Annotated in this window: 61 protein-coding genes, 1 other RNA gene and 1 pseudogene (2 of these 63 running past the window's edge); 44 read left to right on the forward strand and 19 right to left on the reverse strand. The window is 70.9% G+C overall.

What is annotated here, in order from left to right; genetic code table 11:
* The 5 genes from ACYU7L_RS11340 to ACYU7L_RS11360 all read left to right on the forward strand — a co-directional run.
* Positions 1–32, forward strand: partial view of a hypothetical protein gene (locus tag ACYU7L_RS11340; protein WP_460796391.1) — the end only. The gene continues 178 nt to the left of window position 1, outside the view; 32 of the gene's 210 nt are visible here — the last part of the coding sequence; its start codon lies off the left edge, out of view; its stop codon occupies positions 30–32.
* A 2-nt stretch (positions 33–34) separates the two neighbouring features.
* Entirely contained in the window at positions 35–424 is a 390-nt protein-coding gene (locus tag ACYU7L_RS11345) for a TadE/TadG family type IV pilus assembly protein (protein ID WP_460796393.1), read from the forward strand.
* Positions 421–858, forward strand: coding sequence for a hypothetical protein (locus ACYU7L_RS11350; protein ID WP_460796395.1), 438 nt, complete (start codon positions 421–423; stop codon positions 856–858). Before ACYU7L_RS11345 ends, ACYU7L_RS11350 begins: the two co-directional genes overlap by 4 nt.
* Complete coding sequence (locus ACYU7L_RS11355; protein ID WP_460796397.1) at positions 858–1304, forward strand: pilus assembly protein TadG-related protein; 447 nt, start codon at positions 858–860, stop codon at positions 1302–1304. Before ACYU7L_RS11350 ends, ACYU7L_RS11355 begins: the two co-directional genes overlap by 1 nt.
* Before the next feature lie 84 nt (positions 1305–1388).
* The gene (locus ACYU7L_RS11360; RefSeq protein ID WP_460796399.1) at positions 1389–1862 is read left to right on the forward strand and encodes a CAP domain-containing protein; all 474 of its coding nucleotides are present in this window, start codon (positions 1389–1391) and stop codon (positions 1860–1862) included.
* Between the two features lie 16 nt (positions 1863–1878).
* Here the strand turns inward: ACYU7L_RS11360 and ACYU7L_RS11365 are convergent, their stop codons facing one another.
* Complete coding sequence (locus ACYU7L_RS11365) at positions 1879–2802, reverse strand: alpha/beta hydrolase (RefSeq protein ID WP_460796401.1); 924 nt, start codon at positions 2800–2802, stop codon at positions 1879–1881.
* A gap of 25 nt (positions 2803–2827) precedes the next feature.
* On the opposite strand from ACYU7L_RS11365, the gene ACYU7L_RS11370 reads away from it, so the two are divergent.
* Both ACYU7L_RS11370 and ACYU7L_RS11375 read left to right on the forward strand, forming a co-directional pair.
* A complete protein-coding gene (locus ACYU7L_RS11370; protein ID WP_460796403.1) occupies positions 2828–3412 on the forward strand; it encodes a TetR/AcrR family transcriptional regulator in 585 nt (194 codons plus the stop codon).
* Between the two features lie 110 nt (positions 3413–3522).
* Positions 3523–4710, forward strand: coding sequence for an oxygenase MpaB family protein (locus ACYU7L_RS11375; RefSeq protein ID WP_460796406.1), 1188 nt, complete (start codon positions 3523–3525; stop codon positions 4708–4710).
* On the opposite strand, the gene ACYU7L_RS11380 is transcribed toward ACYU7L_RS11375, so the two are convergent.
* Entirely contained in the window at positions 4700–5866 is a 1167-nt protein-coding gene (locus tag ACYU7L_RS11380; RefSeq protein WP_460796408.1) for a TetR/AcrR family transcriptional regulator, read from the reverse strand. The two genes, ACYU7L_RS11375 and ACYU7L_RS11380, sit on opposite strands and share 11 nt — an antisense overlap.
* Positions 5863–6480, reverse strand: coding sequence for a TetR/AcrR family transcriptional regulator (locus ACYU7L_RS11385; RefSeq protein WP_460796410.1), 618 nt, complete (start codon positions 6478–6480; stop codon positions 5863–5865). The genes ACYU7L_RS11380 and ACYU7L_RS11385 overlap by 4 nt, the downstream gene beginning before the upstream one ends.
* A 55-nt stretch (positions 6481–6535) precedes the next feature.
* Here ACYU7L_RS11385 and ACYU7L_RS11390 point away from each other — a divergent pair, with 55 nt between their 5' ends.
* From ACYU7L_RS11390 to prfB, 3 genes are all read left to right on the forward strand, one after another.
* Entirely contained in the window at positions 6536–7417 is an 882-nt protein-coding gene (locus ACYU7L_RS11390) for an oxygenase MpaB family protein (RefSeq protein WP_460796412.1), read from the forward strand.
* Between the two features lie 242 nt (positions 7418–7659).
* Complete coding sequence (locus tag ACYU7L_RS11395) at positions 7660–9237, forward strand: hypothetical protein (protein ID WP_460796414.1); 1578 nt, start codon at positions 7660–7662, stop codon at positions 9235–9237.
* Between the two features lie 11 nt (positions 9238–9248).
* Positions 9249–10367 (forward strand): peptide chain release factor 2, encoded by a 1119-nt coding sequence (prfB, locus tag ACYU7L_RS11400; RefSeq protein ID WP_460796416.1) that lies wholly within the window; start codon positions 9249–9251, stop codon positions 10365–10367.
* Here the strand turns inward: prfB and ACYU7L_RS11405 are convergent.
* Entirely contained in the window at positions 10364–10987 is a 624-nt protein-coding gene (locus tag ACYU7L_RS11405; RefSeq protein WP_460796419.1) for a hypothetical protein, read from the reverse strand. The genes prfB and ACYU7L_RS11405 overlap by 4 nt on opposite strands.
* Positions 10988–11062: 75 nt before the next feature.
* Between ACYU7L_RS11405 and ftsE the strand changes: the two genes are divergently transcribed.
* The 6 genes from ftsE to ssrA all read left to right on the forward strand — a co-directional run bounded on the left by ftsE (position 11063) and on the right by ssrA (position 15891).
* Entirely contained in the window at positions 11063–11752 is a 690-nt protein-coding gene (gene ftsE / locus ACYU7L_RS11410; protein ID WP_460796422.1) for a cell division ATP-binding protein FtsE, read from the forward strand.
* A gap of 33 nt (positions 11753–11785) precedes the next feature.
* Entirely contained in the window at positions 11786–12697 is a 912-nt protein-coding gene (ftsX, locus tag ACYU7L_RS11415) for a permease-like cell division protein FtsX (RefSeq protein ID WP_460796424.1), read from the forward strand.
* 57 nt (positions 12698–12754) lie between these two features.
* Positions 12755–14062 carry a peptidoglycan DD-metalloendopeptidase family protein gene (locus tag ACYU7L_RS11420; RefSeq protein WP_460796426.1) on the forward strand — a complete coding sequence of 436 codons (1308 nt, stop codon included), beginning with the start codon at positions 12755–12757 and terminating at the stop codon, positions 14060–14062.
* Positions 14063–14098: 36 nt separating this feature from the next.
* A complete protein-coding gene (gene smpB, locus ACYU7L_RS11425; RefSeq protein WP_460796428.1) occupies positions 14099–14575 on the forward strand; it encodes an SsrA-binding protein SmpB in 477 nt (158 codons plus the stop codon).
* 3 nt (positions 14576–14578) lie between these two features.
* Positions 14579–15466 (forward strand): amidohydrolase family protein, encoded by an 888-nt coding sequence (locus tag ACYU7L_RS11430; RefSeq protein WP_460796430.1) that lies wholly within the window; start codon positions 14579–14581, stop codon positions 15464–15466.
* A gap of 57 nt (positions 15467–15523) precedes the next feature.
* Positions 15524–15891, forward strand: a transfer-messenger RNA (tmRNA) gene (ssrA, locus tag ACYU7L_RS11435).
* A 75-nt stretch (positions 15892–15966) separates the two neighbouring features.
* Here the strand turns inward: ssrA and ACYU7L_RS11440 are convergent.
* Entirely contained in the window at positions 15967–17388 is a 1422-nt protein-coding gene (locus tag ACYU7L_RS11440) for a nitronate monooxygenase (protein WP_460796432.1), read from the reverse strand.
* A 209-nt stretch (positions 17389–17597) separates the two neighbouring features.
* Here ACYU7L_RS11440 and ACYU7L_RS11445 point away from each other — a divergent pair, with 209 nt between their 5' ends.
* The 3 genes from ACYU7L_RS11445 (at position 17598) to katG (ending at position 20903) form a co-directional block, all read left to right on the forward strand.
* Positions 17598–17990: a hypothetical protein gene (locus ACYU7L_RS11445; RefSeq protein WP_460796434.1), complete on the forward strand. Its 393-nt coding sequence runs from the start codon at positions 17598–17600 to the stop codon at positions 17988–17990.
* A gap of 179 nt (positions 17991–18169) precedes the next feature.
* Positions 18170–18574, forward strand: a complete 405-nt coding sequence (locus ACYU7L_RS11450) for a Fur family transcriptional regulator (protein ID WP_460796436.1) — start codon at positions 18170–18172, stop codon at positions 18572–18574.
* Between the two features lie 34 nt (positions 18575–18608).
* The gene (gene katG, locus ACYU7L_RS11455) at positions 18609–20903 is read left to right on the forward strand and encodes a catalase/peroxidase HPI (RefSeq protein WP_460796438.1); all 2295 of its coding nucleotides are present in this window, start codon (positions 18609–18611) and stop codon (positions 20901–20903) included.
* An 85-nt stretch (positions 20904–20988) separates the two neighbouring features.
* Here the strand turns inward: katG and ACYU7L_RS11460 are convergent, their stop codons facing one another.
* Positions 20989–21648 carry a TetR/AcrR family transcriptional regulator gene (locus ACYU7L_RS11460; protein WP_460796441.1) on the reverse strand — a complete coding sequence of 220 codons (660 nt, stop codon included), beginning with the start codon at positions 21646–21648 and terminating at the stop codon, positions 20989–20991.
* An 82-nt stretch (positions 21649–21730) separates the two neighbouring features.
* Between ACYU7L_RS11460 and ACYU7L_RS11465 the strand changes: the two genes are divergently transcribed.
* From ACYU7L_RS11465 to ACYU7L_RS11475, 3 genes are read left to right on the forward strand one after another with little or no spacing between them, the layout of a single operon-like run.
* Positions 21731–22558: a phosphotransferase family protein gene (locus tag ACYU7L_RS11465; RefSeq protein WP_460796444.1), complete on the forward strand. Its 828-nt coding sequence runs from the start codon at positions 21731–21733 to the stop codon at positions 22556–22558.
* The gene (locus ACYU7L_RS11470; protein WP_460796449.1) at positions 22521–22877 is read left to right on the forward strand and encodes a hypothetical protein; all 357 of its coding nucleotides are present in this window, start codon (positions 22521–22523) and stop codon (positions 22875–22877) included. Before ACYU7L_RS11465 ends, ACYU7L_RS11470 begins: the two co-directional genes overlap by 38 nt.
* Positions 22877–23977, forward strand: coding sequence for a hypothetical protein (locus ACYU7L_RS11475; protein ID WP_460796453.1), 1101 nt, complete (start codon positions 22877–22879; stop codon positions 23975–23977). The genes ACYU7L_RS11470 and ACYU7L_RS11475 overlap by 1 nt, the downstream gene beginning before the upstream one ends.
* A gap of 35 nt (positions 23978–24012) precedes the next feature.
* Here the strand turns inward: ACYU7L_RS11475 and ACYU7L_RS11480 are convergent, their stop codons facing one another.
* On the reverse strand, positions 24013–24630 hold the full coding sequence (locus ACYU7L_RS11480) for a CueP family metal-binding protein (RefSeq protein ID WP_460796458.1): 618 nt from the start codon (positions 24628–24630) through the stop codon (positions 24013–24015).
* Between the two features lie 110 nt (positions 24631–24740).
* Here ACYU7L_RS11480 and ACYU7L_RS11485 point away from each other — a divergent pair, with 110 nt between their 5' ends.
* From ACYU7L_RS11485 to ACYU7L_RS11510, 6 genes and pseudogenes are all read left to right on the forward strand, one after another.
* Positions 24741–25580, forward strand: a complete 840-nt coding sequence (locus tag ACYU7L_RS11485) for an acyl-CoA thioesterase domain-containing protein (RefSeq protein ID WP_460796461.1) — start codon at positions 24741–24743, stop codon at positions 25578–25580.
* Positions 25581–25672: 92 nt separating this feature from the next.
* Positions 25673–27283, forward strand: a complete 1611-nt coding sequence (locus ACYU7L_RS11490) for an acyl-CoA synthetase (RefSeq protein WP_460796463.1) — start codon at positions 25673–25675, stop codon at positions 27281–27283.
* 135 nt (positions 27284–27418) lie between these two features.
* Complete coding sequence (locus ACYU7L_RS11495; protein WP_460796465.1) at positions 27419–28783, forward strand: M15 family metallopeptidase; 1365 nt, start codon at positions 27419–27421, stop codon at positions 28781–28783.
* A 13-nt stretch (positions 28784–28796) separates the two neighbouring features.
* Positions 28797–29219: pseudogene (locus ACYU7L_RS11500) on the forward strand (HIT family protein); the annotation flags it as partial.
* Between the two features lie 38 nt (positions 29220–29257).
* Positions 29258–30016 (forward strand): SDR family NAD(P)-dependent oxidoreductase, encoded by a 759-nt coding sequence (locus tag ACYU7L_RS11505; RefSeq protein ID WP_460796467.1) that lies wholly within the window; start codon positions 29258–29260, stop codon positions 30014–30016.
* A gap of 108 nt (positions 30017–30124) precedes the next feature.
* A complete protein-coding gene (locus ACYU7L_RS11510) occupies positions 30125–31126 on the forward strand; it encodes a DUF3048 domain-containing protein (protein WP_460796469.1) in 1002 nt (333 codons plus the stop codon).
* Between the two features lie 31 nt (positions 31127–31157).
* Here the strand turns inward: ACYU7L_RS11510 and ACYU7L_RS11515 are convergent, their stop codons facing one another.
* Positions 31158–31850 (reverse strand): TetR/AcrR family transcriptional regulator, encoded by a 693-nt coding sequence (locus tag ACYU7L_RS11515; protein ID WP_460796471.1) that lies wholly within the window; start codon positions 31848–31850, stop codon positions 31158–31160.
* Between the two features lie 125 nt (positions 31851–31975).
* Between ACYU7L_RS11515 and ACYU7L_RS11520 the strand changes: the two genes are divergently transcribed.
* The 5 genes from ACYU7L_RS11520 to ACYU7L_RS11540 all read left to right on the forward strand — a co-directional run bounded on the left by ACYU7L_RS11520 (position 31976) and on the right by ACYU7L_RS11540 (position 35887).
* The gene (locus ACYU7L_RS11520; RefSeq protein WP_460796473.1) at positions 31976–32509 is read left to right on the forward strand and encodes a hypothetical protein; all 534 of its coding nucleotides are present in this window, start codon (positions 31976–31978) and stop codon (positions 32507–32509) included.
* 39 nt (positions 32510–32548) lie between these two features.
* Positions 32549–33106, forward strand: a complete 558-nt coding sequence (locus ACYU7L_RS11525; RefSeq protein ID WP_460796475.1) for a YqgE/AlgH family protein — start codon at positions 32549–32551, stop codon at positions 33104–33106.
* 15 nt (positions 33107–33121) lie between these two features.
* A complete protein-coding gene (locus tag ACYU7L_RS11530) occupies positions 33122–33391 on the forward strand; it encodes a DUF3039 domain-containing protein (protein ID WP_460796477.1) in 270 nt (89 codons plus the stop codon).
* Positions 33388–35178, forward strand: coding sequence for a DEAD/DEAH box helicase (locus tag ACYU7L_RS11535; RefSeq protein WP_460796479.1), 1791 nt, complete (start codon positions 33388–33390; stop codon positions 35176–35178). The genes ACYU7L_RS11530 and ACYU7L_RS11535 overlap by 4 nt, the downstream gene beginning before the upstream one ends.
* Before the next feature lie 73 nt (positions 35179–35251).
* Complete coding sequence (locus ACYU7L_RS11540) at positions 35252–35887, forward strand: IclR family transcriptional regulator (protein ID WP_460796481.1); 636 nt, start codon at positions 35252–35254, stop codon at positions 35885–35887.
* Here the strand turns inward: ACYU7L_RS11540 and ACYU7L_RS11545 are convergent.
* Positions 35884–36381: an Lrp/AsnC family transcriptional regulator gene (locus tag ACYU7L_RS11545; protein WP_460796483.1), complete on the reverse strand. Its 498-nt coding sequence runs from the start codon at positions 36379–36381 to the stop codon at positions 35884–35886. The two genes, ACYU7L_RS11540 and ACYU7L_RS11545, sit on opposite strands and share 4 nt — an antisense overlap.
* Before the next feature lie 131 nt (positions 36382–36512).
* Between ACYU7L_RS11545 and hppD the strand changes: the two genes are divergently transcribed.
* Together hppD and ACYU7L_RS11555 are read left to right on the forward strand one after the other, a co-directional pair.
* The gene (gene hppD, locus ACYU7L_RS11550) at positions 36513–37727 is read left to right on the forward strand and encodes a 4-hydroxyphenylpyruvate dioxygenase (protein WP_460796485.1); all 1215 of its coding nucleotides are present in this window, start codon (positions 36513–36515) and stop codon (positions 37725–37727) included.
* Between the two features lie 104 nt (positions 37728–37831).
* Positions 37832–38800, forward strand: coding sequence for a hypothetical protein (locus ACYU7L_RS11555; RefSeq protein WP_460796488.1), 969 nt, complete (start codon positions 37832–37834; stop codon positions 38798–38800).
* A 161-nt stretch (positions 38801–38961) separates the two neighbouring features.
* Here the strand turns inward: ACYU7L_RS11555 and ACYU7L_RS11560 are convergent, their stop codons facing one another.
* Both ACYU7L_RS11560 and ACYU7L_RS11565 read right to left on the reverse strand, forming a co-directional pair.
* Positions 38962–39243 carry a DUF4873 domain-containing protein gene (locus ACYU7L_RS11560; RefSeq protein ID WP_460796490.1) on the reverse strand — a complete coding sequence of 94 codons (282 nt, stop codon included), beginning with the start codon at positions 39241–39243 and terminating at the stop codon, positions 38962–38964.
* On the reverse strand, positions 39240–39953 hold the full coding sequence (locus ACYU7L_RS11565) for a TetR/AcrR family transcriptional regulator (RefSeq protein ID WP_460796494.1): 714 nt from the start codon (positions 39951–39953) through the stop codon (positions 39240–39242). Before ACYU7L_RS11565 ends, ACYU7L_RS11560 begins: the two co-directional genes overlap by 4 nt.
* Positions 39954–40023: 70 nt before the next feature.
* Here ACYU7L_RS11565 and ACYU7L_RS11570 point away from each other — a divergent pair, with 70 nt between their 5' ends.
* Entirely contained in the window at positions 40024–40905 is an 882-nt protein-coding gene (locus tag ACYU7L_RS11570; RefSeq protein WP_460796497.1) for an AurF N-oxygenase family protein, read from the forward strand.
* A 15-nt stretch (positions 40906–40920) separates the two neighbouring features.
* On the opposite strand, the gene ACYU7L_RS11575 is transcribed toward ACYU7L_RS11570, so the two are convergent.
* The 3 genes from ACYU7L_RS11575 to ACYU7L_RS11585 are packed head-to-tail and all read right to left on the reverse strand — an operon-like array spanning position 40921 to position 43285.
* Entirely contained in the window at positions 40921–41691 is a 771-nt protein-coding gene (locus ACYU7L_RS11575; RefSeq protein WP_460796499.1) for an amino acid ABC transporter ATP-binding protein, read from the reverse strand.
* On the reverse strand, positions 41691–42479 hold the full coding sequence (locus tag ACYU7L_RS11580) for an amino acid ABC transporter permease (RefSeq protein ID WP_460796501.1): 789 nt from the start codon (positions 42477–42479) through the stop codon (positions 41691–41693). Before ACYU7L_RS11580 ends, ACYU7L_RS11575 begins: the two co-directional genes overlap by 1 nt.
* A 5-nt stretch (positions 42480–42484) precedes the next feature.
* On the reverse strand, positions 42485–43285 hold the full coding sequence (locus ACYU7L_RS11585; RefSeq protein WP_460796503.1) for a basic amino acid ABC transporter substrate-binding protein: 801 nt from the start codon (positions 43283–43285) through the stop codon (positions 42485–42487).
* Between the two features lie 71 nt (positions 43286–43356).
* On the opposite strand from ACYU7L_RS11585, the gene ACYU7L_RS11590 reads away from it, so the two are divergent.
* Positions 43357–43899 (forward strand): DUF1697 domain-containing protein, encoded by a 543-nt coding sequence (locus tag ACYU7L_RS11590; protein ID WP_460796505.1) that lies wholly within the window; start codon positions 43357–43359, stop codon positions 43897–43899.
* On the opposite strand, the gene ACYU7L_RS11595 is transcribed toward ACYU7L_RS11590, so the two are convergent.
* Positions 43865–45097, reverse strand: coding sequence for an MFS transporter (locus tag ACYU7L_RS11595; protein ID WP_460796507.1), 1233 nt, complete (start codon positions 45095–45097; stop codon positions 43865–43867). The genes ACYU7L_RS11590 and ACYU7L_RS11595 overlap by 35 nt on opposite strands.
* Positions 45098–45340: 243 nt before the next feature.
* Between ACYU7L_RS11595 and ACYU7L_RS11600 the strand changes: the two genes are divergently transcribed.
* On the forward strand, positions 45341–47212 hold the full coding sequence (locus tag ACYU7L_RS11600) for a bifunctional metallophosphatase/5'-nucleotidase (RefSeq protein ID WP_460796509.1): 1872 nt from the start codon (positions 45341–45343) through the stop codon (positions 47210–47212).
* A gap of 31 nt (positions 47213–47243) precedes the next feature.
* Here the strand turns inward: ACYU7L_RS11600 and ACYU7L_RS11605 are convergent, their stop codons facing one another.
* The 3 genes from ACYU7L_RS11605 to ACYU7L_RS11615 are packed head-to-tail and all read right to left on the reverse strand — an operon-like array spanning position 47244 to position 49887.
* Positions 47244–48014 carry an enoyl-CoA hydratase-related protein gene (locus ACYU7L_RS11605; protein ID WP_460796512.1) on the reverse strand — a complete coding sequence of 257 codons (771 nt, stop codon included), beginning with the start codon at positions 48012–48014 and terminating at the stop codon, positions 47244–47246.
* Positions 48007–48582, reverse strand: a complete 576-nt coding sequence (locus ACYU7L_RS11610; protein WP_460796516.1) for an isochorismatase family protein — start codon at positions 48580–48582, stop codon at positions 48007–48009. Before ACYU7L_RS11610 ends, ACYU7L_RS11605 begins: the two co-directional genes overlap by 8 nt.
* A gap of 21 nt (positions 48583–48603) precedes the next feature.
* Positions 48604–49887, reverse strand: coding sequence for a nicotinate phosphoribosyltransferase (locus ACYU7L_RS11615; RefSeq protein WP_460796519.1), 1284 nt, complete (start codon positions 49885–49887; stop codon positions 48604–48606).
* A gap of 128 nt (positions 49888–50015) precedes the next feature.
* Between ACYU7L_RS11615 and clpS the strand changes: the two genes are divergently transcribed.
* Both clpS and ACYU7L_RS11625 read left to right on the forward strand, forming a co-directional pair.
* Entirely contained in the window at positions 50016–50261 is a 246-nt protein-coding gene (clpS, locus tag ACYU7L_RS11620) for an ATP-dependent Clp protease adapter ClpS (RefSeq protein ID WP_460796652.1), read from the forward strand.
* The gene (locus ACYU7L_RS11625; protein ID WP_460796522.1) at positions 50258–50842 is read left to right on the forward strand and encodes a DUF2017 domain-containing protein; all 585 of its coding nucleotides are present in this window, start codon (positions 50258–50260) and stop codon (positions 50840–50842) included. The genes clpS and ACYU7L_RS11625 overlap by 4 nt, the downstream gene beginning before the upstream one ends.
* Before the next feature lie 46 nt (positions 50843–50888).
* Here ACYU7L_RS11625 and gdhA read toward each other — a convergent pair whose 3' ends face one another.
* Positions 50889–52235 (reverse strand): NADP-specific glutamate dehydrogenase, encoded by a 1347-nt coding sequence (gene gdhA, locus ACYU7L_RS11630; RefSeq protein ID WP_460796525.1) that lies wholly within the window; start codon positions 52233–52235, stop codon positions 50889–50891.
* Positions 52236–52357: 122 nt separating this feature from the next.
* Here gdhA and ACYU7L_RS11635 point away from each other — a divergent pair, with 122 nt between their 5' ends.
* The 4 genes in view from ACYU7L_RS11635 to ACYU7L_RS11650 are tightly spaced (at most 20 nt apart) and all read left to right on the forward strand, a layout consistent with a single transcriptional unit that may run on beyond the window.
* The gene (locus ACYU7L_RS11635; RefSeq protein ID WP_460796528.1) at positions 52358–52801 is read left to right on the forward strand and encodes a M67 family metallopeptidase; all 444 of its coding nucleotides are present in this window, start codon (positions 52358–52360) and stop codon (positions 52799–52801) included.
* On the forward strand, positions 52801–53079 hold the full coding sequence (locus ACYU7L_RS11640; RefSeq protein WP_460796531.1) for a MoaD/ThiS family protein: 279 nt from the start codon (positions 52801–52803) through the stop codon (positions 53077–53079). The genes ACYU7L_RS11635 and ACYU7L_RS11640 overlap by 1 nt, the downstream gene beginning before the upstream one ends.
* 17 nt (positions 53080–53096) lie before the next feature.
* Positions 53097–53663 carry an NYN domain-containing protein gene (locus ACYU7L_RS11645; protein ID WP_460796533.1) on the forward strand — a complete coding sequence of 189 codons (567 nt, stop codon included), beginning with the start codon at positions 53097–53099 and terminating at the stop codon, positions 53661–53663.
* 20 nt (positions 53664–53683) lie between these two features.
* A protein-coding gene (locus ACYU7L_RS11650) for a PLP-dependent cysteine synthase family protein (RefSeq protein WP_460796536.1) crosses the window boundary here: on the forward strand, positions 53684–54410 show its 5' portion. 221 nt of this gene lie beyond the right edge of the window; the window shows 727 of its 948 coding nt (coding positions 1–727); the start codon lies at positions 53684–53686; the stop codon falls past the right edge of the window.

A 54410-nucleotide genomic window follows, 5' to 3' on the forward strand; every position in this document is an offset into this window, starting at 1 on the left:
TGCGCAACGCGCTCGCCGGCGTCACCGGCTGACCATGCCCAGAGTGCGCGACCGTGACCAGCGGGGGTCGGCTGTCGTCGACTTCGTGCTGGTGATGGTCGTGCTGATCCCCCTCGTGCTCGGGATCCTGCAGGTGGGGCTCGTACTGCACGTGCGCAACACCCTGACCTCCGCGGCCTCCGAGGGGGCCCGCCACGCCGGCACCCTCGATGCGGGACCCGCCGAGGGCGTGGCAAGGACTCGGGCCGAGATCGCCGGCGCCCTCTCGGATCGCTATGCGAGCGACGTCAGCGCGCGGAGCGCGGCGGTGGACGGCGCGCCCGGCGTGGTGGTGACGGTCCGTGCGACGGTACCTCCGCTCGGGCTGTGGGGCCCCGGCGTGCCGCTCGAGGTCACCGGCCACGCGGTCGAGGAGGACCGATGAGGCGACACCGGAACGAGGAAGGGAGCGCTCTGGTCGAGCTGACCTGGCTGGGACTTCTGCTGCTGGTGCCCCTGGTCTACGTCGTCCTCTCGGTGTTCGAGGTCCAGCGCGGCGCCTTTGCGGTGACCGCCGCGTCCCGGGCCGCCGCTCGCGCCTACGCCTTGGCCGAGACCGACGCCGAAGGCAAGCAGGACGCCCTGGCCGTCGCCCGCCGTGCCTTCGCCGACCAGGGCATCGAGAACGCTCCCCTCGAGCTCCACGTGAGCTGCCAGGCAGGTCTCACCAGCTGTCACAGCGGCACGGCGGTGATCACGGTGACGATCGAGTCGGGCGTCGAGCTACCGCTCGCGCCCGACATGCTGGGAGGCGGCGCGCCGACCTTCCGGCTCGACGCCACCCACTCGGTGCCCATCGGCCAGTTCCAGGAGCGCTGATGCGCCGCAGTCATCCCCGAGACGAGCGCGGCCAGACCTCGCTGCTGATCATCGGCTTCGCGACCATCCTGCTGCTGGCTGTCGCGGTCGTCGTCGACGCCTCCGCGGCCTACCTCCAGCGCCAGGGGCTGGCGACCCTGGCCGATGGGGCCGCGCTGCACGGGGCAGACGGGGGAGCGCGCGGGATGGAGACCTACACGACCGGGCTCGCCGACGACCGCCTCGCCCAGGCGGCCTCGGGTGCGAGGGCGGCAGTGGCGGACTACTTCCGAGCCAGCGACGCCTACCGGCGCTACCCGGGGCTGACCTACGAGGTGCGCGCCGACGGCGAGCGGATCGTCGTACGGGTTCGTGCGCCGCTCGACCTTCCGCTCAGCGTGCCTGGCTCCCCGGGCAGCACGATGATCGGGGCCCAGGGCTCCGCGGTGGTCACCATCGAGCGCTGAGCCCCCTGGCAGCGGCAGGAGTTGGACCGGGTGCCTCGGCTTGCCACCATGGAGGGCTGCAGGTGACCCCACTGAGGAGGAACGATGTTCCCGATCAAGCAGCTCGGCACGACCCTCGCCCTGACCGCGGCGACACTGCTGGTCCCGACGGCGCCGACCGCGCAGGCGGCGCAGTCGCGCGCGATCGCCCCGGACCGCTACGAGGGCCAGGCCGTCTCGGCCTCCAACGCCCAGCGCCAGCGTCAGGGACGCAAGCGCCTCGCCACCAACCGGTGCCTCGCCCGTCAGGCTGATCGGCACGCGCTGCGGATGGCGCGCCAGCGCCGGATCTTCCACCAGGACCTCTATCGCGTGATGCGCGTGTGCCGGCTGCGCAGCTCGGGGGAGAACGTCGCCGCCGGCTTCCCCAACGGTGTCGCGGTGGTGAACCGTGGCTGGATGCGCTCCGCCGGCCACCGGGAGAACCTGCTGAGCCCGCGCCACCGGCTGGTCGGGATCGGCGCGGTGAAGCGGAACGGGCGCTGGTACGTCGCGCAGGTCCTTGGCGCGAGGGCCTGATGCCACCCCAGCGCCGTCAGCGCCGCACGGCTCCGCTGAGTCGGTCGAGGAAGGCCAACTCGACAGTGACGACGTCGTCGTGGTCGAGGCCCCCGGCGTACACGTCGTAGTGCCCGCCGCGGCTGCGGTACAGCTCCCCGCGCGGAGCCCGGGCGGCCACCCGCAGTGCCGGACCCGTCGGCGCCATGGTGTCGTCCTGCGCCACCACCATCAGCAGGGGACAGCGCGCCCGACCGGCCCGGCGCACCGGACGGCTGAACGTGACGTCCAGCAGGCTGCGGGCGGTGATCCGGTTGGGCCACGGCGTGCCGTCGGTGGGCTGCAGCCGGGCCAGTCCCAGGAGCGCGTCCTCGGTCGCGATCACCCCGAACTCGTCCTCGCCGACGATCAGCGGCAGGTAGCGCGGCTGCTGCCCCCGGGCAGCGCCCAGACGATCCAGGACGGCCTGGCGCATCAGCCGCAGGCCCCGTGCCGGCGGCACGTTGGTCAGGCCGGCCAACCCGTCGACCAGCGGACACTGGGTGATCGCCCCGGCGAGGTAGGGCTCGCTCGCGGCGAGCTCGACGACGTGCATGCCCGCGAACGACGTGCCCCAGACGAACACGCGGTCGGCGTCCACGTCGTCGCGTGAGCGCGCGTGCTGCAGCACCGACCGGTAGTCCGCCAGTTGGGCGCCGATCGAGAGCAGCTCGCGGGGCTCGCCGCCCGACTCGCCCCAGTGGCGATAGTCGAAGACCAGGCAGAGGTAGCCGGCCGCGGCGAACGCCTCCGCGAACGGCGCGAGCCCGGCCGCCTTGATCCCGCCGATCCCGTGCGCCATCACGATCGCGGGATGCCCGCCGCTCGGGGGAGGAGCGGCGGGCGCGTAGACCCAGGTGTGGATCGCGGTGCCGTCGGCCCCGTCGATAGTGTGCGAGCTACGGGGCGGCAGGTCGGGCATGGCGTTAAGTTACGGTGAGGAACGTATGTCGGTCAACGGACGTGGGCGCCCTCGCGATGCCCGACTAGGTCGTGCGCTGCTCGACGCCGCCTGCGAGCTGCTGGCGGAGGAGGGCTACGCCGGGACGACGATCGAGGCGGTGGCTCGGCGCGCGGGCACGACCAAGCCGGCGCTCTACCGCCGCCACCGCAACCGGGTGGAGCTGGTCGTCGACGCGCTGGTGGACCGCTTCGGCGACGACCCGACGCACGACACCGGCAGCCTGCGCGGCGACCTCGAGGACCTCCAGGAGCACCAGCTGGTCCTGTTCGGCGACCCGGTCGTGCGTGGCGCGTTCGTCGGTCTCCTCGACGAGCTGCGGGGCGACGCCTCGGGAGCCGTCTTCGTGGAGCGCTTCCTCGCTCCCCGGCGTGCTGCCACGACGCGCATCCTCGAAAGGGCCGCCGAGCGCGGGGAGATCGACCCCTGTCAGGATCCCGACTGGATCTGCGACCTGATCACCGGGCCGCTGATGATGCGGGCCTTCCTGCCCGGCCTGCCCCCTCTGGGGCCGCGTGTCGCGAGGCAGACCGTCGAGGCCGCTCTTTCCGCCCTGGGCGCCACAAGTTAATAGCACGCCAACCCCTTGCCAGGGGACTCCCTGCTCCGTATGTTAACGAGGAATCACATAACTCGGCGCTCGGAAGCAGGCATGAAATGACCCAGGTAAGCAGACGTAACGTGTTGTCCCTCGGGGCGGCGCTGGGGCTGACCGGGGCTCTTGCCTCGTCCACCTCGGCCTGGTCGTGGTCCCCGGCGGGATCGATCGCCGGAGCGGGCGCCGGCATCGACCCCCAGTGGGTGTGGGACGACGAGCTCGACCGGATCGTGGCCAACCTCATCGAGGACGGCCAGGTTCCGGCGGCCAACCAGGCGTTCGGCACCTGGGTGAACAACAACGACGCCGTCCCGGCGGGGCTGCCGCCGGAGCTGCGCACGTTCCTCCAGCAGTCCACCAAGCTTCCGGCCTGGGCCGACGTGGCGAAGCTGCGCCGTGCGGCGGACTACAACCGGCGCAAGGACACCTTCTTCTTCGTGCTGTACGGCGTGGGCGGCGGCATCATGAGCACGGTCATCCCGCGTGAGGCGAAGTCGGTCTACTGGTCGAAGGGCGGGGCCGACATGCAGGACCGGGCGGCCAAGACCTTCACCTTCGGCTACGACCAGGCCGAGCTCGGGGGCTACGAGCCGAGTGGTCAGTTCCTCGTCACGGCCAACAAGACCCGCACGGTGCACTCCGCCGTCCGCCATCTCCTCCCGCAGATGCCCAACTGGCGTGCGGTGGCCGACGAGCGCATCCCGATCAGCAACCACGACATCCTCGTCACCTTCCACTCCACCGGCACCTTCGCGCACAAGAAGCTCAAGGAGTGGGGCGTCGCCGGGTCCGCCGCCGACCAGGAGGCCTTCCTGCACTCGTGGCAGGTGGCGCTGCACCTGCTCGGTGTCAAGGACGAGTACATCCCGGCGACCTGGGCCGACGCCCACGCGCAGTCCGAGCAGATCCTGACGCCGATCCTCAACCCGACCTACGAGGGCCGTGAGCTCGCCGAGGTGCTGCTCGGCCTCACCGCCCAGGTGGACCTCGGGGTCACCCGCGGCTTCCTCAACGAGTTCGTGCGCTACCTCCTCGGTGACGAGGTGGGCGACTGGCTCCACCTGAGGCGCGACTACGCGGCCAAGCTCCTCGTCCGCACGGCGTGGCCCGCGTACGTCGGCTTCCGCGAGGGGACCATCAGGATCATGCCGGCCAGCTACTACATGTTCGACCAGTTCGTGCGGGCGCTGGCGATGGCGTTCCTCAACAAGGGGGCGGACGGCAAGACCACGCCGATCGAGATCCCCGACATGAACCGGCCTACCGGCTGAGCGCTCCCAGGAGGAGGGCCGTGACCGCGTCCCTGTTCTCGTCGGTGTCCTGCCAGTGCAGGTAGCGGCCGGCCTCGACGGCCGCGCCGAAGCCGGCGTGGACCAGGGCCCGGGACTGGCGACTGTCCAGTCCCGGGCGCGCCGCGTTCAGGTGCTGCTCCCACCGCTCCACGTGCTCGTGCTGGACGGCGGTGACCGGTCGACGCAGCTCGGCGGGAAGCCCCACGATCTCGGCCTCGGCGACGCTGATCAGGGCGAGGTTCTCGAATCGGTAGGCGACGTAGGCGGCGGCGAGCGCCTCCAGACCCTCCTCCGGGGCGCGCACCCCGCGAAGGGCCTCGCCGACGGCCTGCTCCAACATCGCGGCCGTCTGCAGGCACGCGGCCGCCAGGATGTCGGCCTTGGCCGGGTAGTGCCGATAGATCGCCGAGGCGCCCAGGCCCACCTCGCCGGCGATCTGGCCCAGGCTCACCTGGTGATAGCCGTTCTGGGCGAACAGCGGGATGGCGGCCCTCAGGATCTCGGCGCGACGGCTGGCGGGCTCGGGCTGGGCCGGCAGGTGGACCCCCGCGGCGCGGGCGGTCGCTGCGGCCGGGTCGACCGAGGCCACCCCCAGCGCCGCCTCGGTGAGGACCTCGAGGGCACGAGGCCGGGCGATCGGCGTGTGGTGCAGGGTGATCGAGCCGATCGCGCCGAGCGCCGACGCCGCGCGCAGCCGGGGCTGGGGGCCTCCCAGGTCGCGCTCGAGTGCGACGGCCACCGCGTCGATCACGCCGGCGAACTTGGCGCGCAGCTCCGCACGCTCCTGGGCCTCGAGGAACCGGGCCTCCCAGCGGTAGACCCCGCCCGAGGCGCGGTGGTCGAACGTCACCTTCGCCAGGGCGCGGAGCAGCTCCGGCAGGGCGACATCCTCGGGGAGTCCCGCCCGGACGTCGAGGAGGCGATCGGCCATCAGGATGGTGCACTCGGCGAACAGCGCGTACTTGTTGGGGAAGTGGCGATACAACGCCGTCGCCGTGATGCCGACCTTCGCTGCCACCTCCTCCATGGAGGCGCCGTGATAGCCACGCTCGCTGAAGACCGGGCCGGCGGCGTCGACGATCAGCTGGCGGCGGTTGCGCGGTCGCCGACGCACCGGCGTCTCCTCGACCGTCATTCGACGACCAGCCTCCGCTCCCGTCGTACGACGGCAGTCACCGCGCGCCCCACCGCCTCGGCGAAGTCGTCGCCGGCGAGGGTGCCGGGGGAGACCTGCTCGTCGAGGAAGAGTGCCTGCGATGCCCCCAGTGCGAAGAGGATCCGCCAGGCCGCCTCGGCGTCGGCCGCCGTCGTGCCGAAGCGTCGCTGGAGCCAGCCGACCACGGTGGTCGCCAGGAGGTGACTGCTGCGCACGTTGCGCACCGTGAAGTCGCCGGACCCCTGCCCCTCGACGAGGAACGCGCGCATCGCGGCCCGGTGCTCGGAGAAGATCCCCAGCGCCTCACGCGCGAGCAGCGCGATCGCGCGCTCGTCGTCGGGCTCGGCGTCAGCGCGGGCGAAGGCCGCCGCCGTGCTCTCCTCGATCGCTTCGAGCGCCCGCTCCTGGACGGCGAGCAGCAGCCCGGTGCGGTCGCGGAAGCGGTGGTAGAGCGAGCCGTTGGACGTCCCGGCCGCGCGAGCGACCGCTGCGACGGTGACCGCTTGCAGCCCGCCATCGGCGAGCAGGCCCAGCGTGGCGTCGAGCATCCGGTCCGCTGAGGACGAGCTTCGAGACTGCAGGGGGGCACGCACGGCGACAGGCTACGACCTCTGGACGAAGTGGAGCGCGCGCTCTAGTCTGACGCGCATGAAGCGCGATCACTGGAAGGTCCTCAACGACTCCCTCGACCCGGAGCACGACTACGTCGAGATCTATCGCAACGTCACCATGCACGAGTTCCCCTGGGACATGAACCAGGCGCTGAGCTTCGCGCTCTTCCGCACCTACGCGGTCCCCGGGGTGGGCAGGCTGCTGTTCGAGACCGGGCAGTTCACCGGATCTGTCCAGAAGCGGTACGACGACACCGCGCTGCTGCTCGAGCCGCCCGTGCGGCACGGCTTCGAGGACCCGCGGGCCCGCGCCGCGATCCGCCGGATCAACCAGATGCACCGCAGCTATGACATCCCCGACCACGAGATGCTCTATGTCCTCACGACGTTCGTCGTGGTGCCGAAGCGGTGGCTGGACGACTACGGCAAGCGCCCGCTCACCGACAACGAGCTGCGGGCCTCGGTCAACTACTACCGCCGGCTCGGCAGGCACATGAACATCCCGGGCATCCCGGAGGACTATGCGGGCTTCGCCGACTTTATGGACACCTACGAGGCCGAGCACTTCGCCTTCCATGAGGGCGGCCGTGCCGTGGCCGACGCGACGATGTCGCTGATGCAGACCTTCTATCCGTCGTTCGCCGCTCGTCCGGTCGAGGTCTTCAGTCGGTCGCTGATGGACCGCCCGCTGCTCACGGCCTTCCAGTACGACGAGCCGCCGGCGCCGGTCGTGCGGGCCTCGCGGGCGGCGCTCCGGGCGCGTGGCAAGGCGCTGCGCCTGTTCCCTGCTCGCAGGAAGGGCAAGGTCATCGAGGACCTCTCCTGGATCCGCAGCTATCCCGACGGCTACGACATCGAGCAGCTCGGCACCTTCCCGACCGGCTGCCCCGTGCCCCACGCGGCGTCGTCACCCAGCTGACCCGGCGCCAGATCTCGCTGACCCGGCTCCAGATCTCGGTGACCCGGCTCAAGTTGTCCCCAGGGGTACGGCGTGCCCAGGCGCTGGCGGGCGGGTGTCGGTGGCGCGTGGGAGGCTGGTGACAGCCACCTGCGGGCCACAGGTAAGGATCGATTCACAGGTCGCTGACCTGGGAAAACAGTATCCACAGATTCTGTTTTCGCTCTTGTGTTCGCAGATGCGGGTCGGGAAGAATCGGGGCCATGACCACCAGCCCCGACCTCGGCGAGGTCCTCGCAGAGCTCCTCGGCGAGCCCCGTGAGGAGGACGCCTGGGTCGATGACCTCGACCCGGCCGCGACCCTGGGTGGGCTGGAGTCGATGACCGCCCGGCGCCGCGCCCTGCAGGTCGAGGACCTGCTGCTGGTCGCGCACTGGGCCGACCTGCACGCCAGCGATCCACGCACCGAGCCCGGTGCCAACGGCCGCCGCGTCTGGGCCGGCGGATCAGGGTCCAGGAAATCAGGGTCCAGGAGCGCAGGTGTGGGTGGGGACCGGCTGGTCCGGGTCGGGGGCGAGGGCACCCCGCGGGTGCGTGAGCTCGCCCTGTGTGAGCTCGCGGTAGCCCGCCAGTGCCACCCGCTGGCGGCGCGCAAGGTCACCGCCGACGTCCTCGACCTGCGCCACCGCCTGCCGTTGACGTGGGCCCGGTTCACCACCGGGGCCGTGGAGCAGTGGCTGGTGTGCAAGGTCGCGGCCCTGACCCGCGAGCTCCCGCACGCGGTCGTGGGTTTGGTCGATGCCGCGGTCGCGGCCTGTGTGGCCACCGAGTCGCCCTCGCGGGTGCTGGCGATCTGTGCGGCCAAGATCATCGAGGCCGACCCCGCCGCGCACGCGAAGCGGGTCGCGGCCGAACAGGCCCGGCGCTTCGTGTCCCTGACCCGCACCGACGCCACCGGCCTGCGCCACGTGATCGCCCGGGTCACCGCCGGCGACGCCGCCTGGGTCGATGCCACCGTGGACCGCGTCGCCGACATCCTTGCCACCCAACACCCCGACACCGGCCGCGACCTGCTCCGCTCCCAAGCGTTCGGCTGGCTGGGACGCCCCGCCGAGCTCCTCCAACTCCTCCTCGAAGCCGCACAGCCCGAAGACGAGACCCAGCCCCAGGCACCCGAGGCCCCCTCTCGTGCGTTGGCGTTCCCCGCCGACCTCCTCGACACCCTGCGCGCCATCGACCCGGCCCGGTTGCGTCCGGGCGCGGTGCTCTACGTCCACCTCCACGAGGCCGCCCTGGCCGGGCTGGTCCCCGGCGTCGCCCGCGTCGAGGACCTCGGCCCCCTCGCGCTCACCCAGTTGCGTGAACTGCTGGGGCACACCCAGATCACTCTCAAACCGGTCATCGACCTGCGCGAGACGACCTCGGTCAACGCCTACGAGCACCCCGTCGCGATGCGCGAGCGGATCACCCTGCGCACCCCCGGCGAGGTGTTCCCCCACGCGACCCGGATCAGCCGCCGCCTCGACCTCGACCACGCCACCCCCTACCGGGCACAAGGACCACCAGGCCAGACGCCGCCAGGCCAGACCGGCGAGCACAACACCGCACCCCTGTCCCGCACCACCCACCGCGCCAAGACCCACCTGGGCTACCACCTCACCCAGACCGGCCCAGGCATCTACCTGTGGCGCACCCCCCACGGCCTGCACCGCCTCGTCGACTCCCACGGCACCCACCCCATCGACGCCCGCACCGCCCACCACCTCACCCACGGCATCCACGTCCACCGCTTCACCTGGCGCCAGCTCCAGGCTTTCCGACCGTTCCCGGATGTGACGTAACCTTGCCTGTTGTGGCAGGCCCCGATTACGACCAGAAGATCAAGCAGCTCCAGGCGACGATGCACACCATCGAGCAGGTGCTCGACATCGATGCGATGCGCGTCGAGATCGGGCGCCTCGGCGAGGAGGTCGCCGCGCCCGACTTGTGGGACGACCAGGCCAACGCGACACGGGTGACCGGACGGCTCTCGCTGCTCCAGGGCCAGGTCGACCGGTTCGTCGAGCTCAGCGAGCGCATCGACGACCTTGCGATCATGGTCGAGCTCGCTCAGGACGAGAGCGACGCCGACTCCTTGGCCGAGGTCGACCGGGATCTGGAGAAGATCACCAAGGCCGTCGACGGCCTCGAGGTCCGCACCCTGCTCTCCGGTGAGTACGACGCGCGCGAGGCGCTGGTGATGATCCGCGCCGGCGCCGGCGGCGTCGACGCAGCGGACTTCGCCGAGACCCTGATGCGCATGTACACGCGCTGGGCCGAGCAGCACGGCTACCCCGTGGAGGTCTTCGACACCTCCTACGCCGAGGAGGCCGGGCTCAAGTCCGCCACCTTCGCGATCCACGCGCCCTATGCCTACGGCACGCTCTCCGTCGAGGCCGGCACCCACCGCCTCGTCCGGATCAGCCCCTTCGACAACCAGGGTCGCCGCCAGACCAGCTTCGCAGCGGTCGAGGTCGTCCCGGTGCTCGAGCAGACCGACGAGATCGAGGTGCCCGACGAGGAGATCCGCGTCGACGTCTACCGCTCCGGTGGCCCGGGCGGTCAGTCGGTCAACACGACCGACTCCGCCGTACGCCTGACCCACATCCCGACCGGGACCGTCGTCAGCTGCCAGAACGAGAAGAGCCAGCTGCAGAACAAGGCGTCCGCCATGGTCGTGCTCAAGGCCAAGCTGCTCGCGCTCAAGAAGGCCGAGGAGAAGGCCCACCTCGACGGCCTGCGTGGAGACGTCCAGGCGTCGTGGGGTGACCAGATGCGCAACTACGTGCTGAACCCCTACCAGGTGGTCAAGGACCTGCGCACCGGCTACGAGTCGGGCAACCCGCAGGCCGTCTTCGACGGTGACATCGACCCGTTCCTCGAGGCGGGCATCCGCTGGCGCCGCGGCGCGGACAAGGCCGAGGAGAACTAGCCCGCCGCGGCGGCCGTCACGACGTTCGCACACCACACGTCGGCGCGCTCCAGCAGCGCGTCGGCGGTGCCGTCCGCCGACACCGAGCAGGTCAGCCACGCGTCACCGAAGAGTCCGCGGTACGACGCCTCGGTCGGCGCGCCGGACGCTGATCCCTCGCACACCCGAGCCAGCGACGGCGACCCGAACGCCGGCGCCTGGGCGATCACCCGGCAGCCCTTCTCCCGCCCGAGCTGGCGGACCAGCTGTCCTGCTCGCTCACGCGTGAGGGGTGGGACGAAGACCCAGGCGCGGGCCTGCGCCCCGTCGGCGGCCGTGAAGACGCAGCCGAACTCGTGCGCGACATCGGTGAGGCCCTCCCTCACCTCGAGCGGATCCCCATTGCCGTAGTCCTCCGTCGACGCAGCCGGGCCGCCGAGCGCGTCCTCGACGGCCGCCTGGGGCACGGCGGCGCAGAAGGCGGCCCGCGGCACGGTCATGGTCGTCAGATCGAGCTCGCCGAGCGGCGTGGCCACCACCGTCGGCTCGGCGGCGGGGGGCGTGTCGTCGTCCCCGTCGCCCGTGCAACTGGCTGCGCTCAGCACGACCAGGCAGGCGAGGGCGGGAAGGACTCGGGGCATGCGGGCCAAGATACGACGCCCGGGCTCCGACGGGGGTCCCCGGGGCGTGACCCCCACTCGACTACCCTCGGCCCAGTGATTCGCTTCGAGAAGGTCACCAAGACCTACCCCGGCCAGGGCCGCTCTGCGCTCGACCAGATCTCGGTCGACGTCGAGAAGGGCGAGTTCGTCTTCCTGGTCGGCACCTCCGGCTCCGGCAAGTCGACGTTCCTGCGGCTCGTGCTGCGTGAGCACCGGCCCACCAGCGGGCGGGTCTACGTCGCCGGCAAGGAGATCAACCGCCTCGCCGGCTGGAAGGTGCCTCGGCTGCGCCGTGACATCGGCACGGTGTTCCAGGATTTCCGGCTGCTGCCGAACAAGACCGTCAACGAGAACGTCGCCTTCGCGCTGCAGGTGATCGGCAAGCCGCGCAAGGAGATCAACGCGCTGGTCCCCGAGACCCTGGAGCTCGTCGGCCTGGAGGGCAAGGGCGACCGGCTGCCCGACGAGCTCTCCGGCGGTGAGCAGCAGCGCGTCGCCATCGCCCGTGCGTTCGTCAACCGCCCGATGATCCTCATTGCCGACGAGCCCACCGGCAACCTGGACCCCACCACCTCGGTGGGGATCATGAAGCTGCTGGACCGGATCAACCGGACCGGCACCACGGTCCTGATGGCCACCCACGACGCCGGCATCGTCGACCAGATGCGCAAGCGCGTCATCGAGCTCGAGGACGGTCGCGTCATCCGCGACCAGGCCCAGGGCGTCTACGGCTTCCAGAACTGACCGCACCCTTCCCCCGAAGAGAGTTTCCCCTCCATGCAGCTCCGCTACGTCTTCTCCGAGCTCGGCCAGGGCCTGCGTCGCAACCTGTCGATGCACATCGCGGTCGTGCTCACCCTCTTCGTCTCCCTGACCCTCGTCGGCCTCGGTGTCCTGCTCAACCAGCAGGCGGCCAAGGCGGCCGACCACTGGGGGAGCCAGCTGCAGATCACGGTGTGGCTGTGCACCGCCCAGGACGACAACCCGGCCTGCGCCGGCGAGGTGACCGACGTCCAGAAGGAGGCGATCCTGGCCAAGGTCGAGGAGAGCCCCGAGGTCGCCGGCTCGCACGTGGAGTCCAAGGAGGAGGCCTTCGAGAAGGTCAAGGAGCTCCTCGGGCCGGAGAAGTTCGACGGCCCCAACCCCGCCGCCACGGCCGAGGCCATGCCCGAGTCGATCTGGATCGAGCTGAAGAACCCCGACGAGTACGAGGGTGTGGTGAGCGCCGTCCAAGGCCTGGACGGCGTCTCCGGGATCCGCGACCTGCGTGACGTCCTCGAGCCGATCTACGGGTCGATCAACGCCCTGCAGTGGGGCGCGCTCGGCACCGCCGCCTTCCTCGTGCTCGCGGCCCTGCTCCTCGTGGGCAACACGATCCGGCTCGCGGCGTTCGCCCGCCGCAAGGAGATCGGCATCATGCGCCTGGTCGGGGCCTCCACGCTCTACATCGCCCTGCCGTTCCTCCTCGAGGCCGTGGTGACCGCGTTCATCGGCGTGGCGCTCGCCGCCGGGGCCCTCGGCGGGTTCATGTACTTCGGCATCCACGAGCGCGCGGGCGACTCGCTGAAGTTCATGCCCTGGATCGGGATGGAGGAGTACGGCTGGGCCGTGCTGGCCGTCGCGGTGCTGGGGCCGGTGCTCACGCTGCTTCCGACACTCGTGTTGACCCGCAAATACCTCAAAGTCTGACCTCGCTCGGTTACGGTCGACCCAGTTCATCCTCTCGCCACAAACGAAGGTCTACCGGTGCGCTCCTTCCCCCGTGCCGCACGCCGTCGCCTGCCCGCTGCCACCGCAGCGTTCGCTCTGGCGCTCGGCGCGCTGACGTCTCCTGCTGCCTCGACCTCCGCCACCTCGTCCATGTCGGCCTCCCTGAGGGCTGCCGACGACCTCGAGGACAAGCAGCAGAAGGTCGAGAAGCAGATCGACCGCGCCCACGACGACCTCGACGAGTCCAGCGCCGCCTACCGTCGGGCCGCGACCAAGCTCGGCAGCGCCCAGACCTCGCTCACGACGGCACGCACGCATCTCCAGGAGGTCCGGGCCCGGCTGTTCGCGGCGCGGCTCAAGGACGCCCGGATGAAGGCTGCGCTCGCCAAGGCCGAGGAGCGTCTGACGACCGCCCGCGAGGCACTCGTGACCAGCCAGGACGACGTCGAGGACCAGCGTGGCGTGGTCTCCGGCGTGGTGACCTCCTTCTACAAGGACGGCGACCCCGAGCTGCTGGCGTTCGCCTCGGCCCTCGGCGCGGAGGACCCCGCCGACCTCACCCGCGGCACCAAGGCTCGTGACGTCATCGTCGGCCAGGAGACGCGGGCCTACGACGACCTGCGCGCCACTGAGGTGCTCCTGGGGGTGAAGGAGAAGTCCGTCGCGCGGGCGCGCAACCAGGTCGCCACGCAGCGCGAGGCTGCCGCGGACCAACTGGTGACCGTGCGCGAGACCACCCAGGAGGCGTGGGCGGCCACCGCCAGCGTGCGCAAGCTGGTCGAGTCGCGTCGTACCGCCGCCACGCAGGCCAACCGGATCAAGGCCCGCGACCAGCGCATCCTCAAGCGCCTGGAGCGCGAGGAGGACAAGATCCAGGACATGCTGCGCCGCCGCGCCGCCCAGGCCAAGCGTCAGGCCGGCGGCAACCAGCGGGTCTCGAACCCCGGCGGCTTCCTCAGCTGGCCGGTCGCGAACAGCTATGTCACCTCGGCGTTCGGCATGCGCACGCACCCGATCCACGGCTACTACTCCCTGCACGACGGCACGGACTTCGGCGTGGCCTGCGGGCAGCCGCTCTACGCCGCGGCCGACGGGCGGGTCGCCTCGCGCTACTACCAGACCGCCTACGGCAACCGGCTCATCGTCGACCACGGCTACGTGCGCGGCGTCGGGCTCGCCTCGATCTACAACCACGCGAGCCGGTACGTCGTGGGCGCGGGGGAGCGGGTCAAGCGCGGCCAGCTGATCGGCTACGTCGGCAACACCGGCTGGTCGACCGGGTGCCACCTGCACTACACCGTGATGGTCAACGGCAACCCGGTGAACCCGATGAGCTGGCTCTGACCAACCGACTTGCCACCACTTGAGAGAATGGACCACATGGTCAAGGAGCAGGGCCTCAAGATGGTCGCGCAGAACAAGAAGGCTCGCCACGACTACCACATCGAGGACACCTACGAGGCGGGCATGGTGCTCGTCGGCACCGAGGTGAAGTCGCTGCGAGCCGGGCGCGCCTCGCTGGTCGACGGGTTCGTCGAGATCGACGGTCACGAGGCGTGGCTGCACGGCGTCCACATCCCGGAGTACAGCCAGGGCACGTGGACCAACCACTCCGCGCGGCGCAAGCGCAAGCTGCTGCTGAACCGCCAGGAGATCGACAAGATCGAGCGCCGGGTCAACGAGAAGGGCCTGACGGTGGTCCCGCTGTCGATCTACTTCAAGGACGGCCGAGCCAAGATCGAGATCGCCCTCGCCAAGGGCAAGAAGTCGTGGGACAAGCGGCAGACCATCGCCGAGCGCACGGCCAACCGGGAGAAGGAGGCGGCCCTCGGGCGCCACCTCAAGGGCATGGACTGACGCGTGAGTGAGCCCATCGAGGCCACCCGCGCGTTCGCCCGCGACCTCGGGCTGCCCGGGCTCTTCGACATCCACACCCACTTCCTGCCACCGCGGGTGATGACGAAGATCCGTGCCCAGTTCGACGCGGCCGGACCGCTGATCGGGCGGCCCTGGCCGCTGCGCTACCGCGACACGGACGAGGCGCTCGTCGACACGCTGCGCGCCCTCGGCGTACGACGCTTCACGGCGCTGCCCTACGCCCACCGTCCCGACATGGCGGAGTTCCTCAACGACTGGGCGGCAGACTTCGCCCAGCGCGTGCCCGAGGCGCTGAGCTGCGCGACGCTCTTCCCCGAGCCAGGCGTCGAGGACTATGTCGCTCGTCGCATCGAACAGGGCGCGGAGGTCTTCAAGGTCCACGTCCAGGTCGGTGCCTTCCACGTCACCGACCCGCTCCTCGACCGGGCCTGGGGCGTCCTTGCCGAGGCGGGGACGCCGGTCGTCCTGCACGCCGGCTCCGGCCCGGTGCCCACCGAGCACACCGGCCCCGGGCCGGTCGCCGAGCTGCTGGAGCGCCACCCCGGGCTGTGCCTGGTCATCGCCCACATGGGCGCGCCCGAGTACGCCGAGTTCCTGGGGCTGGCCGAGCGCTACGAGCGGGTCCACCTCGACACCACGATGGCGTTCACGGCGTTCTTCGAGGAGATGGGCGGGCCCTACCCGGCCGAGCTCGTGGCCCGGCTGGGCGACCTGGGCGACAAGGTCCTGCTGGGCTCGGACTTCCCCAACATCCCCTATCCCTACCTCGACCAGCTCGAGGGGCTCGCCCGCCTCGGCCTGGGTGACGACTGGCTGCGCGGGGTCTGCTGGCACAACGCCAACCGGCTGCTGGGCCGGCCGGGGGAATAGTTGTCGCCCCCGGCTTGCTGAAGCACGTAGACTGCCAAGCAGTTCGACAACTCAAGAGGGGCTGATCGGTTTCGACTTGGGACGTTAGTCCCAGGGGAAGCGGGTCGAGGAGCCAGCGTTATCTCGTTAACGATCGCTGGAAACCAATAACTGCCGAAAACAAGCGCAGTAACTTCGCTCTCACTGCCTGAGCAGTGATCGAAGGGTCGGTCTGGGGGCGCCTCCGCTCCAATCGCCGGCCTCATCTAGGAGGCTTGCTGATCAACGCGCGTCAGGGGTGTTGATCGGGACTTTTTCCTGACTGAGTCTGTCGGTGACCTGTTCGTGGGAGCACCGGGACTGAGAAGACGCCATCACGAACTGCACCCGGAGAAGCCCTGGTACGACGCTCGAGGACGCGGGTTCGATTCCCGCCAGCTCCACTCTCTCGCTCGTTCGCCCTCTTGAACGACAGCCGCTCCGACACTCGTCGGAGCGGCTGTCGTGCTTGCGCCCGGGGGTCAGGCGGTCAGCCACCTGACGACGTCGCCGCCGCTCCATCCGTGCGGGTGCAGGGCGCCCAGCTCGCGGGCGCCCGCGAGGTCGGAGCCGAGGGTCACCAGGGCTGGCTCGACCTGGCCCTCGGAGCGCAGTTGAGCAAGGCCGACGTCGGCCGTCAGGGCGTTGCACAGGCAGCTTCGGCCCGCGGTGTCCGCAGCATCACCGCCCTTGCGCACGTACATGTGGACAGGCTCGCTCGGGCACCGGTAGCCGATGGCACCGCTCTCGCTGCGGTACGGCGTGCGCAGGTAGCCGAGGTCGCATAGCCGGGGGCGCTCGTCGTACACCGCCGGGTCGGAGAGTGTCGCCGGCAGCTGGGCCACCTTGAACGGGAATCCGGTGGGGGAGACCCGGGCGTCGGTGCGTACCTGCAGCTGGCCGGAGGCGGCCCGGTCGCGCACGTCGTCGCGCAGTGAGGCATCGAGGCCGGACTCGGCCGCGAGCGCGAAGAGCGTGCCGACCTGGATCCCCGCCGCGCCGGCAGCGAGGGCCTCGCGCAGGCGCTCCGGCGTGCCCTGTCCGCCGGCGAGCCAGAAGGGGATGCCGAGCGCAGCGACCTTGGCGAGGTCGACAGCGTCGCGCGGGCCGTAGACCGGCTGGTCGAGCTCGTCCAGGGCGCCCCGACCCCGCGGTGGAGCGTTGTGGCCGCCCGCCTCGGGGGCCTCGATGACGAACCCGTCGGGGCGTGTGGTGGTGTCGCGGGCGAGGTAGGCGGCCAGAACCGTGGCGGAGATGATCGCCAGGAAGCGTGGGCGGCGCAAGACCGGGACGGGCACCCCGAGCAACGTCGCGGGGTCGACCGTGACGCGGTGCTGCGCCTCGGCACCGAGTACGTCGACACCCACGCTCCCGCTGCGGCCGGCGGCCAGGTCGGTGAGCAGCGTGGGGATCTCGCGGGGGACGCCGGCCCCCATGAGCACCGTGTCCACCCCCGCCAGCATCGCGCCGAAGGCTGCGGCCGGGGTGGCCATCTGCACCTTCTCCAGGTAGTTGATGCCGACCGGCCCGTCGTGGCCCTCCTTGGCGAGCCAGACCTCGACGAAGTTGCCGACCACGGCGAGCTCCTGCTGGCCCGGTCCCTGGCGCAGCGTGAGCTTGGGGACGGGGCGGTACTTCTCCTCGAGAGCGCGGCCCTCCGCGCGGAAGTAGCGCTCCAGCACCCGGTCGGCCATGGCCGGATCCGGGAACTGGTCGAGCGCCCGGCGCACGGCACCGTCGCGGTCGCCGTCCTGAAGGCGGCGCGCGACGACGGTGTCGAGGGCGGTCCCGGACACCACCCCCAGCTGACCGGCTCGGGAGACGGCACGCGCCAGCCGCCACGAGGAGACGCCGACCCCCATCCCGCCTTGGATGATCGTGCACTGCTGCGGGTCCGACCCCATCGAGGACTCCTGTCCGCTACTTACGGTTACGTAGGTTACGGAACCGTAGGTTGTCATGGCCATTGAGCTGCCCGTAGGGGCCAAGGGCCCGGATTTCTGCCGGTGGGGCGCGCAGATGAGAGGACGTTCATCTTCGTCTCACGGCCGGCTCACTCGCCACGCCCACACTTCGAGGCGTACTCAGGAACCCGCGCAACGAAAGGCACCCCATGTCGAAGATCCGCTCCACCACCGCCACCCTCGGCGCGGCAGCGCTGCTCATCGCCCCGCTCAGCCTCATGTCTGCCCCGGCGCACGCCGACGGGCCGGAGAAGAAGCGGGAGTTCCGCATCGCGGGCGCCGAGATCGACTTCAGCGTGGAGAAGGACGACGGGCGCTTCGAGGTCGAGGTCGACATCGACGACGCACGGCCGGGGAGCCGGTGGCGGGTGATCCTCAAGCACGACGGCAAGCGCTTCCACAACCGCGTGCACCGCGCCGACGGCGACGGCGACATCGAGATCGATCGCAAGCGTGGCGACACGCGTGGAGCCGACGTGTTCAAGGTCCGGGTCAAGCAGGTCGGCGGCGGCGCCAAGGGGCGGACGATCCGGATGCGCTGATCGAGGTCGGGGTCGACCTCCCTGCCTCGCTCATCGCGACTGACGCACCGCCTGATCGACCGAGAGCCGCTTCGACACGCGTCGGAGCGGCTCTCGTGCGTGCTGGCGCTGCGTCAATTCGTGGAGAACCGGGCGACTGTTCTTGATTTGTTCAAGTTCACCCGACAGGCTGTCCCACCATGAAGCCCGAAGAGCTGCTGCGGACAGCCGGACTGCGCGTGACGCAGCCCCGCCTGGCTGTCCTGCGCGCGGTCGGTGAGAGCCCGCACGCGGACACGGCGACGGTCCTGGACGCCGTACGTCGCGATCTCGCGAGCGTCTCCCACCAAGCGGTGTACGACGTGCTGGACGCCCTGACGCGGACGGGGGTCGTGCGCCGGATCCAGCCCGCCGGCTCGCCGGCCCGCTACGAGCTGCGCGTGGGCGACAACCACCACCACGTGGTCTGCCGCCAGTGCGGCGCGGTGGCCGACGTGGACTGCGCCGTCGGCGCCGCCCCGTGCCTCACCGCCGACCACGACCACGGCTTCGCGATCGAGGAAGCCGAAGTGACCTATTGGGGCACCTGCCCCGCCTGCGCCTGACCGACCAGTCCGCACCTTGAGGAAGAGGAACCCCATGACCGACCACCCGGAGCACCCCGAGAGCCCGCAGGGCCTGGACCGGAAGGCGGAGGCCGGCTGCCCCGTCATGCACGACTCGGCCACTGCGGAGGGCAGCGAGAGCGAGAACCCCGCGATCGACTCGCCGACCCCCAAGACGGGTGGACGCCCCCGGTCCAACAAGGACTGGTGGCCCGACATGCTGGACCTCAACGTCCTGCACGCCAACCCGGCCGCGGGCAACCCGCTCGGCGCTGACTTCGACTACCGCGCGGCCTTCGCCCAGCTCGACGTCGACGAGCTCAAGCGCGACATCGTCGAGACCCTGCGCACCTCCCAGGACTGGTGGCCGGCCGACTTCGGCCACTACGGCGGTCTGATGATCCGGATGAGCTGGCACGCGGCCGGCACCTACCGCGTCTTCGACGGTCGGGGCGGCGCGGGCGACGGCGGGCAGCGCTTCGCCCCGCTGAACAGCTGGCCCGACAACGCCAACCTCGACAAGGCCCGCCGCCTGCTCTGGCCGGTGAAGAAGAAGTACGGCCAGAAGGTCTCCTGGGCGGACCTGATCGTGCTCGCCGGCACCGTGGCGATGGAGGACATGGGCTTCGAGAACTTCGGCTTCGCCTTCGGCCGCGAGGACGTCTGGGAGCCCGAGGAGATCTTCTGGGGTCCCGAGGACACCTGGCTGGGCGACGAGCGGTACGGCGACAGCGAGGAGCGCAGCCTCCCCGACCCGTTCGGCGCTGTCCAGATGGGCCTCATCTACGTCAACCCCGAGGGCCCGGCCGGCAACCCGGACCCGCTGGCCTCCGCACGCGACATCCGCGACACGTTCGCCCGGATGGCGATGAACGACGAGGAGACCGTCGCCCTGATCGCCGGCGGCCACACCTTCGGCAAGACGCACGGCGCCGGCGACGCGGACGCCCACGTCGGTCCCGAGCCCGAGGGCGCGCCCCTCGAGAACCAGGGCCTGGGCTGGCTCAGCACCCACGGCAGCGGAAAGGCCGGCGACACCATCACGTCGGGCCTGGAGGTCACCTGGACCTACCACCCGACCCGCTGGGACGGCGAGTTCTTCCACATCCTCTACGCCTACGAGTGGGAGCTGATGGAGTCCCCGGCCGGGGCGAAGCAGTGGCGACCCCAGCACGGCGCCGGCGCCGACATGGTCCCGGGCGCCCACGAGGGCGACCCGCGTCGCGAGCCGCGGATGCTCACCTCCGACCTGGCACTGCGGATGGATCCTGAGTACGACAAGATCTCGCGCCGGTTCAAGGACAACCCCGAGGAGTTCCGCCTGGCGTTCGCCAAGGCCTGGTACAAGCTCCTCCACCGCGACATGGGTCCCGTGGGTCCGCACATGCTCGGCCCCTGGGTCCCCGAGGCGCAGATCTGGCAGGACCCGGTCCCGGCCGTCGACCACGAGCTGGTCGACGAGGCCGACATCGCGGCCCTGAAGGACGCGCTGCTCGCGGAGCTGTCGGTCTCGCAGCTGGTGCGTACGGCGTGGGCCTCGGCGGCCAGCTTCCGTCGTACGGACAAGCGTGGTGGCGCCAACGGCGCCCGCATCCGCCTCGAGCCGATGCGCAGCTGGGAGGTCAACGAGCCGGAGCGCCTGGCGGTCGTCCTCGAGACGCTCGAGCGTGTCCAGCAGGACTTCAACGCCAAGCAGGCCGGAAGCGGCAAGTCGGTCTCCCTTGCCGACCTGATCGTTCTCGGCGGCGTCGCCGCGGTCGAGAAGGCCGCCCGGGACGCCGGTGTCGAGGTGAGCGTGGCGTTCACGCCGGGCCGCACCGACGCCACCCAGGAGCAGACCGAGGTCGACTCGGTGCGCTACCTCGAGCCGCGCGCCGACGGGTTCCGCAACTACGTGCGCAACGGCGAGAAGCTCCGTCCGGAGACGCTGCTCGTGGACCGGGCCTACATGCTCGGCCTCACCGCACCTGAGATGACCGTCCTCGTCGGTGGCCTGCGGGCCCTCGGCGGCAACGTGGGGGACACCGACCACGGTGTGCTCACCGACCGTCCGGGCGTGCTGACCGCAGACTTCTTCGCCAACCTGCTCTCGCCGGGCACCGTGTGGAAGGCCTCCCAGGACAGCGAGAACGTCTTCGACATCGTCGACGCGGCGAGCGGGGAGCGGAAGTGGACGGCCACGGCGGTCGACCTGGTCTTCGGGTCCAACTCGCAGCTGCGGGCGCTCTCGGAGGTCTACGCCAGCGACGACGCCCACGAGAAGTTCGTCCACGACTTCGCGGCCGCCTGGGCCAAGGTCATGGACAACGACCGGTTCGACCTGGCCTGACGCGTTCGACAGCCCTGTTCGACAGCCGCCCCGACTCCTGTCGGGGCGGCTGTCGCGTTGAGAGGACGTGCGGCGCGCTCGTCTCTCACCGGGGTGCGCTGATCGCCTCGCTCACGAAGCGACCGGCCCGGGTGAAGTTCTCCTGCAGGTCGTAGTCGGCCTGCTGGCGCCAGTAGCGGATGGTGGACACATAGACGGCGCCGACCATCTCGGCGAGGAACCGCAGCGGGTAGTCCGCGCGCACCTCCTCGCGCTCCAGCCCCACCTCGAGGATGCGCAGCACCTGCGTCGTGAAGAGATCGGTGTGCTCCGCGACGACGTCCGGCGCCAGGAAGGTGCGCTCGAACTCGGCCGTGGCCGCCCGCAGGTAGCCGGGGCGGCGCTCGGTCGACCTCACGAAGTCGGCGAACAGCTCGCTGACCCGGGCCTGGGTGCTCAGGTCCCGGGCGAGCACGTCGTCCACCAGGAGCGCGAGGTCGGACATGTGCTCCGCGTAGAGCGCATGCACCAGGTCGGCCTTCGTGCCGAAGTAGTTGAAGAACGTGGCGCGCGAGACGTCGGCGCGATCGGCGATCGCCTCCACGGTCGTGAACTGCTCGTGCTCGGCGAGCTCACCGCGCGCGGCGTCGAGGAGGCGCTCGCGGGTCGCGCGCTTGTTGCGCTCGCGCCGCCCCAGCCGATCAATGCCGGGTGGCCCGGCGCCCGGTGACTCGGCGCCCGGTGACTCTGCGCGCTGCTCGTCCATCGTCGCCCCATTTCTGAAACCTGTTCCATTTTGCTGGATTGCAGTCTAACTTTGGCCTCCCATCCAGAAAAGGGAGGCGCGCGTGCCTGAGAGCAGTGTGGTGCCAAAGGGCGCCGAAGCCGAGATCAAGACCACCGAGCTGGACCTCGACCAGGTGGCCCCGTTGCTGGCGGCGTGGATCGGCGACCAGGTCGGCGCGGACGCGACGCCGCAGGTGCGCTCGCTCCGCCGCCCCGAGCACTCGGGGATGTCGAGCATCTCGGTGCTGGTGGACGTGGCCTGGACCGAGGCCGGCGAGGGGCGCAGCGCCGAGCTCGTGGCACGCCTGGCCCCCGAGGACTCCGCGTTCCCGGTCTTCCCCACCTACGACCTGCAGCGCCAGTACGACGTGATGAGGCAGGTCCGGGCCCGTTCGTCGCTGCCGGTGCCGCAGGTCCGGTGGGTCGAGCCGAGCGGGGAGGTGCTGGGCGTCCCCTTCCTGGTGATGGACCGTGCCTCCGGTCGGGCGCCGGTCGACAACCCGCCGTACGTCTTCGACGGCTGGCTCCTCGACCTCGATCGGCCGGGGCAACAGGAGGTCCAGCGAGCCAGCGTCCAGGTGCTCGCCCAGCTGCACAGCATCCCTGACCCGGCCAGCGTCGTCGCGCCGCTGCCGGGCGAGCCCGCCGCGTCGCACCTGCGCCGCCACGTCGACCAGGAGCGCGACTACTACGAATGGACCCGCCGCACCGACGGTCTGCGGATCCCGGTGTTGGAGCGCGCCTTCGACTGGCTGGAGCGGCACTGGCCGGCGGATCTCTCTCCTGACGTCGTGTGCTGGGGGGGATGCTCGGATCGGCAACATCCTCTACCAGGAGGCCTCGCCGGTCGCCGTGCTGGATTGGGAGTCGGCCGTCCTCGCGCCCCGTGAGCTCGACCTGGGATGGTTCCTGTTCTTCCACCGGATGTTCCAGGACATCGCCGAGGTGTTCGAGGTGCCCGGGCTGCCGCACCTGTTCCGCCGTGACGAGGTGGTCGCGCAGTACGAGGAGGCGGCCGGCGCCGCGGTGCGTGACCTCGACTTCTACCTCGTCTACGCCGCGCTGCGCCACGGGATCGTCATGTCCCAGATCGAGCGCCGGCGCGTGCACTTCGGCGAGGTCGAGCCACACGAGGACCTCGACGCCTACGTACTGCACCACCAGATGCTCTCCGACCTGATCGACGGCACCTACTCCTGGGAGAAGTGATGAAGCCCCACCCGCTCGACGAGTTCCCGGTCCACCAGACCCCGCTGTCGATGGCGCGCACCGCGACCACCGACAAGAACTTCTACGACCGCAACTACTTCAACGCCCACGACCGCGACGGCGGCACCTACCTGATCTCCGGGTTCGGGGTCTACCCGAACCTCGGCGTGGTGGACGCCTTCGCGACGATACGACGGGGGGACCAGCAGCGGGCCGTCCGCTTCTCCGACGGCATCGATCAGCGCACCACCGAGAGCCGGGTCGGCGGCTACCACCTCGAGGTCATCGAGCCGCTCGCCAAGGTGCGGATGGTCTGCGAGCACGACGACCTGTCCTTCGACCTCACCTGGGACGGCTCCTTCGACGCGGTCCTGGAGGAGCTCCACATGAACCTCGACGCCTTCCGGCCGATCCTGGAGGCGACGCGCTTCGCCCAGGTCGGCACCTGGTCGGGCACCATCTCCGCCTTCGGCGAGGACGTCGCGGTCGACGACTCGCTGTGGCTCGGCACCCGCGACCGCTCCTGGGGCATCCGTCCCTCGGGTGACCCGGACCCGGCCGGCCGGCTCGAGGCCCGCCCCCGCGAGGGCCACTGGTGGACCTATGTGCCGCTCCGCTTCGACGACTACATGCTGGTGCTCATCGCCCAGGAGGACCCCGACGGCTACCGCACGCTGAACGTCGCCAAGCGGGTGTGGCGCGACGGGCGGGTCGAGCAGCTCGGCTGGCCGCGCTTCGAGACGCGCTACCGCTCCGGCACCCGGATGCCGGTCGGCGCCACCATCACCTCGCACACCGCCGCAGGCGAGACGCTGGTCGTGGAGGTCGAGCCACACACCCACATCAGCCTGACCGCCGGCTGCGGGTATGTCGGCGACTCCCGCTGGCAGCACGGCCAGTGGAAGGGCTACGACTGGGCGGAGTCGATCAGCTACGACCTCGCTGACCAGGACTACCTGAGCATGCTGCCCTACGGCACCCTGGACCACGTCGCCCGCGCCACCTGCAACGGCGACGTCGGGTGGGGCATGTTCGAGCACGCGGCGCTGGGCCGCCACGACCCGTCGGGCTTCGAGGGCTGGGTCGACATGGCGCCCTGAGAGGCGAACGACGAGCAGTCGTCGTGCCCGGTCGGTCAGGCCAGCTGCAGCGTGGTGAGGCAGGTGGGGTCGTCGTCGCCGGTGGCGAAGTCGACCTCACCGGTCTTCCCGTCGTAGGTCACGCGCAGGGTGCCCTCGATGTCGCGGGGCAGCCAGAACCCGGTGAAGCCGTTGTCGAACGTCGTGCGCGTCTCGTCGACGAGCACCTCGTCGCCTGCCTCGTCGACGATCTCGACCTCGATCTCCTCGGCCGACAGCTCGCCGGTGCAGGTGGTCAGCGAGTGGTTGAAGCACTCGTGGGTCTGGTCGACGTAGGGGGCGACCGACAGGTAGAACGTGTCCTCCGGGACGTCGAGGGCGACCTCCTCGTCGCCGGAGGTGAGCAGCAGCTCGCTCGGTCGCACCGACGCCATCAGGTCGGTGGGGCGGTCCTTCCCGCCCAGTCGGTCGAGGTAGTCGATGACCTCGACGGTGTCCATGCCCTCCAGGTCGTAGTCGGCCAGCACCTGCTCGGTGGCTGAGGCCGACGCCGGCCCGGAGGTCGACGAGTTGGGTTCGTCGTTCTCGCTCGAGCAGCCGGTGAGCGTCACGGCAAGTCCGAGTGCGAGCGCGAGGGCGGGGGCGGTCAGCGGGCGGTTCGACATCTTCCTCATGTTGCCACGGTCGCTCATGTCGACACGTTCTCCCTGTGGCCCAAGGTCCCGTCTCCTCGGCCCAAGGTCCCCTTCTCATCCGTTGTGCCCCCGTCGGGCAGGATGCGCCCATGGAACTCACGTACTTCCGCCTCGACGGAGAGGCCCTCGTGCCCACCGACGTGGCCCGTAGCGGCTGGGGCGCCGACCACATCCACGGTGTCGCGGTCAGTGGGGCGCTCGCCCGGGGCATCGAGATGTGCCTCGACGCGACGGGGCGTGACGACCTCCAGGCGGCGCGCTACACCGCAGACCTCTTCCGTGCGGTGACCACGCAGCCGTGCGTGGTGACCGCCGAGGTGGTCCGGGAGGGACCCCGGCTCTGCCTCATCGACGCGGTCCTCACCCAGGACGGGCGTCCGGCCGCCCGAGCCAGCGCGATCTTCCTCAAGCCCACGCAGAACGCGCCGGGCGAGGTGTGGAGCCCTGCGGAGCGACCGGTCCCGCCGCCCGAGGACGTCGTGCCCCCCTCCGACGAGCCGCGGGTGCCCTTCCTCAGCAGCGCGGCCGGCTGGTCGCAGGACTTCCGCGAGCACCAGAACGCCTCGCACAAGCAGTCGTGGACCAATGCGGTGCCAGTCGTCGACGGCGAGCCGATCACGCCCTTCCAGGCGGTCGCGGCCTGCGCGGACGGCATCAACCTGGTCAGCAACTGGGGGACCGGGGGAGTGGAGTACATCAACACCGACATCACTCTCACTCTCGCCCGCCCACCCGTCGGGGTCGAGATCGGCCTCTCCGCGATGGACCGGGTCGAGAACGCCGGCATCGCGGTCGGCACCGCCGCCGTCTTCGACCGCGCCGGCCCGCTGGGCAACGTCGTGGCGACCTCCCTGGCCAACGCGAAGCGCGCGGTGGACCTGGCCGGCAAGATGGCGGAGGACGAGTCGCGCCGCAGTGCGAACGTCTAGCGGGCGACGCGTGAGGGCGGCGCGAGTCCACGATGTGACCCGCGTCTCTCCAGACCCTCCCCTCGGATGAGAACTCGTTCTAGTCTGCGGGCGTGGCCCACAACATCGCTGACCTGTTCGAGCACGCCGTCGACGCCGTACCCGACCGGCTCTGTGTCCGGTGCGGCGATCGCACGCTGACCTACGCGGACGTCGAGGCCGAGGCCAACCGGCTCGCGCACTTCCTCGACTCGCGCGGGGTGCGCCCCGGCGAGCACGTCGGGATCTACGCCAAGAACGGCGTCGAGTACGTCGTGGCGTTCTTCGCCGTGCACAAGCTGCGGGCAGTCGCGGTCAACGTCAACTACCGCTACGTGGAGGGCGAGCTCGACTACCTCTTCGGCGATGCCGACCTCGTCGCGCTGATCCACGACCGGACCTACGCACCGCTGGTGGAGCGGGTCCTGGCCAAGCACCCCGGCGTGCACACGGTGGTGGCCGCCCCCGACCCGATGGAGCCCGACGACAGCTCCGACATCTCCGGGTACGGCGGGGTCACCTGGGCCGACGCCGTGGCCGGGCAGAGCGCGGAGCGCGACTTCGAGGAGCGCAGCGGCGACGACCTGCTGATCATCTACACCGGAGGGACCACCGGCTATCCCAAGGGCGTGATGTGGCGCTCGGAGGACTACTGGCGCTCCTTCGGCGGCGGGATCGACTTCTACTCCCAGGAGCCGCTCGAGGAGATGGACCAGTCCCGGCAGGCGGCGACCAACACGGCGATGCTGGTCTTCCCGATCAGCCCGCTGATGCACGGCGGGGGCCAGGCGGCGATGCTGCTCCACCTCTTCGCAGGCCACGGCTGCGTGCTGATCCCGGCCTTCGACGCCGAACGGATCTGGTCGATCGTCGAGCGTGATGCGGTCAACCTGCTCTTCATCACCGGCGACGCGATGGCGCGGCCGCTGATCGAGTCCTTCGAGGAGCACCCCTGCGACGCCTCGTCGCTGTTCGCGGTGGCCAGCAGCGCGGCGGTGTTCAGCCGGCCGGTGAAGGAGCGCTGGATGGCGGCCTTCCCCCACCTCGTGCTCACCGACTCGGTGGGGGCCTCCGAGACCGGTTTCCAGGGCGTGGGGATCCAGGAGAAGGACAAGCTCGGCACCGAGGGTGTCGTGGTGCCGATGGGGCCCGGCACCGTCGTCCTCGACGAGATGAACCAGCTCGTCGACCCCTCCGCCGTCGGTGCGGTGGGTCGTCTGGGACGCGGGGGGAACATCCCGCTCGGCTACTACAAGGACGAGGCCAAGACCCGCAACACGTTCCTGGAGGTGGACGGCCGGCGCTACTCGGTGCCCGGCGACTTCGCCCGGATCGAGGAGGGCGGCCGGATCACGCTGCTCGGGCGCGGGTCGAACTGCATCAACACCGGCGGCGAGAAGGTGTTCCCCGAGGAGGTCGAGATGGCGCTCAAGGGCCATCCCGACGTCTTCGACGTCCTCGTCCTCGGCACCGAGGACGAGCGCTTCGGTCAGCGGGTGACCGCGCTGGTGCAGCCCCGCGACGGCGCCCACATCGACCTCGAGTCCCTGCAGGCGCACCTGCGTCCGCTGCTCTCGGGCTACAAGCTCCCGCGCTCGCTGGTGCTCGTCGACGAGGTACCGCGGCATGTGACGGGCAAGGCGGACTACGCCAGTGCGCGGACGCTGGTAGCGGCTGAGGGCTGATCCACACAAGGGCTGGCCTCTGGTGGTCTGGACCGGCACAATGGCCCGTCACCTGACCCGACGTCCGGGTCGGCGTCCTGCCCCAGCTCTCGGAGAACCATGTCGTCACGTCGCCCCCGCCCTGCCCTCTGGTCCTTGCTGGCCCTGGCCCTCCTGCCGCTCACGCTGCTCCATGCTCCGGTCGCCGCGTCCGCGGCGGAGCCGACCACCACCGCGCTGAGCGGCACGAGCGCCCCCGCGGATGCGGCGACCACGCTCAGCGTCCTCGTCGCGACCGCCGCCGGCCAGCCGCTCGCGGGAGTGCCGGTGACTTTGGAGCGCCGGGTCGGCGGCGTGTGGCAGCCGCTGGGTGCCGGGCTGGTCACCGACGCCGAGGGTCGGGCCACGACCACCGCGACGCTGTCCCGCGCGGTCGCGGACAACGTCTTCCGGGCCACCTATCCCGGCGACGCGACGTACGCACCCTCGGCCTCGGGGCCCGTGCAGGTGGCCCTGGTGAAGCGGGCGAGCCGCCTCACCCTGGCGGGGCCCAGGCGGTTGGTCGACGAGCGCTCGGCCACCCTCCGGGTGCGCTGGGTGACCGGCGCCGGCGAGCCGGTGAGCGGTCCGGTCCGGATCCAGACCCGGGCCGGCGGCAAGTGGCGCAACCGGGCGCGCGTCCGCACTGACGCCCAGGGCCACGCCTCCCTGTCGGTCCGCCCGCGCAGCGACGGCCGCTGGCGCGCCGTGACGGCGGGCCTGGGCTGGGTGAAGGGCGACAGGAGCTCGGTCCTCGCCATCGACAACGTCCCGCCCGGAGAACCCGTCGCCCTGCCGCGCAACGCGCCGAGGCCCCGCCGCAAGCTCCCCCCGCAGCCCCACGCCGTCGGCGTCGGCGCCAACCCGACCGTGAGCCGCATCTCGGGCAAGGTCTGGCGTCAGATGACCGGCATCTCCTGGCGCCGCGGCTGTCCGGTCGGTCGGGCCGGGCTGCGGCACCTGCGGGTGAACTACTGGGACTACGACGGCTATCGCCGCCGGGGCGAGATGATCGTCGCGGCCTCCGCGGCGGACCGGGTGGCTCGAGCCCTGCGCGGCATGTACGACGCGAGGCTGCCGATCCGGTCGATGTACCGCATCGACCGCTTCGGCTACTCCGCCAAGCTGCGCGGGGGCAACGACTACGCCTCGATGGCGGCCGGCAACAGCTCGGCGTTCAACTGCCGCAACGTCGTCAACAAGCCGGGCGTGCGCTCGCCGCACTCCTACGGACGCTCCGTGGACATCAACCCCTGGGAGAACCCTTACCGCTCGCGCACCGGCCTCGTGCCCAACACCTGGTGGCACAGCCGCAGCCACTCCCGGGTCGCCTGGCGCTCGCGCGACCACCGGGTGGTGCGGCTGATGTCGCAGCACGGCCTGCGCTGGACCTACGGCACCGGCGACAGCCACCACTTCGACGCGCTCACCTCGAGCGGCCGGGTGGTGCGCGACCCGAGATGCTCCGGCGTCTGTCACTGATGGGCCTCGGCTCACGAGCGCGCCGATGAGCTGCGTCTTCTGCGCGGTGTCGGCGGGGGAGAGCCCTGCCGACACCGTGCTCGAGACCGGCGACCTGGTGGCCTTCCTCGACCAGCGTCCGCTCTTCAAGGGGCACGTGCTGCTGGTGCCGCGCCTCCACGTGGAGACGCTGCCCGAGCTGCCGGCGGCGCTGCGCGACCCGTTCCTGGCCGCCGGCCAGCGGCTGGCGACGGCGATGGTCGAGGGGCTGGGAGCCCAAGGCTCGTTCCTGGCCATCAACAACACGGTGAGCCAGTCCGTGCCCCACCTGCACCTGCACGTCGTGCCGCGCACCAAGGGCGACGGTCTGCGCGGCTTCTTCTGGCCCCGGCACAAGTACGCCTCGTCCGAGGAGCGGAGCCAGTACGCCGCGCGGTTGCGGGCCGCTCTAGAGTGAGCGTCGGTCCACCCCCAAGCGTCGAGGAGCAGAGTCTGATGGGTCGTTTTGACGGTCGAGTCGCAGTCATCACCGGAGCCGCGCGCGGCATCGGGTTCGGCACCGCCCAGCGTTTCGCCGACGAGGGCGCAGCGGTCGCCATCATCGACCTCGACGAGGCCGCCGCCTCCGAGGCCGCTGGGCGCCTCGGCGCCACGAAGGCCGTCGGGATCGGCTGCGACGTCGCCGACGCGGCCTCGGTAGACGCCGCGATCGCCCGGGTCGTCGAGGAGCTCGGCGGGATCCACATCCTGGTCAACAACGCCGGCGTCACCCGCGACAACCTGCTGTTCAAGATGTCCGAGGACGACTGGGACATCGTGATGAACGTCCACCTCAAGGGTGCGTTCCTGATGACGAAGGCCGCCCAGAAGCACTTCGTCGAGCAGAAGTACGGCAAGATCCTCAACCTCTCGAGCGTCTCCTCGCTCGGCAACCGCGGCCAGGCCAACTACTCCGCCGCCAAGATGGGCATCCAGGGCTTCACCCGCACGCTGGGCATCGAGCTCGGCCCCTTCGGGATCAACGCCAACGCGATCGCGCCCGGCTTCATCGCCACCGAGATGACCGACGCCACGGCCGCCCGCCTGAAGATGGACGTCGAGGAGTTCCGCAAGCTCAACGCCGAGGCCAACCCCGTCAAGCGGGTCGGCTTCCCCGAGGACATCGCGGCCGCCGCGGCGTTCCTGTGCAGCGACGAGGCGTCCTACATCACCGGCCAGACGCTGTACGTCGACGGTGGCGCCAAGCTCGGCTGAGCCCCCGCGTCAGCGCAGCCTCACCCGGGCGCGCCTCCCCGTCTGCGGGGTGGCGCGCCCGCACACTTGTCAGTGACCTTCCCCAGATCGACCCTGCAGGAGCTCCCCGTGCGCCGTGTCCGTCTGTCCGCCGCCGCCCTGATCGCCGCCAGCATGCTGCTCGCCGGCTGTGGCGGTGGCGACGAAGAAGCCGACGCGCCGAAGGGGCAGGACGTCTCCGAGGGCACCACGCTGAGCGCGGTCTGGCCGCTGACGGGTCTGGACGCCAAGGGCGACAAGGGCGCCTCGCTCGAGCACCCGGTCTTCGTGGTCAAGATCGACAACACGTCCTCGTCCAGCCCGCAGGTCGGCCTGGGCTCCGCCGACCTCGTGGTCGAGCAGCTCGTCGAGGGAGGGAGCACCCGACTGGCGGCCTTCTTCTACTCCCAGCTGCCCAGCGAGGTGGGCCCGGTCCGCTCCATGCGCGCCAGTGACATCGGCATCGTCTCGCCGGTCGGTGGTTCGCTGATCGCCAGCGGGGGCGCGCCCCAGACCATCTCCCGGATCAAGGGCGCCGGCATCAGGATCATCACGGAGGGGGCGAAGGGGATCAGTCGCGACAGCGCCCGCTCCTCGACGTACAGCGTGATGGCGGACCTGGGCGCCATCGCCAAGGCGAACGGCTCCGACGCGGCCCGTCCCGACGACTACCTGACCTGGGGCGAGGAGGCCGACTTCCCGAAGGGACAGCCGGCGAAGAGCCTGACTGCCTCGTTCTCCGGCGGTCACACGACGAACTGGTCCTACGGCACGGGGGGCTACGTCAACGAGAGCTCCTACGCCGCCCAGGGCGACGAGTTCACGGCCGACAACGTGCTGGTCCTGCGGGTTCAGGTGGGCGACGCCGGCTACACCGACGCGGCCAACAACCCCGTGCCCGAGACGATCTTCAAGGGCAAGGGCGAGGCGCTGCTCTTCCACGGCGGGCGGGTCGTCCGCGGGACGTGGAGCAAGCCCGGGCTCGACGGCGCCCTCACGCTGAGCACGAAGGCGGGCCCGCTGACGGTCCCCGCTGGCCGCACCTGGATCGAGCTGGTGCCGGCCACCGGCGGCGACGTCACCTTCCCCTGAGACTCATGACCTGAGGCTCATGACCTGAGGCTCATGCCTCGTCGTCGACCGACGGCAGCTCGACGCCTGAGTCGACCAGGGCCCGCAGGCCGGCGAGGATGAAGCCGATCGCGGTCTCGACCCGCGCGCTCGCGAGATGCGGGTCGTCGCTGGTCGACACGGACTCGCCGGCCGACGACATCGCGCCGAAGAAGATCCGGGCGAAGGTCTCCAGCATGTCCTCGTCGAGGTCCCACGTCCCGGCGCTGAGGACGGCGCGGACGATGTCGAGGATGTTCGCGAAGGTGGAGCGCTCCTCCTGCTCGCGGTAGCGCTCGTAGCCCAGGACCGACGGGCCCTCCTGGATCACGATCCGCCGGTACGTCGGCTGGCGCACGACGCCGAGGAAGGCCCGCAGTCCGGCCAGCGCCTTCTCCCAGGGGTCCTTCTCGTTGCGCAGCGCCTTCTGGATGGTCTTCGACGACTCCGTCTCGACCTTCTCGAAGACGGCCTCGAAGAGCGCCTGCTTGCCGCTGAAGTGGTGGTAGAGCGCGCCCTTGGTGACCTCGGCCCCCGAGACGATCGCGTCCAGCGAGGTGGCGGCATAGCCGTGCTCGGTGAACAGATCCTCGGCCACCTCGACCAGGGCTCGCTTGGTCGAGGCGGAGTACTGGGCGCGCCGGCTGGCGCCGGGAACGGCGGGGACCTTGGGGCGCAGCAGCTTGGAAGCCGAGGACTTGCTCATCCGCGCAGTCTAGGTCCGTCGCGGCCTCGGTGTGCCTGAGGTCACCCGGGGCGTCCTTGGCGGAAATGGACGGTCCACATACCCTGGGTACGTACTCACGGTATGTGAACCCGAGGAGCTGACCCATGACCTGGAAGTCCTTCCATCGCCGCGGTGAGGTGCTTCGTGCCGTGATCGCCGCCGCCGACGCCCGCCAGGACGCCCTCCTGCCGGTCGACGTCGAGGGCGTCGCCGACGCGTTCAGCGACGAGGTCGACCTGCTCGCCGCGCTGCAGCTGCGCTGGCACACCCGGCTGGCCGGCTGCATCGAGCGCGAGCTGATGAGCCAGCCGATGGACCTCGAGCAGGCGGTCCTCGCGGCGTGGCATGCCACGGCGCTCGACCTGCCCGGCGTCCGCGCCATCCTCGACCGCCATCGCGAACAGCCCTCGAGTCCGGCGATGGCGCAGACGATGACGACCGCCACCGGCAAGGAGCACGCGATGCTGGCCCTGATGTCGGGTCTGAGCAGCACGCCCGGCGCCGCCGCGGCCCAGGTGGGAGCCCAGGTCGAGCAGCGTGCGCGTGCGACGTTCCGCCCACCGGCCGCGCCGGATCTGGCGCACGGCCGGCCCGAGGGCGGCCTCCTGGAGCGGATCAAGGCCGCCTTGGCCGCCTGAGCGCCGGGCGCCGCTGGTGACGCGCGTCATGATGGGGGCATGGACGAGCTGCGCGCGGGGACGTTGCTGGTGGCGACACCGGCCCTGATCGACCCCAACTTCGCCGACACCGTCGTGCTCCTGCTCGACGTCGGACCCGAAGGGGCTCTCGGAGTGGTTCTCAACCGCCCCACGCCGGTCCTGGTGGCCGACGTCCTGGAAGGGTGGAGCGACGTGGTCGTCGAGCCGGAGGTGCTCTTCCGCGGAGGGCCCGTCGGCACCGACGGGGCGCTGGCCGTGGGGCGGCTGCGCGACGCCGAGGACGCTCCCGTGGGCTTCCGGGAGGTGGTCGGCACCCTCGGGATGATCGACCTCGACGCCCCGGTCGAGCTCGTCGACGGGAGCCTCTCGGACATGCGGATCTTCGCCGGGTACGCCGGCTGGGGCGCCACCCAGCTGCAGGCCGAGGTCGACGAGGGGAGCTGGTACGTCGTGCCGGGAGAGCCCGACGACGCCTTCCGGGTCGACACCACCGACCTGTGGCGCGACGTGCTGCGCCGCCAGCCGGGGGAGCTGGCCTGGCACTCCACGCGGCCGGTGGATCCTGAGCTGAACTGACCTAGACTCATCGTCGTGAGCACCTTCGGATTTTCTTCAGGCGACACCGACGTCCTCGAGGACCGGCAGACGGTCCCGACCGACGCGGGTGATCACGAGCGCTTCTCCCACTACGTCCCCAAGGACAAGCTGACCGAGGCGATGGTGATGGGCACCCCCGTGATCGCTCTGTGCGGCAAGGTGTGGGTCCCGAGCCGGGCCCCCGAGAAGTACCCGGTCTGCCCGGAGTGCAAGGAGATCTGGGAGTCCATGGAGGACAGCCCCGGCTCGGGCTCCGACGCGTGACGGGACGGCACGAAGCCGTCCCCGCCCCGGCGCTCTCCCCGGCCTATCCGGAGCGCGCCGCCTGGGGGACCGCGCCCTCCCTGCGTGCCTGGCAGTCGGCGGCGATGGCGAAGTACTTCGAGGAGTCCCCGCGCGACTTCCTCGCCGTCGCCACGCCCGGCGCCGGCAAGACGACCTTCGCGCTCACCGTGGCCGCCGAGCTGCTGGGGCGCCGGGTCATCGACCGGATCACGATCGTCGCGCCCACCGAGCACCTGAAGACCCAGTGGGCAGAGGCGGCCGCCCGGGCCGGCATCCCCATCGACCCGACGTACGCCGCGGGCAAGGGCCGCACGTCGAAGGACTACGTCGGCATCGCCGTGACCTACGCCGGGGTGGCCGTGAACCCGCTGGCGATGCGCATCCGCACCGAGAACTACCGGACGCTGGTGATCCTCGACGAGGTGCACCACGCGGGGGATGCGCTCTCCTGGGGCGAGGGGGTCCGCGAGGCCTTCGGGCCGGCCGCGCGCCGGCTCGCGCTGACCGGCACGCCGTTCCGCTCCGACATCAACCCGATCCCGTTCGTCACCTATGAGCCGGGCCCGGACGGCGTGGGCCGCTCGCGTGCGGACTACACCTACGGCTATGCGCAGGCCCTGGCCGACCACGTGGTGCGCCCGGTGCTGTTCATGGCCTACTCGGGCGAGATGCAATGGCGCACCAGCGCCGGCGACGAGGTCTCCGCCCGGCTGGGCGAGCCGATGACCAAGGACCTGATCCAGCAGGCGCTCCGCACGGCGCTCGACCCCGAGGGGTCGTGGATGCCGTCGGTCCTCGAGGCGGCCGACACCCGGCTCTCCGAGGTGCGCCGCCACGTCCCCGACGCCGGTGGACTGGTGATCGCCACCGACCAGGACTCCGCGCGCGCCTACGCCAAGCTGCTGCGCCAGATCACCGGGCAGGCGCCCACGGTGGTGCTCTCGGACGAGAAGACCGGGTCGAAGAAGATCGCCGCCTTCACCGAGAGCGACGACCGGTGGATGGTCGCGGTCCGGATGGTCTCCGAGGGCGTCGACGTGCCCCGGCTGGCCGTCGGCGTCTATGCCACCACGATCTCGACGCCGCTGTTCTTCGCGCAGGCGGTCGGTCGCTTCGTCCGCGCGCGTCGACGCGGGGAGACCGCGTCGGTGTTCCTGCCGTCGGTGCCGACCCTCCTCGGGCACGCCTCCGAGATGGAGGTCGAGCGCGACCACGTCCTGCAGCGCAAGGTCAATGACGACGGCGACATCTTCGCCGCCGAGGACGACCTGCTGGCCCAGGCCAACGCCGGCGAGTCCGCCTCCTCGGAGCTGGAGTTCTCCTACGAGGCGCTCGGCTCCAATGCGACGTTCGACCGGGTGCTCTACGACGGCGGCGAGTTCGGCCACGCCGGCGAGGTGCACGTCGGCTCGGACGAGGAGATGGACTTCCTCGGCATCCCCGGGCTGCTCGAGCCCGACCAGGTCCGCGAGCTGCTGCAGACCCGGCAGAGCGACCGGGCGCGCAAGCAGAAGGAGGCCGCTCCGGCCCCTTCGCCCGGGGACACGGTGGCCGACGTCTCCACCCACGAGCAGCTCGCGGTCCTGCGTCGCGAGCTCAACGGACTGGTCGCGGCGTGGTACCACCGCACCAGCCAGCCGCACGGGGTGACGCACGCGGCCCTGCGCAAGGAGTGCGGGGGACCGGCGGCGGCGATCGCCACCGCCGAGCAGCTGCACGCCCGGATCGACCGGATCCGGGAGTGGGCCCTGCGCAAGAGCTCCTAGGCGGGTCCCTGGCCCCGGCGCGAGCCGCTGCAGGAGTCTCGGGGGGCTTCACCGCCCCGCCTAGACTCGCCCCATGGTGGCCGAGACCTCGCAGACTCTCGACCGTGGGCTGCAGGTGCTCACGGTGCTGGCCAGCACGCCGGGAGGGCTCACGGTCACCGAGCTGTCCGGTCGGCTCGGGGTCAACCGCACGGTCGTCTACCGCCTGGTCAGCACGCTCGAGCAGCACGCGCTGGTGCGCCGTGACTCCCACGGCCGGCTCTATGTCGGCCTCGGGGTGCTCACGCTCGCCTCAGCCGTCCAGCCGGTGCTGCGGGATCTGGCCACGCCGGTCCTGCGCGCCCTGGCCGAAGAGGTCGGCTGCACCGCTCACCTCAGCGTTGCCGACGGCGAGGAGGCGCTCGCCCTCGCGGTCGTCGAGCCCTCCTGGACCGACTTCCACGTCGCCTACCGCGTCGGCGCACGTCATCCGCTCACGCTCGGGGCCGCGGGCCGGGCCATCCTCGCCGGGCGCGAGGCCCGCGGCGTGCGCCACGTGAAGACCTCCGGCGAGCTGCAGCCCGGCGCCCGTGGGCTGGCCGCGCCGCTGCTGGGAGTGTCGGGGCTGGAGGCGAGCGTCGGCATCGTCACCCTGGGTGACCTGGACGAGGCGGAGATCGCCCCGCGGGTGGTGGCTGCGGCCGGCGAGGTCGCCCGCCGGCTGGGCTAGGGGCAGAGCTCGTCCCGGGGCGCCTCCCGGGCGGTGGCGGCCAGCGGCAGGACGCGCAGAGGGATCTGGGTGGCGAGGGCGATCACCGTGGTGCTGCGCACGATCGCCTCGTGGGAGAGCACCAGGTCGATGACGCGCTGCAGATCGGTGTTGGAGCGCGCCACCACGCGGCACCACAGGTCGCCGGCGCCGGTGATCGTGTGTGCCTCGAGCACCTCGGGGATCCGCGCCAGGTGCGCTGTCACCCGGTCGTGGCCCCCCTCGCGGGTGGGGTCCTGACGGATCTCGAGGGTCAGGAAGGCCGTCACCGGGAAGCCCAGCGCGTCGGTCGACAGCTGCGGGCCCCAGCTCGTGACGATGCCGCGGGAGACCAGCTTGTCCAGCCTGGCCTGCGCGGTGCCGCGCGCGACGCCGAGACGCCGGGCCGCCTCGAGGATCGGGATGCGCGGCTCCTCCGAGAGCAGCACCAGCAGTCGGTGGTCCAGGTCGTCCATGGCGCCACCCTCTCGTGTGCCGAGTCACTCTGACAAGCAGATCGACAGGCGATCGTGCTGTTTCTGGACAGGTTGTCCAGTCCGTGCCGACGGTGTTGCGCAGGATGTCGGACCGGGCGAGGGTGACGCCCATGACGACGACGGATGACCACCACGCGCTGACCGCCGACGAGCTCCGGGCCGACCTGACCCTCGAGCAGCTGCGGGAGCTGGTCGGTCTGGTGGAGTACGACGCGAGCAACGACCCCTTCCCCGTCACGGCGCTCGACGCCGTCGGCTTCGTGGTGGGCAACGCCACGCAGACGGCGACCTTCTACCAGCTCGCCCTGGGCATGGACCTCGTGGCCTACCGCGGACCGGAGACCGGCTGCCGTGACTCCAAGAGCTATGTGCTCCGCTCCGGCTCGGCCCGGTTCGTCTTCACCGGCGCGGTGACGCCCGACAGTCCTCTGCTCGACCACCACCGCAAGCACGGGGACGGGGTCGTCGACCTCGCGATCGAGGTGCCCGACGTCGACCGCTGCATCGCCCATGCGCGGGCCAGCGGCGCCACGGTGCTCGTCGAGCCCCACGACGAGTCCGACGAGCACGGCACCGTCCGCGTGGCCGCCATCGCGACGTACGGCGAGACGCGGCACACGCTCGTCGACCGCTCCCGCTATGCCGGGCCCTACCTGCCGGGCTACATCGCCGCCAGCACCCAGGTGGAGCGCCGCGAGGGTCACCCCAAGCGGCTCTTCCAGGCCATCGACCACTGCGTCGGCAACGTGGAACTGGGCCGGATGGACGAATGGGTGGCGTTCTACAACCGGGTGCTGGGCTTCACGAACATGGCGGAGTTCATCGGCGACGACATCGCCACGGACTACTCCGCGCTGATGAGCAAGGTCGTCGCCAGCGGCAACCACCGGGTGAAGTTCCCCCTGAACGAGCCGGCGGTGGCCAAGAAGAAGTCGCAGATTGACGAGTACCTCGAGTTCTACGACGGGGCCGGCTGCCAGCACATCGCGCTGGCCACCAACGACATCCTGCGCTCGGTCGACATCCTGCGCAGCAACGGCATCCAGTTCCTCGACACCCCGGACTCCTACTACGAGGACCCCGAGCTGCGGGCCAGGATCGGCGAGGTGCGCGTGCCGATCGAGGAGCTGAAGAAGCGCCGGATCCTGGTCGACCGCGACGAGGACGGCTATCTGCTGCAGATCTTCACCAAGCCGATGGGCGACCGGCCGACGGTGTTCTACGAGTTCATCGAGCGGCACGGCTCGCTGGGCTTCGGCAAGGGCAACTTCAAGGCGCTGTTCGAGGCGATTGAGCGCGAGCAGGAGGCGCGGGGGAACCTTTGAGCCCGGGCCGTGCACTGGAAGAGCCGCGCCGGATCGCGCATGCTTCCCAGGCAACGGGGCACAGGAGCCGTCTAGGTCTTCGTCCGAAGCCATGGGGGTCATGGATGAGCGAGCTCGTGCTGGCAGGTGGGGTGGGCCCCCGTCAGCTCGCTCGCGTGCTCACGCGCCTGCTTCTCGCCTCGGTGGGCGCCCTGCTCTGGCTGTTGGCCGCTGAGACTGCAGCGCAGGCCCAGGAGGCCCAGGAGGCCCCCCGCGGGCCGGAAGGGGCCGCTGCGCACTCCCAGGCGGCGGAGGCGAAGCCGCCCGTGGCTCAGTCGCCGCAGCCGCAGCACCCGGAGCAGACTCCGCCGGCCCAGACTCCGCCGCCGGTGACAGCACCGGTCGGCCCGCCGTCGAGCGAGTCACCCGGACAGGGCGTCGGGCGACCGGAGTCCCCGGAAGCACCCGGGTCCGTGCCCGGGCGAGGCGCCGATGTGCCGGCGGAGGTCGTCGCCGAGCCTGTCGTGGACGCGGTCGAGGCGATCGCCTCTGTGCCGGGCCAGACGCAGCGGGCTGTGCAGCGCCCGGGACGAGAGCCGAAGCAGACCGCCGAGCCCAGCACCCCGGCTCCGGTCGCCACCACGCCCGCTGCCACGCCTGTCAAGGCCGCCGCCCCGGCTGCGCGGGCCCCCCGGCGCCCCGCGGCGGATCCTGAGCCGCGTCTCGCCAGCCTGCCGTTGGCGGCGACGCCGTCCGGCTCCGGCCTCGCGCCGGTCGGCGATGCCGGCCCCCACGAGCGTCGTACCGCCTCGCTGGTGCCCGTGCCGGCTGCCGCGCAGGACGCCGAGCGTCACGTGGCTCCCGTTCCGACTCCGTTCGAGCCGGACGAGAGGCTGGCCGACCTGATGGCCGGTGGCGATGCCTCGGGCGGCAACGGCGCCCCGTCGCCCTCGGGGGGATCGGTGATCGCCTTCGCGACGCTGGGGTCCTCCCAGCTCCTCCCCGCGTGCGCGGTGCTCACGTGGGACTCGGCCGTGCGCCAGCATGCGCTCCCCACGGGTCCGTCGTACGCGCCCGGCTCCTCGCCTGGCTGACTCCTTCGCTCGTCCTCTGCGACGGACGCGAAGAGCTGGGGTGAGCCCACGGGCCCCCTGTCGAGGCGTCGGGCCCTGCCCGACCTCGGCCCACGATTCCGTCGTCACCCGCGCAAGCAGCGGCTGCGCGGGTGGCGACGGTCAACCCCCCGGATGACGGGTCAGTACGGCGGGCGGCCGGTCCCGCTGACGCGATAGCGACCCCACGGGTCGACGTCGGAGAGGCGACAGGCCGCCGTGGCCCCGCTCGTCTCCAGCACGACCGCCGGCTCCGAGGCCAGGGACTTGACCGCGTCGTCCCGGTCGATGCGGCCATACCAGTGGAACCGGCCGTCGATCGGCTGGAAGGCGCCCTTCAGGTGGACACGCACGTCGAGCTCCCGTTCTCCGGCGCGCAGCGTGGCGTGGCCGGAGTACTCCTCGAGTGGATCGCTGTGGGTCAACGTGCCGTTCCCTTCGTCGCGGTGGTCGGGTCGACCACCTGGATCTCGGTGGCCCCGAGGGGGACGCCGTACTCGGCGGCGATGCCCTCGAAGGCGTGCCACACGAACTCGGTGAGGTAGCGCGACACGGCAGTGCGCGACATGGTCTCGCGCTCCAGCCACCACTCCCCGGTGGCGAGGCCGAGCCCGACGAGTCCGTGTGCCCAGGGCTCGGCCCCCGCCGCGTCGACGCCGAGGGTGCGCAGGGTGTCGCCCAGGACGCGGGCGAACATCGCGGCCACGGCCGCCTTGCCGTCGGCCAGGGGGTCGCTGCCCTCGACGCGCTGGCGGACCAGCAGCAGGAAGACCTGCGGATGCTGGGCGATCGTGGCGAGGTAGGCGTCGACCGCCTCCTCGACGCGCTCGTGGGTCGGGGGGCCGGCCAGGAGCACCGGCACGATCGCGTCCACGACCTCGTGGGCGCCCCAGCGGCCCACTGCGGCGTGCAGCTCGGCCTTGTCGGCGAAGTAGCGGTAGAGCACGGGCTTGCTCACCCCTGCCTCCCGGGCGATCTCCGCCATGCCGACCTCGGGGCCGTGCAGGTCGATCGCGCGCACGGTGGCGGCGACGAGCTCGCTCTGACGCTCCTCGCGGTGGGCGTCCCAGCGCGCGGAACGACCGTCGCCGGTCCGGGCCAGCTGGGGGAGGGGGTTCTTGACCTTGCGTGTCACGTGGGTCACAGTACACAACTACGTGTTACTCGCGGTAACACGTACCCGTCCCTCTCGGAAAGGCTCTCCCATGACGCTGCTCGACCCCGTCCCCGATCGGCTCCTGAAGTCCAGCGCCCGCCTGTCCTACGACCCCGAGGTCGATCTCGACTGGGAGGCCCCCTTCGTGCCCGGTCTGTGGTTCATGCAGCCCGAGCGGCTCTCCCTGCACGGCACCGCGCTGTGGGACCGGTTGGACCAGGACCAGCGCATCGAGCTGTCCAGGCACGAGGTCGCCAGCATCGCCAGCGTGGGCCTGTGGTTCGAGCTGATCCTGATGCAGATGATGGTGCGCGACCTGTACGACGCCGACCCGCGCACCCAGCGCATGCACTACGCGCTCACCGAGGTCGCCGACGAGTGCCGTCACTCGGTGATGTTCGGCAAGGCCATCGACCGGATGGGGGTGCCGGCCTACGGGCCGCCCCCGGCGATCCGTCGGCTGGGCCGCGTCTTCAAGAGCGTCGGCGTCGGCGTCTCGGCCTACGCCTCGATCCTGGTGGCCGAGGAGATCCTCGACCGTTGGCAGCGCGAGATGATGAAGGACGAGCGGGTCCAGCCGCTGACCCGGATGGTCTCCCGGGTCCACGTCCTGGAGGAGGCCCGGCACATGACCTTCGCCCGCGAGGAGCTGGAGCGGATGCTGCCGAGGCTCTCCCGGACCAAGCTCGCCTACCACCAGGCCGCCACCGCGCAGTCCGCGTTCTCGGTCGCCCGTGCCCTGGTCAACCCGCAGGTGTACGCCGCGGTGGGCCTCGAGCCCCGGGCGGCGCGCCGGGTCGCCCTCGGCAACCCCGACTATCAGGACACGCTGGCCTGGATGGGGGAGCGGGTCACCGAGTACCTGGCCGACCTGGGCCTGATCCCCGGACACCAGCGCGCCCTGTGGCGCCGGTCCCTGCTGATGCGCTGATCGGCTGAGGGGCGCTCAGAGGACCTTGGACAGGAACGAGCGGGTGCGCTCGTGCTGCGGGTCGGCGAGGACGGCGCCCGGCTCGCCCTCCTCGAGGATCACGCCGGCATCCATGAAGACCAGCTTGTCGCCGACCTCGCGGGCGAAGCCCATCTCGTGGGTGACGACCATCATCGTCATCCCCTCGGTCGCCAGGTCCTTCATCACCGCCAGCACGTCGCCGACGAGCTCGGGGTCGAGAGCCGAGGTGGGCTCGTCGAAGAGCATCATGTCCGGGTCCATGGACAGGGCCCGGGCGATGGCGACGCGCTGCTGCTGGCCCCCGGAGAGGTGCGCGGGATAGGCCGACTCCTTCTCGGCGAGCCCCACCTTCTCCAGGTTGCGTCGCGCGATGGCGACCGCCTCCTCCTTGCCCCGCCTCCTGACTCGCCGCTGCGCGATCGTCAGGTTGCTCAGCACCGACAGGTGCGGGAAGAGGTTGAAGGACTGGAACACCATTCCGATCCGGCTCCGGATCGCGTCGACGTCCACGTCGGGGTCGGTGATCTCGTCACCCTCGACGAAGATCCGGCCCGAGGTCGGCTGCTCGAGCAGGTTCACGCACCGCAGCAGCGTGGACTTGCCCGAGCCGGACGGACCGATCACGCAGACGACCTCGCGCTCGTCGACGTTGAAGTCGATCCCCTTGAGGACCTCGTTGGACCCGAAGGACTTGTGCAGGTCGATCACGTCGATCGCGGAGCCGGGGCGTACGGCGCGGGTGGGGCGCAAGGTCTCGTCGGTCATCAGCGTGCCTTCTCTGCTCGGGCCTCGAGGCGGCGCACGACCATCGCCAGGGGGACGGTGATGAGGAGGTAGCAGACGCCGACCGCGAGCAGGGCCGTCATGCTCTTCTCCTGGTTGAGCGTGTCGCGGCCGAACTTGGTGAGCTCCAGGGTCGCCGTGCTCAGCCCGAGCAGGTAGACCAGGGAGGAGTCCTTGGTCAGCAGGATCAGCTCGTTGGTCAGCGGTGGCAGCACGATGCGGAAGGCCTGCGGCACGACGATCGAGATCATCGACCGGGTGTGGGACATGCCCAGCGAGCGGGCCGCCTCGGTCTGCCCCTTCGGCACAGCCTGGATGCCGGCTCGGATCGTCTCGGCCATGTAGGCCGCGCCCACCAGGCCGAGGGACACGGTGACCGTCCCAAGGATCCCGCCCGGGACCTCGCGGCCCGGGAAGGCGATCGGGATGCCGTAGTAGAACGCGATGAAGACGACCAGGGCGGGCACGCCGCGGAAGAACTCGATCACCGCGGTGGCGATCCAGCGGTAGGGCCCGACCGAGGAGAGCCGCATCAGCGCCAGGATCAGGCCGACGACGAGTCCGAACGCGAACGCGCAGAAGGTGTAGAGGAGCGTGTTCTTCAGCGCCGTCGTCAAGATGTCTGGGAACATCTCGCGCAGGACGTCGACGTCGAAGAACGCGCGCTGCAGCTCACCCCAGTCCGCGACCAGGGCGAACGCGGCGAAGGCCACGATCAGCAGCGCGTACTGGACCCCACGGGCGATCTGTGCGCGCTTGCGCGGACTCATCGCCATCACTGAGCCGGAGCGTCGCCGAAGTACTTCTCGTAGATCTTGTCGTAGGTGCCGTCCTCCTGGGCCTTGGCCAGCACCTCGTTCACGACCTCGATCAGCTCGTCATTGCCGTCCTTGGCCACTGCGAAGCCGTACTGCTCGCCGGTGTCGAACTCGGCGGCGACCTCGACCTGCGGGTTCTTGGCGACGTAGTCGTAGAGGACCGTGTTGTCGTTGATCCCGGCGTCGACCTGGCCGTTCTTCACCGCCTGGGTGAGCAGGGCGAGGTCCTCGAAGTCACGCAGCTCGACGTCGTCGGGGGCGTTCTCGCCTGCGTACTTCTGACCGGTGGTGCCCACCTGGACGGCGAGCGACTTGCCGGAGAGGTCCTCGAGGGAGGCGATGTCGGAGCCGGCCGGCACGAGGAGCGCCTGCGTGGCGTCGAAGTAGGGGTCCGCGAAGTCCATGACCTCGGCGCGCTCGTCGGTGATCGTCATGCCGGCGGCGGCGATGTCGCACTTGCCGGTGGACATGGCCTGGCCGGTCTCGATCCCCTCGAAGGGCGTGTCGAAGATCTTCTGCTCGAGGTCGAGCTCCTCGGCCACCAGGTCCATCAGGTCGACGTCGAAGCCGACGATCTCGCCACCCTCCTGGTACTGGAAGGGCTCGTAGGGCATGTGGGTGCAGACGGTGAGCTTGCCATCCTCGATCAGCTCGACGCCGCTCTCGGTGGTGACCTTGTCGGTGTCGCTTGCGCAGCCGGCCAGAGCAGCCGCGAGTGCGGTGACGGCCAGGGCGGAGGTGAGTGCACGGGTCTTCATGGCGCATAACCCTAGACCTCGATTGTTACGGGGCGCCTCCCGGTGCTGTGACTTGCGGCACGATGTCGCCCGTGGCGACCTATCTGGCCTTCCTCCGGGCGATCAATCTGGGGGCTCGACGCAAGTACCCCATGGCCGAGCTCCGGGCGGCGCTGAGCACCGCCGGCTTCGGCGACGTGGAGACCCACATCCAGACCGGCAACGTCCGGCTGACCACCCGGATGCGCTCGCGCGCCAGGCTCGAGGAGGCGCTGGAGCGGGTCTTCCTGGCCGACCGCGGCTTCGAGGTGCCGACCATGGTCCTCACCCCGGGCGAGCTCGCGACGGTCGCCGCGGACGCCGCCGAGCTGGCCGCGTCGGGACCCGAGGGCGGTGGACACTACGTGTGCCTGCTCAAGCACGACCCGGACCCCGACGGGGTCGCTGCCCTCGAGGCGCTGCGGTACGACGAGCACCGCGCGGTCGTGCGCGGCCGGGCGGTGCACCTCCTCGTCGGGGCGACCTATCTCGGCAGCGGGCTGGACGCAGCACGCGTCGAGCGGCTGCTCGGACCGGCCACGGCGCGCAACGAGCGGGTGATCAGGGCACTGGCACAGAAGTGGGCCGTCGGCTGAGGTGGCGCACCGAGGCACTGGTCAGCGTGAGCAGCGCGATGCCCACGTAGATCACGCCGCCCACCAGGATCACCCGCCGGACCCCGAAGACATGACCCAGCGGGCCGAAGAGCAGCTGGCCCACGGGCAACGCCGCGTAGGAGCCCAGCGCGTCGAAGGAGTAGGCGCGAGCGAGCACCTCGTCCGCGATGTGCTCCTGCATGGCGACGTGCCAGCCGATGCTGAACAGCCCGATGCCGGCGCCGCCCAGGAAGGCGGCCGTGACGAGGACGCCCAGGTGGGGCCCCGATCCCAGCGCCACGATCGGCAGGCCGGACACGGCGCATCCGAGCATGCCCACCCGCAGGGGGCGCCGCAGGGTGACCTGACTGAGGATCAGCGTCATCGCGAGCAGGCCCGCAGCGAAGGTCGAGAGTGCCAGACCCCATCCGCGCGGCCCGATGCTCTCCTCCGCGAGACGTGGACCCAGGGTGGACCAGGCCCCGCTCTGGATGGCGTTCATCCCCGCGAACGCGAGCACGATGACCCACAGCCAGCTGGTCGTCCGCACGACCGTCCAGCCCTCGCGGAGCTCGGCGACCATCGAGGCGCGTGGGCGCAGCTGTGTGGGGCCGGGCAGTCGCACCCTGGTCAGCAGGGCGGCGGAGAGCAGCCAGGCGGAGGCGTCGACCGCGAGCGCCCACCCCGGTCCGACCGCGACGACGAGCGCACCGGCGACGGACGGCCCCAGCACCGCGATCGCGGCCCTCATCATCGACAGCAGCACGTTGGCCTGCTGCAGCTGCGCCGCGGGCACCAGCTGTGGCACCACGCTGGACATCGCCGGGATGCTGGCGGCCGCCACGGTCCCGTTGACCGCCGCGAGCACCACCAGCTGCCACAGCTGAGCGCTGTCGCTCACCACGAGCGCGGCGGTCGTCGCCTGGCTGAGGCCGGCGACCAGGTTGCTGACCCGCATCACCGTCGCCCGGCCGACCCGGTCGGCGATCACGCCTCCGACGAGCAGCAGCGCCACCAGCGGGATGCTGTGGGCGGCGAGCACGACGCCGAGTGCGCTGGGGGAGTCGTCGGTGGCCAGGACCGCGAACGCGAGTGCGACCGGAGCCATGGTCGTGCCCGCGAGGTTGACCGCGCGGGCAGCCACGTAGCGCCGGAAGTTGGCCTCGCCGAGGGGAGCGGTCGTCCTGCCGAGCGTCATCGGCCCCCCGTCGGCTCCCGAGAACGACCCCTGCGGGAGGGGGTCAGTGCGAGGAGACTACAAACTCGGGCGGGCCGGCGGGTGAATGTCGACGGAAGTCGCGTCCCCGACGGTGGGGATATCGATCCGTGACCGGGACAGGACCGTTCGCTGCTTGACCGGGGCGGGGGCGCGAGGAGTACAAAGTGCTATCGCCGCGGCGCGACCCGCCCCGAGACCCCGCCCCGAGCCTAGGGAGTCCCCATGTCCACGCAGCACCCTGCCGACGCCTCCTCCGCACCCACGACCGCCCCCACCCGACGCACCGTCCTCACGGGCGGTGCGGCGCTTGCCGCCGCCGGGATGGTCGCCTGGCCGACGGCCGCCGAGGCCAAGCCCCGCCTGCGCGGCGAGGTGATCACCCCGCGCACCCGACTGACGGTGCTGGGCACCACCGACCTGCACGGCAACGTCCTCAACTGGGACTACTTCAAGGACGCGGACTACTCCAACCGGACCGGCGACCAGATCGGGCTTGCGAAGGTCGCGACCCTGGTGGAGGCGATCAAGACCCAGCGCAAGGGACAGCCACTGTTGACTCTGGACGCGGGCGACACCATCCAGGGCACCCCACTGGCCTACTACTACGCCCGGATCGACCCGATCACTCAGGGGGCCGTCCACCCGATGGCCCGGGCGATGAACCTGGTGGGCTACGACGCCGCCGCGCTGGGCAACCACGAGTTCAACTACGGCATCGACACGCTGCGGACCTTCGAGTCGCAGCTGCACTTCCCGCTGCTGGGCGCCAACGCCGTGGACCCGGTCACCAAGCGTCCCGTGTTCCCGCCCTACCTCATCAAGCGCTACCGGACCCGCTCGGGCTACCCGCTCAAGGTCGGCGTCCTCGGGCTCACCAACCCGGGCACCGCGATCTGGGACAAGGCCATCGTCGAGGGCAAGATCGAGTTCCCGGGCCTGGTCGAGCAGGCGAAGAAGTTCGTGCCGCGGCTCAAGCGGATGGGTTGCGACGTGGTCGTGATCTCGGCCCACTCCGGCGCCGACACCAGCTCGTCGTACGGCGACGCCCTGCCGTTCCCCGAGAACGCCGCCACGCTGGTCGCCGAGCAGGTGCCGGACGTCGACGCGATCCTGGTGGGCCACGCCCACAAGGAGATCGCCGAGCGCTACGTCACGAACCTGTCGACGGGGCGTGAGGTGCTGCTGTGCGAGCCGCTCTACTGGGGCATGCGGCTGGCGGTGATGGACTTCCAGCTCGAGTGGCGCAAGGGCCGCTGGGTGGTCCGCTCAGCCCACTCGCAGACGCTCAACTCCAACACCGTCGACGCCCACCCGGCGGTGGCCGCGGCGGTGGCCGACCAGCACGCGATCGTCGTCGACTACGTCAACTCGGTCGTCGGGTCGTCGACCACGGAGCTGCTGGCGAGCCGGGCGATGGTCGAGGACGTCGCGATCATCGACTTCATCAACTACGTCCAGGCGGATGCGGTGAAGCAGGCCATCGCCGGCACCGCCGCGGCGCAGCTGCCGGTCCTCTCGATCGCGGCGCCGTTCAGCCGGAGTGCCCGCTTCCCGGCCGGCGAGGTGACCGTCCGGGACGTCGCCGGCCTCTACGTCTTCGACAACACCCTGCTCGCGGTGAAGATCACCGGTGCCCAGCTGGCCGACTACCTCGAGTTCTCGGCGCGCTACTTCAAGCAGGTCTCCGGGCCGGGGCCGTTCACGATCGCCGAGGTCACCAACGCCGTCACCGAGACCGCGCCCAACGGGACCCCGGACTACAACTACGACATGGTGGCCGGCCTGGACGCGGACCTGACCTATGACATCGACATCACCGCGGCGCCTGGCTCGCGGGTCAGGAACCTCGCCTATGACGGTGCGACGGTGCTGCCGACTCAGGAGTTCGTGCTGGCGGTCAACAACTACCGCCAGTCCGGCGGCGGCAACTTCCCGCACGTGAAGACGGCCGAGGTCGTCTACAACGCCCAGGTGGAGATCCGTCAGCTGCTCATCGACTGGGTGATCGAGAACGAGACGATCGACCCCGCGGTGTTCGGGTCGGTCGACTGGCGGCTGGTGGCGGGCGGCGAGGCGGTGACGATCACCGACTGACGCAGCGGTCGGCGGCCTGAGCGCCGGTCGGTCACTCCCCGCGGAACACCGGCCGGCGCTTCTCGCCGAAGGCGCGCATGCCCTCGGCGACGTCGTCGGTGCGCAGCAGGAGGGTCTGCCCGCGACGCTCGTTCTCCAGCGCGTTCTCGAGCTGGTGCAGGGTCGCGGCGTTGACGGCCCGCTTGGTCGCTGCGTAGGCGAGCGGCGGCCCCGAGGCCAGGCGGCGCACGATCTTGGCCACGACGGCCGGGAACTCCTCGTCGCTCGCCACGTGGCTGACCAGACCGGCGTCGTACGCCTCCTGCGCGGTGAGCGGCTCGGCCAGCAGCGCCATCCGCATCGCGCGGGCCCGGCCGATGCTCGCCGCGACGGTGGCGCTGGCACCGCCGTCGGGCATCAGTCCCACCCGGGCGAAGGCCAGCAGGAACGAGGCGGACTCGGTCGCGACGGCCAGGTCGCAGGCCAGGGCCGCCGAGCAGCCGACGCCGGCCGCGACCCCGTTGACGGCGGCGACGACCGGCTTGTCGATGGAGATGATCGCCCGGATGATCCGGTTCGCGCGATCGAGCGCGGTGACGTCGAAGTGCTCGTGGGCGTCCTCCCCGGACAGGTCGGCGCCGGCGCTGAACGCGGCCCCGGTGCCGCTCAGCACCACGACCCGCACCTCGTCGCGGGAGGTCGCCTGCTCGATGAGCTCGGCGATGCCGTCGGCCATCACGTCGTTGAGCGCGTTGAACTGCTCGGGCCGGTTCAGCGTGATCCACAGCGCGCCGTCCTTGACGCGGGTCTCCAGGTCAGCCAACGAGGACACCGGCCTCGCGCATCCGGGTCAGGGCCTGCTCGGTGGTCTCCGGGGCGACCCCCGCGCAGAGGTCGAGCAGCACCTGCGTGGTGAAGCCGGCCGCGGCCGCGTCCAGCGCGGTGGCGCGCACGCAGTGGTCGGTCGCGATGCCGCACACGTCGACCTCGGTGACGCCACGCTCGCGCAGCCAGTCGGCCAGCTCGGCCCCCTGCGCCGTACGCCCCTCGAAGCCGGAGTAGGCGGCCGCGTGCTCGCCCTTGAGGAAGACGGCGTCGAAGGGCTCGGGGTCCAGGTTGGGGTGGAACGCCTCGCCGTCGGTGCCCACCTTGCAGTGCACCGGCCAGGAGTCGACGAAGTCCGGGGTGCTCGACCAGTGGTCACCCGGGTCGACGTGGTGGTCCTTCGTGGCGACCACGTGGGCGTAGCCCGGGGCGTCGGGGAGACGCCGGCTCCAGCGGCGCAGCAGGCTCGCCACGTCGGCGGCCACCCGCGCGCCGCCGGACACGGCCAGCGAGCCCCCCTCGCAGAAGTCGTTCTGGACGTCGACGACGATCAGTGCGCGCACCATGGGGCGACCCTAGTACGGATCTCAGACGTGGATCGTCTCGATCACCGGCTGACCGCGCGACATCGACTGCGCGGCGATCGGCAGCTCCGCGCGGGCCGCCTCGTGGCGGGCCCGGGCGTCGTCGAGCGACTCGCGCCCCACGACCTCGCCCTTGCGGACCAGCTCGACCATCAGCGGCCGGTCGTCGCCGTCGTTGGTGGGCGTCACCCCGACGCCCACGAGCTCGGCCTCGGCCACGCCGGCGGGGCTGCGGCGCCGGACGGCGGACTTGCGGCCACCGATCGAGGCCTTGTCCTTGCTCTTCTTGGCCACCGGCTCCATCTCGCCGTTGCTGCCCTCGCGGGACACCAGCTTGTAGACGAAGCCCGAGGTGGGGTGGCCGCTGCCGGTGACCAGCTGGGTGCCGACGCCGTACCCGTCGACCGGGGCGGCGGCCAGCGACGCGATCGCGTGCTCGTCGAGGTCGCTGGTGACGATGATCCGGGTGTCGTGCGCGCCCAGGCTGTCGAGCTGTCGGCGCACGTCGCGCGCGAGCACCCCCAGGTCGCCGGAGTCGATGCGCACCGCGCCGAGCTCGGTGCCGGCGATCTCGATGCCGAGCCGGACGGCCTCGGCGATGTCGTAGGTGTCGACGAGCAGCGAGGTGCCCGGGCCGCAGCTGTCGACCTGCGCCTGGAAGGCGTCGCGCTCGGTGTCGTGGAGCAGCGTGAAGCTGTGGGCGCTGGTGCCGGTGCTCGGGACGCCGTAGCGCTGCCGGGCGGCGAGGTTGGAGGTGCTGCGGAACCCCGCGACGTACGCCGCGCGCGCGGCCGCGACCGCCGCCTCCTCGTGGGTGCGGCGCGAGCCCATCTCGATGCAGGGCCGGCCGCCTGCCGCGGCTGTCATCCGGGAGGCGGCGCCGGCGATCGCGGAGTCGTGGTTGTAGATCGAGAGCAGCAGGGTCTCGAGGAGCACGGCCTCGGCGAACGTCGACTCCACGACCAGCACGGGGGAGTAGGCGAAGTAGGCCTCGCCCTCCCCGTAGCCCCACATGTCGCCGGTGAAGCGGAAGTCGGCCAGCCACTCGATCGTGCGCTCGTCGACGATCTCGCGCAGCACCGCCAGCGACTCCTCGTCGAAGCGGAAGCGCTCGAAGGCGTCGAGGGCACGGCCCACGCCGGCCACGACCCCGTAGCGGCGTCCCTCGGGCAGCCGGCGCGCGAAGAGCTCGAACACCGAGCGGCGCTCGGCGGTGCCCGCGTGCAGCGCGGCCTGGAGCATGGTCAGCTCGTAGTGGTCGGTCAGCAGGGCCGTCGAGTCGCTCACGGGGGCCAGCCTAGGTCCGCCCTGGCTGTGTCGGGGGCCTGCCGGGGGTGTGCCACGATGGTGCGGTGTCTGTGTTGGTGTCCGCCGCAAGTCCTGTCGAGGTCGAGCCGACGACGATCCCGGACGAGATGACCGTCCTGGCGACCCCGTGGGTCACGATCGTGTGGAACGACCCGGTCAACCTGATGTCCTACGTCACCTACGTCTTCCGCACCTACTTCGGCTATGACAAGGCCAAGGCCGAGAAGCTGATGATGGAGGTCCACGAGGACGGTCGCTCGGTCGTGAGCAGCGGCAGTCGCGAGGAGATGGAGCGCGACGTGCAGGCGATGCACGAGTACGGCCTGTGGGCGACCATGGAGCGCCAGTCGTGACCGGCTTCCAGCGTCATCGCCGCAGCGGTCGGATCATCGCCAACTTCACCGGCTTCGAGGCCGACCTGCTGCGCTCGCTGGCCTCCCAGCTGGTGGAGCTGCTGCGCAACGAGCGCGCGGTCCCGCAGGACGGGGCGGACCCGTTCGAGGCGATGATGGACTTCTCGGGCCCGACGACGGCCCCGGAGGACCCCGTGCTCGCGCGGCTCTTCCCCACGGCGTACGCCGACGACGAGGAGGCCGCGGGGGAGTTCCGCCGGTTCACCGAGGGCGCCCTGCGCGACGGGAAGGCGGCGGCCGCCTGCACGATCATCGACACCCTCGAGGAGGCCGGGCTGCCGCCCGAGCTGACCGAGGACGGGCTGCACATCGACGTCGAGCTCGACGACGCCACGGCCCAGACCTGGATGCGATCCTTCACCGACCTGCGCCTGGCCCTGGCCACCCGGCTCGAGATCACCGACGGCGACGAGGAGTACTGGTACTCCCTGCCCGACGACGACCCGCGGGCGCAGGCCCACGACATCTACGAGTGGGTCGGCTACCTGCAGGAGACGCTGGTCGCCGCCGTCTCGGACTGAGTCGTCTCGGACTGAGCCGTCTCAGACTGACGGCGACCAGGCGCCGTCAGATCACGCCCATCGCCAGCATCGCGTCGGCGACCTGCTTGAAGCTCGAGATGTTGGCGCCGGCCACGTAGTTGCCGGGAGCGCCATAGGCGTCGGCCGCGGTCGCGCAGCGCTCGTGGACGTCGACCATGATCTGGTCGAGGCGGGCCTCGGTGTGGTCGAAGTGCCAGGAGTCGCGCGAGGCGTTCTGCTGCATCTCCAGGGCGCTGGTGGCCACCCCGCCGGCGTTGGCGGCCTTGCCCGGCGCGAAGAGCACACCCGACTTCATCAGGACGTCGGTGGCCTCGGGCGTGCAGGGCATGTTGGCGCCCTCGGCGACGACCAGGACGCCGTTGGCGACCAGCGTGCGCGCAGCGTCGGCGTCGAGCTCGTTCTGCGTGGCGCACGGGAGCGCGACCTCGCACGCGACGTCCCAGACCGAGCCGCCGGCGTGGAAGGTGGCCTTCGGCCGCTGGTCGGCGTAGTCGGCGACCCGGCCGCGCTCGACCTCCTTGATCTGACGCAGCAGGTCGATGTCGAGGCCGTCCTCGTCGACGACGTAGCCCCCGGAGTCGGAGCACGCGACGACCTGGGCCCCGAGCTGCTGGGCCTTCAGCGCGGCGTAGATCGCGACGTTGCCGGAGCCGGAGACGACGACGCGGCGCCCCGACAGGTCCTTGCCCTGGGTGGCGAGCATCTCGCGGGTGAAGAAGACCGTGCCGTAGCCGGTGGCCTCGGTCCGCACCTGCGACCCGCCGTACGCCAGGCCCTTGCCGGTGAGCACGCCGGACTCGTAGCGGTTGGTGATCCGCTTGTACTGGCCGAACAGGTAGCCGATCTCGCGCTGGCCGACGCCGATGTCACCGGCGGGCACGTCGGTGTACTCGCCGAGGTGGCGATACATCTCGGTCATCATCGACTGGCAGAAGCGCATCACCTCGGCGTCGCTGCGGCCCTTGGGGTCGAAGTCCGAGCCGCCCTTGCCGCCGCCGATGGGCAGGCCGGTGAGGGCGTTCTTGAAGATCTGCTCGAAGCCGAGGAACTTCACGATGCCGAGGTTGACCGTGGGGTGGAAGCGCAGCCCGCCCTTGTAGGGGCCGAGCGCGGAGTTGAACTCGACGCGGAAGGCGCGGTTGATCTGCACGCGGCCCTCGTCGTCGGTCCACGGCACCCGGAAGATGATCTGCCGCTCCGGCTCGCAGATCCGCTCGATGACCGAGCCGTGCGCGTACTCGGGGTGCCGCTCGACGACGGGGGTGAGGGACTCGAGCACTTCGAGCACGGCCTGGTGGAACTCGCGCTCGCCACGGTTGCGGTCGAGCACCGTGTCGAAGGCGGACTGGAGATCGGGGGCGAGGCTGGTCATGGGCCCAGGTTACGGAGGCGTTACGCCCTGCTCACAAACGGCGGGCCTCACCGGCCGCGTACCCCCGTCCGGCTGCTGGGCGGTGGTCCGGCATCTGGACGCCCTGACCTACGCTGGCGCGTGTGCTGACCATCGACCAGGCGACGTACGACGCGATCGTCGCCCACGCCAAGCGCGACCACCCCGACGAGGCCTGCGGCATCGTCGCGGGCCCCGAGGGCAGCGACCGTCCCGAGCGGATCGTCGAGATGGTGAACGCCGCCGGCAGTCCCACGTTCTACGAGTTCGACTCCACCGAGCTGCTCGCGCTCTACAAGGAGATGTGGGCCCGCGACGAGGAGCCGGTCGTGGTCTACCACTCGCACACGGCCACGGAGGCCTACCCGTCGCGCACCGACATCGGGCTCGCCAGCGAGCCCGGCGCCCACTACGTGCTGGTGAGCACGAGGGAGCACGGGAATAACGACGGCGCCGTGGAGTTCAGGTCCTACAGAATCGTCGACGGCGAGGTGACCGAGGAAGAGGTCAGCGTCGTCGAGCACCTACCCGCAAGGAGCACCAGCTGATGGCCATCGAGGTCCGGATCCCCACGATCCTGCGCACGTACACCAACGGCGAGAAGGCCGTCCCCGCCGAGGGCGGCACGCTCTCCGCGGTCATCGAGAACCTCGAGACCAATCACCCCGGCATCCGTGAGCGGCTGATCGAGGGCGAGGACCTGCGCCGCTTCGTCAACGTCTACATCAACGACGAGGACGTCCGCTTCATCGGCGGCCTCGAGGCGACGCTCGCCGACGGCGACCAGGTCGTCGTGCTGCCGGCCGTCGCCGGCGGCGCTCGCTGAGCGAGCCGGCCGACCCGATGGAGTCCCTGCGCCCCGCACGTCGCACGTTCGTCCTCGTCGACGGCGAGAACATCGACGCGACCCTCGGGCTGACGGTCCTCAACCGCCGTCCCGAGCCCGAGGAGCGGCCGCGCTGGGAGCGGGTCACCGCCTACGCGGAGAAGCTGTGGGGCCAGCCCGTCACCGGGCTGTTCTTCCTCAACGCCTCCAGCGGCAACCTGCCGACGAGCTTCGTGCAGGCGCTGCTGGCGATGGACTACCGTCCCGTGCCGCTGTCGGGCCGCTCCGACGAGAAGGTCGTCGACATCGGCCTGCAGCGCACGCTGACCGCACTGGTCGAGCGGGACGCCGACGTGCTGCTGGTCAGTCACGACGGCGACTTCGTCCCGCAGGTCGAGGCGCTGCTCGACGGGCACCGCCGGGTGGGCGTGCTCGCGCTGCGCGAGTTCGTCAACCAGCGCTTCACCGCGCTCGGGGTCCAGATCCACGACCTCGAGGACGACGTCGCCGCGTTCAACGTGCCCTTGCCGCGGGTGCGGATCATCCCGCTCGACGACTTCGACCCCGAGCGCTTCCTGCGCTGAACCACCGGAAGGTGCTTGGCATGCGATTCGACAACCTCCTCGACTCGGTCGGCAACACGCCGCTGGTGGGGTTGCCGCGACTCTCGCCGACCCCCGACGTACGCCTCTGGGCGAAGCTCGAGGACCGCAACCCGACCGGCTCCATCAAGGACCGTCCGGGCCTGAAGATGATCGAGCACGGGGAGAAGCAGGGCATCCTGCGCCCCGGCTGCACGATCCTCGAGCCGACCTCCGGCAACACCGGCATCTCGCTGGCGATGGCGGCCAAGCTCAAGGGCTACCGCATCGTCTGCGTGATGCCGGAGAACACCTCCGAGGAGCGCCGTCAGCTGCTGCGGATGTGGGGCGCCGAGATCGTGTCGTCGCCGGCGGCCGGCGGCTCCAACGAGGCGGTGCGCGTGGCCAAGCGGATCGCCGACGAGCACCCCGACTGGGTGATGCTCTACCAGTACGGCAACGAGGCCAACGCGCTCGCCCACGAGGAGGGCACCGGCCCCGAGATCCTGGCCGACCTGCCCTCGATCACCCACTTCGTCGCCGGCCTCGGCACCACCGGGACCCTGATGGGCGTCTCGCGCTTCTTCCGCGCGGCCAAGCCGGAGGTGCGGATCGTGGCGGCCGAGCCACGCTACGGCGAGCTGGTCTACGGCCTGCGGAACCTCGACGAGGGCTTCGTCCCCGAGCTGTACGACGCCTCGCTCATCGACTCGCGCTTCTCGGTCGGGCCGCGCGACGCCGTACGACGCG

It is taken from the genome of Nocardioides pacificus (assembly GCF_054775955.1).

Bases quoted from the DNA above. Each gene is read 5' to 3' on its own strand.
- ACYU7L_RS11350 (WP_460796395.1), top strand. From the start codon at position 421: ATGAGGCGACACCGGAACGAGGAAGGGAGCGCTCTGGTCGAGCTGACC.
- ACYU7L_RS11595 (WP_460796507.1), bottom strand. From the start codon at position 45,097: ATGACGCTCGGCAGGACGACCGCTCCCCTCGGCGAGGCCAACTTCCGG.
- ACYU7L_RS11380 (WP_460796408.1), bottom strand. From the start codon at position 5,866: ATGACGGTCGAGGAGACGCCGGTGCGTCGGCGACCGCGCAACCGCCGC.
- ACYU7L_RS11515 (WP_460796471.1), bottom strand. From the start codon at position 31,850: ATGAGCAAGTCCTCGGCTTCCAAGCTGCTGCGCCCCAAGGTCCCCGCC.
- ACYU7L_RS11505 (WP_460796467.1), top strand. From the start codon at position 29,258: ATGGGTCGTTTTGACGGTCGAGTCGCAGTCATCACCGGAGCCGCGCGC.
- ACYU7L_RS11450 (WP_460796436.1), top strand. From the start codon at position 18,170: ATGAAGCCCGAAGAGCTGCTGCGGACAGCCGGACTGCGCGTGACGCAG.
- ACYU7L_RS11405 (WP_460796419.1), bottom strand. From the start codon at position 10,987: ATGCCCCGAGTCCTTCCCGCCCTCGCCTGCCTGGTCGTGCTGAGCGCA.
- hppD (WP_460796485.1), top strand. From the start codon at position 36,513: ATGACGACGACGGATGACCACCACGCGCTGACCGCCGACGAGCTCCGG.
- ACYU7L_RS11580 (WP_460796501.1), bottom strand. From the start codon at position 42,479: ATGAGTCCGCGCAAGCGCGCACAGATCGCCCGTGGGGTCCAGTACGCG.
- ACYU7L_RS11575 (WP_460796499.1), bottom strand. From the start codon at position 41,691: ATGACCGACGAGACCTTGCGCCCCACCCGCGCCGTACGCCCCGGCTCC.
- smpB (WP_460796428.1), top strand. From the start codon at position 14,099: ATGGTCAAGGAGCAGGGCCTCAAGATGGTCGCGCAGAACAAGAAGGCT.
- ACYU7L_RS11480 (WP_460796458.1), bottom strand. From the start codon at position 24,630: ATGAGGAAGATGTCGAACCGCCCGCTGACCGCCCCCGCCCTCGCGCTC.
- ACYU7L_RS11460 (WP_460796441.1), bottom strand. From the start codon at position 21,648: ATGGACGAGCAGCGCGCAGAGTCACCGGGCGCCGAGTCACCGGGCGCC.
- ACYU7L_RS11545 (WP_460796483.1), bottom strand. From the start codon at position 36,381: ATGGACGACCTGGACCACCGACTGCTGGTGCTGCTCTCGGAGGAGCCG.
- ACYU7L_RS11555 (WP_460796488.1), top strand. From the start codon at position 37,832: ATGAGCGAGCTCGTGCTGGCAGGTGGGGTGGGCCCCCGTCAGCTCGCT.
- ACYU7L_RS11540 (WP_460796481.1), top strand. From the start codon at position 35,252: ATGGTGGCCGAGACCTCGCAGACTCTCGACCGTGGGCTGCAGGTGCTC.
- ACYU7L_RS11370 (WP_460796403.1), top strand. From the start codon at position 2,828: ATGTCGGTCAACGGACGTGGGCGCCCTCGCGATGCCCGACTAGGTCGT.
- ACYU7L_RS11390 (WP_460796412.1), top strand. From the start codon at position 6,536: ATGAAGCGCGATCACTGGAAGGTCCTCAACGACTCCCTCGACCCGGAG.
- ACYU7L_RS11570 (WP_460796497.1), top strand. From the start codon at position 40,024: ATGACGCTGCTCGACCCCGTCCCCGATCGGCTCCTGAAGTCCAGCGCC.
- ACYU7L_RS11475 (WP_460796453.1), top strand. From the start codon at position 22,877: ATGAAGCCCCACCCGCTCGACGAGTTCCCGGTCCACCAGACCCCGCTG.
- ACYU7L_RS11440 (WP_460796432.1), bottom strand. From the start codon at position 17,388: ATGGGGTCGGACCCGCAGCAGTGCACGATCATCCAAGGCGGGATGGGG.
- ACYU7L_RS11445 (WP_460796434.1), top strand. From the start codon at position 17,598: ATGTCGAAGATCCGCTCCACCACCGCCACCCTCGGCGCGGCAGCGCTG.
- ACYU7L_RS11645 (WP_460796533.1), top strand. From the start codon at position 53,097: ATGGAGTCCCTGCGCCCCGCACGTCGCACGTTCGTCCTCGTCGACGGC.
- ACYU7L_RS11485 (WP_460796461.1), top strand. From the start codon at position 24,741: ATGGAACTCACGTACTTCCGCCTCGACGGAGAGGCCCTCGTGCCCACC.
- gdhA (WP_460796525.1), bottom strand. From the start codon at position 52,235: ATGACCAGCCTCGCCCCCGATCTCCAGTCCGCCTTCGACACGGTGCTC.
- ftsX (WP_460796424.1), top strand. From the start codon at position 11,786: ATGCAGCTCCGCTACGTCTTCTCCGAGCTCGGCCAGGGCCTGCGTCGC.
- ACYU7L_RS11600 (WP_460796509.1), top strand. From the start codon at position 45,341: ATGTCCACGCAGCACCCTGCCGACGCCTCCTCCGCACCCACGACCGCC.
- ACYU7L_RS11355 (WP_460796397.1), top strand. From the start codon at position 858: ATGCGCCGCAGTCATCCCCGAGACGAGCGCGGCCAGACCTCGCTGCTG.
- ACYU7L_RS11365 (WP_460796401.1), bottom strand. From the start codon at position 2,802: ATGCCCGACCTGCCGCCCCGTAGCTCGCACACTATCGACGGGGCCGAC.
- ACYU7L_RS11610 (WP_460796516.1), bottom strand. From the start codon at position 48,582: ATGGTGCGCGCACTGATCGTCGTCGACGTCCAGAACGACTTCTGCGAG.
- clpS (WP_460796652.1), top strand. From the start codon at position 50,016: ATGACCGTCCTGGCGACCCCGTGGGTCACGATCGTGTGGAACGACCCG.
- katG (WP_460796438.1), top strand. From the start codon at position 18,609: ATGACCGACCACCCGGAGCACCCCGAGAGCCCGCAGGGCCTGGACCGG.
- ACYU7L_RS11345 (WP_460796393.1), top strand. From the start codon at position 35: ATGCCCAGAGTGCGCGACCGTGACCAGCGGGGGTCGGCTGTCGTCGAC.
- ACYU7L_RS11640 (WP_460796531.1), top strand. From the start codon at position 52,801: ATGGCCATCGAGGTCCGGATCCCCACGATCCTGCGCACGTACACCAAC.
- ACYU7L_RS11395 (WP_460796414.1), top strand. From the start codon at position 7,660: ATGACCACCAGCCCCGACCTCGGCGAGGTCCTCGCAGAGCTCCTCGGC.
- ACYU7L_RS11520 (WP_460796473.1), top strand. From the start codon at position 31,976: ATGACCTGGAAGTCCTTCCATCGCCGCGGTGAGGTGCTTCGTGCCGTG.
- ACYU7L_RS11360 (WP_460796399.1), top strand. From the start codon at position 1,389: ATGTTCCCGATCAAGCAGCTCGGCACGACCCTCGCCCTGACCGCGGCG.
- ACYU7L_RS11585 (WP_460796503.1), bottom strand. From the start codon at position 43,285: ATGAAGACCCGTGCACTCACCTCCGCCCTGGCCGTCACCGCACTCGCG.
- ACYU7L_RS11525 (WP_460796475.1), top strand. From the start codon at position 32,549: ATGGACGAGCTGCGCGCGGGGACGTTGCTGGTGGCGACACCGGCCCTG.